At 38.7% G+C, this 57671-nt stretch carries 59 protein-coding genes and 1 tRNA gene (1 of these 60 running past the window's edge); 46 read left to right on the forward strand and 14 right to left on the reverse strand.

Going from position 1 to position 57671, the window contains the following annotated elements; genetic code table 11:
- Positions 1-129: 129 nt before the first annotated feature.
- A tRNA-Gly gene (locus DXC23_RS00005) sits at positions 130-203 on the reverse strand.
- Positions 204-335: 132 nt separating this feature from the next.
- On the opposite strand from DXC23_RS00005, the gene DXC23_RS00010 reads away from it, so the two are divergent.
- The 3 genes from DXC23_RS00010 to DXC23_RS00020 all read left to right on the forward strand — a co-directional run bounded on the left by DXC23_RS00010 (position 336) and on the right by DXC23_RS00020 (position 4232).
- Positions 336-641: a DUF1292 domain-containing protein gene (locus DXC23_RS00010; protein WP_242997355.1), complete on the forward strand. Its 306-nt coding sequence runs from the start codon at positions 336-338 to the stop codon at positions 639-641.
- A gap of 106 nt (positions 642-747) precedes the next feature.
- Positions 748-2073, forward strand: a complete 1326-nt coding sequence (locus tag DXC23_RS00015; protein WP_117704172.1) for an MATE family efflux transporter — start codon at positions 748-750, stop codon at positions 2071-2073.
- An 11-nt stretch (positions 2074-2084) separates the two neighbouring features.
- Entirely contained in the window at positions 2085-4232 is a 2148-nt protein-coding gene (locus DXC23_RS00020) for a Tex family protein (protein WP_117704173.1), read from the forward strand.
- A gap of 702 nt (positions 4233-4934) precedes the next feature.
- Here DXC23_RS00020 and DXC23_RS00025 read toward each other — a convergent pair.
- The 3 genes from DXC23_RS00025 to DXC23_RS00035 form a co-directional block, all read right to left on the reverse strand.
- The gene (locus tag DXC23_RS00025; protein ID WP_117704174.1) at positions 4935-6656 is read right to left on the reverse strand and encodes a phospho-sugar mutase; all 1722 of its coding nucleotides are present in this window, start codon (positions 6654-6656) and stop codon (positions 4935-4937) included.
- Between the two features lie 240 nt (positions 6657-6896).
- A complete protein-coding gene (locus DXC23_RS00030; protein WP_117704175.1) occupies positions 6897-8033 on the reverse strand; it encodes an acyltransferase family protein in 1137 nt (378 codons plus the stop codon).
- Between the two features lie 72 nt (positions 8034-8105).
- Complete coding sequence (locus DXC23_RS00035) at positions 8106-9053, reverse strand: glycosyltransferase family 2 protein (protein ID WP_333780952.1); 948 nt, start codon at positions 9051-9053, stop codon at positions 8106-8108.
- Between the two features lie 225 nt (positions 9054-9278).
- On the opposite strand from DXC23_RS00035, the gene pfkA reads away from it, so the two are divergent.
- The 4 genes from pfkA (at position 9279) to DXC23_RS00055 (ending at position 13059) form a co-directional block, all read left to right on the forward strand.
- A complete protein-coding gene (gene pfkA, locus DXC23_RS00040; protein WP_117704177.1) occupies positions 9279-10247 on the forward strand; it encodes a 6-phosphofructokinase in 969 nt (322 codons plus the stop codon).
- Positions 10248-10337: 90 nt separating this feature from the next.
- Positions 10338-11819: a hypothetical protein gene (locus DXC23_RS00045; protein WP_117704178.1), complete on the forward strand. Its 1482-nt coding sequence runs from the start codon at positions 10338-10340 to the stop codon at positions 11817-11819.
- A gap of 4 nt (positions 11820-11823) precedes the next feature.
- Positions 11824-12630, forward strand: coding sequence for a mechanosensitive ion channel family protein (locus DXC23_RS00050; RefSeq protein WP_158552379.1), 807 nt, complete (start codon positions 11824-11826; stop codon positions 12628-12630).
- 81 nt (positions 12631-12711) lie between these two features.
- Entirely contained in the window at positions 12712-13059 is a 348-nt protein-coding gene (locus tag DXC23_RS00055) for a hypothetical protein (RefSeq protein WP_117704180.1), read from the forward strand.
- Between the two features lie 123 nt (positions 13060-13182).
- Here DXC23_RS00055 and sigE read toward each other — a convergent pair whose 3' ends face one another.
- The 3 genes from sigE to DXC23_RS00070 form a co-directional block, all read right to left on the reverse strand.
- On the reverse strand, positions 13183-13884 hold the full coding sequence (gene sigE / locus DXC23_RS00060) for an RNA polymerase sporulation sigma factor SigE (protein ID WP_117704181.1): 702 nt from the start codon (positions 13882-13884) through the stop codon (positions 13183-13185).
- Positions 13885-13898: 14 nt separating this feature from the next.
- A complete protein-coding gene (locus tag DXC23_RS00065; protein WP_117704182.1) occupies positions 13899-14696 on the reverse strand; it encodes a sigma-E processing peptidase SpoIIGA in 798 nt (265 codons plus the stop codon).
- A 214-nt stretch (positions 14697-14910) separates the two neighbouring features.
- The gene (locus DXC23_RS00070; protein WP_158552380.1) at positions 14911-15783 is read right to left on the reverse strand and encodes a DegV family protein; all 873 of its coding nucleotides are present in this window, start codon (positions 15781-15783) and stop codon (positions 14911-14913) included.
- An 89-nt stretch (positions 15784-15872) separates the two neighbouring features.
- Between DXC23_RS00070 and DXC23_RS00075 the strand changes: the two genes are divergently transcribed.
- The 7 genes from DXC23_RS00075 (at position 15873) to DXC23_RS00105 (ending at position 22579) form a co-directional block, all read left to right on the forward strand.
- Positions 15873-16160 carry a YlmC/YmxH family sporulation protein gene (locus DXC23_RS00075; RefSeq protein WP_117704184.1) on the forward strand — a complete coding sequence of 96 codons (288 nt, stop codon included), beginning with the start codon at positions 15873-15875 and terminating at the stop codon, positions 16158-16160.
- A 286-nt stretch (positions 16161-16446) separates the two neighbouring features.
- Positions 16447-17265 carry a hypothetical protein gene (locus DXC23_RS00080; RefSeq protein ID WP_147329109.1) on the forward strand — a complete coding sequence of 273 codons (819 nt, stop codon included), beginning with the start codon at positions 16447-16449 and terminating at the stop codon, positions 17263-17265.
- 179 nt (positions 17266-17444) lie between these two features.
- Positions 17445-18179 carry a 30S ribosomal protein S2 gene (rpsB, locus tag DXC23_RS00085; protein ID WP_022235393.1) on the forward strand — a complete coding sequence of 245 codons (735 nt, stop codon included), beginning with the start codon at positions 17445-17447 and terminating at the stop codon, positions 18177-18179.
- 45 nt (positions 18180-18224) lie between these two features.
- Positions 18225-19136 carry a translation elongation factor Ts gene (tsf, locus tag DXC23_RS00090; protein WP_117704186.1) on the forward strand — a complete coding sequence of 304 codons (912 nt, stop codon included), beginning with the start codon at positions 18225-18227 and terminating at the stop codon, positions 19134-19136.
- Between the two features lie 345 nt (positions 19137-19481).
- The gene (locus DXC23_RS00095; RefSeq protein WP_147329110.1) at positions 19482-20465 is read left to right on the forward strand and encodes a hypothetical protein; all 984 of its coding nucleotides are present in this window, start codon (positions 19482-19484) and stop codon (positions 20463-20465) included.
- A 235-nt stretch (positions 20466-20700) separates the two neighbouring features.
- Complete coding sequence (locus DXC23_RS00100) at positions 20701-21210, forward strand: hypothetical protein (protein ID WP_117704188.1); 510 nt, start codon at positions 20701-20703, stop codon at positions 21208-21210.
- A 292-nt stretch (positions 21211-21502) separates the two neighbouring features.
- The gene (locus DXC23_RS00105) at positions 21503-22579 is read left to right on the forward strand and encodes a hypothetical protein (RefSeq protein ID WP_117704189.1); all 1077 of its coding nucleotides are present in this window, start codon (positions 21503-21505) and stop codon (positions 22577-22579) included.
- A gap of 439 nt (positions 22580-23018) precedes the next feature.
- Here DXC23_RS00105 and DXC23_RS00110 read toward each other — a convergent pair whose 3' ends face one another.
- Positions 23019-23564: an NADH peroxidase gene (locus tag DXC23_RS00110; protein ID WP_117704190.1), complete on the reverse strand. Its 546-nt coding sequence runs from the start codon at positions 23562-23564 to the stop codon at positions 23019-23021.
- 53 nt (positions 23565-23617) lie between these two features.
- The gene (locus tag DXC23_RS00115; protein ID WP_117704191.1) at positions 23618-24001 is read right to left on the reverse strand and encodes a transcriptional repressor; all 384 of its coding nucleotides are present in this window, start codon (positions 23999-24001) and stop codon (positions 23618-23620) included.
- Positions 24002-24127: 126 nt separating this feature from the next.
- On the opposite strand from DXC23_RS00115, the gene DXC23_RS00120 reads away from it, so the two are divergent.
- The 3 genes from DXC23_RS00120 to DXC23_RS00130 are packed head-to-tail and all read left to right on the forward strand — an operon-like array spanning position 24128 to position 26315.
- On the forward strand, positions 24128-24988 hold the full coding sequence (locus tag DXC23_RS00120; RefSeq protein ID WP_117704192.1) for a polysaccharide deacetylase family protein: 861 nt from the start codon (positions 24128-24130) through the stop codon (positions 24986-24988).
- Between the two features lie 59 nt (positions 24989-25047).
- The gene (locus tag DXC23_RS00125; protein WP_117704193.1) at positions 25048-25590 is read left to right on the forward strand and encodes an N-acetylmuramoyl-L-alanine amidase; all 543 of its coding nucleotides are present in this window, start codon (positions 25048-25050) and stop codon (positions 25588-25590) included.
- 53 nt (positions 25591-25643) lie between these two features.
- Complete coding sequence (locus DXC23_RS00130) at positions 25644-26315, forward strand: lactate utilization protein (protein WP_117704194.1); 672 nt, start codon at positions 25644-25646, stop codon at positions 26313-26315.
- A gap of 265 nt (positions 26316-26580) precedes the next feature.
- Here the strand turns inward: DXC23_RS00130 and DXC23_RS12485 are convergent, their stop codons facing one another.
- The gene (locus DXC23_RS12485; RefSeq protein WP_199523026.1) at positions 26581-26724 is read right to left on the reverse strand and encodes a hypothetical protein; all 144 of its coding nucleotides are present in this window, start codon (positions 26722-26724) and stop codon (positions 26581-26583) included.
- 54 nt (positions 26725-26778) lie between these two features.
- On the opposite strand from DXC23_RS12485, the gene DXC23_RS00135 reads away from it, so the two are divergent.
- The 6 genes from DXC23_RS00135 to DXC23_RS00160 all read left to right on the forward strand — a co-directional run bounded on the left by DXC23_RS00135 (position 26779) and on the right by DXC23_RS00160 (position 33317).
- Positions 26779-28101, forward strand: a complete 1323-nt coding sequence (locus tag DXC23_RS00135) for an RsmB/NOP family class I SAM-dependent RNA methyltransferase (protein ID WP_117704195.1) — start codon at positions 26779-26781, stop codon at positions 28099-28101.
- Positions 28101-28961, forward strand: a complete 861-nt coding sequence (rsmA, locus tag DXC23_RS00140) for a 16S rRNA (adenine(1518)-N(6)/adenine(1519)-N(6))-dimethyltransferase RsmA (RefSeq protein ID WP_117704196.1) — start codon at positions 28101-28103, stop codon at positions 28959-28961. Before DXC23_RS00135 ends, rsmA begins: the two co-directional genes overlap by 1 nt.
- Positions 28961-29203: a hypothetical protein gene (locus DXC23_RS00145; RefSeq protein WP_117704197.1), complete on the forward strand. Its 243-nt coding sequence runs from the start codon at positions 28961-28963 to the stop codon at positions 29201-29203. Before rsmA ends, DXC23_RS00145 begins: the two co-directional genes overlap by 1 nt.
- 206 nt (positions 29204-29409) lie before the next feature.
- Positions 29410-32013 (forward strand): cation-translocating P-type ATPase, encoded by a 2604-nt coding sequence (locus DXC23_RS00150; protein ID WP_117704198.1) that lies wholly within the window; start codon positions 29410-29412, stop codon positions 32011-32013.
- A 158-nt stretch (positions 32014-32171) separates the two neighbouring features.
- Entirely contained in the window at positions 32172-32708 is a 537-nt protein-coding gene (locus DXC23_RS00155; protein WP_117704199.1) for an inorganic diphosphatase, read from the forward strand.
- A gap of 12 nt (positions 32709-32720) precedes the next feature.
- Complete coding sequence (locus tag DXC23_RS00160) at positions 32721-33317, forward strand: sugar O-acetyltransferase (RefSeq protein WP_117704200.1); 597 nt, start codon at positions 32721-32723, stop codon at positions 33315-33317.
- Positions 33318-33392: 75 nt separating this feature from the next.
- Here DXC23_RS00160 and DXC23_RS00165 read toward each other — a convergent pair whose 3' ends face one another.
- Positions 33393-33602 (reverse strand): hypothetical protein, encoded by a 210-nt coding sequence (locus tag DXC23_RS00165; RefSeq protein ID WP_242997357.1) that lies wholly within the window; start codon positions 33600-33602, stop codon positions 33393-33395.
- 78 nt (positions 33603-33680) lie between these two features.
- On the opposite strand from DXC23_RS00165, the gene pgeF reads away from it, so the two are divergent.
- Complete coding sequence (pgeF, locus tag DXC23_RS00170; RefSeq protein ID WP_117704201.1) at positions 33681-34511, forward strand: peptidoglycan editing factor PgeF; 831 nt, start codon at positions 33681-33683, stop codon at positions 34509-34511.
- Between the two features lie 3 nt (positions 34512-34514).
- On the opposite strand, the gene DXC23_RS00175 is transcribed toward pgeF, so the two are convergent.
- Positions 34515-35474: an RluA family pseudouridine synthase gene (locus DXC23_RS00175; RefSeq protein ID WP_117704202.1), complete on the reverse strand. Its 960-nt coding sequence runs from the start codon at positions 35472-35474 to the stop codon at positions 34515-34517.
- Between the two features lie 271 nt (positions 35475-35745).
- On the opposite strand from DXC23_RS00175, the gene spoVM reads away from it, so the two are divergent.
- The 14 genes from spoVM (at position 35746) to DXC23_RS00245 (ending at position 49641) form a co-directional block, all read left to right on the forward strand.
- A complete protein-coding gene (gene spoVM, locus DXC23_RS00180; protein ID WP_117704203.1) occupies positions 35746-35835 on the forward strand; it encodes a stage V sporulation protein SpoVM in 90 nt (29 codons plus the stop codon).
- A 177-nt stretch (positions 35836-36012) separates the two neighbouring features.
- On the forward strand, positions 36013-36354 hold the full coding sequence (locus DXC23_RS00185; protein WP_117704204.1) for a dockerin type I repeat-containing protein: 342 nt from the start codon (positions 36013-36015) through the stop codon (positions 36352-36354).
- A gap of 129 nt (positions 36355-36483) precedes the next feature.
- Entirely contained in the window at positions 36484-38016 is a 1533-nt protein-coding gene (locus tag DXC23_RS00190) for an SPOCS domain-containing protein (RefSeq protein WP_117704205.1), read from the forward strand.
- Positions 38017-38027: 11 nt separating this feature from the next.
- Positions 38028-39506, forward strand: a complete 1479-nt coding sequence (spoIVA, locus tag DXC23_RS00195) for a stage IV sporulation protein A (protein WP_117704206.1) — start codon at positions 38028-38030, stop codon at positions 39504-39506.
- Positions 39507-39667: 161 nt separating this feature from the next.
- Positions 39668-40105 carry an OadG family transporter subunit gene (locus tag DXC23_RS00200; protein ID WP_117704207.1) on the forward strand — a complete coding sequence of 146 codons (438 nt, stop codon included), beginning with the start codon at positions 39668-39670 and terminating at the stop codon, positions 40103-40105.
- A gap of 30 nt (positions 40106-40135) precedes the next feature.
- Positions 40136-41374 carry a sodium ion-translocating decarboxylase subunit beta gene (locus DXC23_RS00205; protein ID WP_117704208.1) on the forward strand — a complete coding sequence of 413 codons (1239 nt, stop codon included), beginning with the start codon at positions 40136-40138 and terminating at the stop codon, positions 41372-41374.
- A 146-nt stretch (positions 41375-41520) separates the two neighbouring features.
- Positions 41521-42171 carry a Wzz/FepE/Etk N-terminal domain-containing protein gene (locus DXC23_RS00210; protein WP_117704209.1) on the forward strand — a complete coding sequence of 217 codons (651 nt, stop codon included), beginning with the start codon at positions 41521-41523 and terminating at the stop codon, positions 42169-42171.
- 14 nt (positions 42172-42185) lie between these two features.
- Positions 42186-42908, forward strand: a complete 723-nt coding sequence (locus tag DXC23_RS00215) for a CpsD/CapB family tyrosine-protein kinase (RefSeq protein WP_117704210.1) — start codon at positions 42186-42188, stop codon at positions 42906-42908.
- A gap of 186 nt (positions 42909-43094) precedes the next feature.
- Entirely contained in the window at positions 43095-44375 is a 1281-nt protein-coding gene (locus DXC23_RS00220; protein ID WP_117704211.1) for an aminotransferase class I/II-fold pyridoxal phosphate-dependent enzyme, read from the forward strand.
- Between the two features lie 213 nt (positions 44376-44588).
- A complete protein-coding gene (secD, locus tag DXC23_RS00225) occupies positions 44589-45986 on the forward strand; it encodes a protein translocase subunit SecD (RefSeq protein WP_117704212.1) in 1398 nt (465 codons plus the stop codon).
- Entirely contained in the window at positions 45979-46986 is a 1008-nt protein-coding gene (secF, locus tag DXC23_RS00230; protein WP_117704213.1) for a protein translocase subunit SecF, read from the forward strand. The genes secD and secF overlap by 8 nt, the downstream gene beginning before the upstream one ends.
- 144 nt (positions 46987-47130) lie before the next feature.
- On the forward strand, positions 47131-48057 hold the full coding sequence (locus DXC23_RS00235; protein ID WP_117704214.1) for a metal ABC transporter substrate-binding protein: 927 nt from the start codon (positions 47131-47133) through the stop codon (positions 48055-48057).
- Complete coding sequence (locus DXC23_RS00240) at positions 48057-48797, forward strand: ABC transporter ATP-binding protein (protein ID WP_117704215.1); 741 nt, start codon at positions 48057-48059, stop codon at positions 48795-48797. The genes DXC23_RS00235 and DXC23_RS00240 overlap by 1 nt, the downstream gene beginning before the upstream one ends.
- A 13-nt stretch (positions 48798-48810) precedes the next feature.
- A complete protein-coding gene (locus tag DXC23_RS00245) occupies positions 48811-49641 on the forward strand; it encodes a metal ABC transporter permease (RefSeq protein ID WP_117704216.1) in 831 nt (276 codons plus the stop codon).
- Here DXC23_RS00245 and DXC23_RS00250 read toward each other — a convergent pair whose 3' ends face one another.
- Together DXC23_RS00250 and DXC23_RS00255 are read right to left on the reverse strand one after the other, a co-directional pair.
- A complete protein-coding gene (locus DXC23_RS00250; RefSeq protein WP_117704217.1) occupies positions 49642-50022 on the reverse strand; it encodes a DUF4363 family protein in 381 nt (126 codons plus the stop codon).
- A gap of 1 nt (position 50023) precedes the next feature.
- On the reverse strand, positions 50024-50695 hold the full coding sequence (locus DXC23_RS00255) for a DUF421 domain-containing protein (RefSeq protein ID WP_117705034.1): 672 nt from the start codon (positions 50693-50695) through the stop codon (positions 50024-50026).
- Positions 50696-50790: 95 nt separating this feature from the next.
- Between DXC23_RS00255 and DXC23_RS00260 the strand changes: the two genes are divergently transcribed.
- The 8 genes from DXC23_RS00260 to whiA form a co-directional block, all read left to right on the forward strand.
- The gene (locus DXC23_RS00260; protein ID WP_117704218.1) at positions 50791-52260 is read left to right on the forward strand and encodes a spore germination protein; all 1470 of its coding nucleotides are present in this window, start codon (positions 50791-50793) and stop codon (positions 52258-52260) included.
- Positions 52250-53290, forward strand: a complete 1041-nt coding sequence (locus DXC23_RS00265; RefSeq protein ID WP_117704219.1) for a GerAB/ArcD/ProY family transporter — start codon at positions 52250-52252, stop codon at positions 53288-53290. The genes DXC23_RS00260 and DXC23_RS00265 overlap by 11 nt, the downstream gene beginning before the upstream one ends.
- On the forward strand, positions 53283-53858 hold the full coding sequence (locus DXC23_RS00270; protein WP_117704220.1) for a hypothetical protein: 576 nt from the start codon (positions 53283-53285) through the stop codon (positions 53856-53858). Before DXC23_RS00265 ends, DXC23_RS00270 begins: the two co-directional genes overlap by 8 nt.
- Before the next feature lie 231 nt (positions 53859-54089).
- A complete protein-coding gene (hprK, locus tag DXC23_RS00275; RefSeq protein ID WP_117704221.1) occupies positions 54090-55055 on the forward strand; it encodes an HPr(Ser) kinase/phosphatase in 966 nt (321 codons plus the stop codon).
- 15 nt (positions 55056-55070) lie between these two features.
- The gene (locus DXC23_RS00280; RefSeq protein WP_117704222.1) at positions 55071-55790 is read left to right on the forward strand and encodes a phosphatase; all 720 of its coding nucleotides are present in this window, start codon (positions 55071-55073) and stop codon (positions 55788-55790) included.
- A gap of 13 nt (positions 55791-55803) precedes the next feature.
- The gene (gene murB / locus DXC23_RS00285) at positions 55804-56709 is read left to right on the forward strand and encodes a UDP-N-acetylmuramate dehydrogenase (RefSeq protein ID WP_117704223.1); all 906 of its coding nucleotides are present in this window, start codon (positions 55804-55806) and stop codon (positions 56707-56709) included.
- Between the two features lie 48 nt (positions 56710-56757).
- Complete coding sequence (rapZ, locus tag DXC23_RS00290) at positions 56758-57621, forward strand: RNase adapter RapZ (protein ID WP_117704224.1); 864 nt, start codon at positions 56758-56760, stop codon at positions 57619-57621.
- Positions 57622-57634: 13 nt separating this feature from the next.
- Positions 57635-57671: the 5' portion of a DNA-binding protein WhiA gene (gene whiA, locus DXC23_RS00295; protein ID WP_158552381.1), read on the forward strand. It continues 884 nt past the right edge of the window; the window shows 37 of its 921 coding nt (coding positions 1-37); it begins with the start codon at positions 57635-57637; its stop codon lies beyond the right edge, outside the window.

Here is a 57671-nt window from a genome sequence, read left to right on the forward strand (position 1 = left end):
TGAAAATTTTTTAAATTAATTTTGTAGGCTCTTTCCTTACCCCAACATTTAGTATAGAGTCTATTTTTCTATATTGAAATTATAATAAAAATACAAAATAAAAAAGTGCCGATAAAATCGACACTTTTGTGGAGCGGATGATGGGAATCGAACCCACACGATCAGCTTGGAAGGCTGAAGTTCTACCACTAAACTACATCCGCATATCTCTGTAACGGATAATATTATATCATTACAGAGAGAATTTGTCAAGCATTAATTTGATATTTAATATTATACTTGATTTTATTGCGCTTTTAGGCTATACTTTTATTAAATGAATTTAAAAAGACAGGGTGATATTTTTGGCTGATAATAAATCTGTTAATAATGAAATCAACGAGGACGGTGCTTTAATTGCATTGACCGATGAAAGCGGCAAAGAGGTTGTTTTTGAAATTCTCGGAGTTGTAGATTACGATAATCAGGAGTTTGCAGTGCTTATTGAAAACAGTGCCGATGCAGACGAGGTTGTAATTTTTAAAATTCAATCTCTTGACGATGAAAACGAGGAGTTTGTCAGCATTGAAGACGAGGAACTTTTAAATAAGGTCTTTGAACTTTTCAAGGCTCAGTATGACGGATATATGAAATTTGAATAATTATATCTGAATTTGAGTTTAATTAAATTAATACATTTTAGCTTGACTTGCCAAAGGTCAATTAATTTTGACTCTTGGCAAGCCTTAGTTATATACGAGGGTTGTTGTGGATTTATTAAAGGATAGTGTTAAAAAGTTATATTTCCGTTATCTGTTTCCGTCAATGGGCAGTGCGGTTGTAGCGTCGGTATATCTTATGACCGATGCCGTTGTAATCGGAAAAGGAATAGGAGATAACGCACTTGCGGCGCTGAATATGACCACTCCGATTATCAGTTTTATGCTGTCAATCGGCATATTGTTTGGCATAGGCGGTTCTGTTTTGTTCAGTGTGCACAAGGGTACGGGAAATGATGAAAAAGCAAACAAATGCTTTACCACTGCTTTAATCGGTGTTTTGACGGGAGCGGTTATTATTTGTCTGTTATGTAATATTTTTGACAGGCAAATACTTGCACTTATGGGCGCAAAGGACGAACTTTTCGATCTTGCCTATGATTATGTGCGGTTTTATTACTACTTTTCTATTCCGAGCGTTTTGGTTAATTTTTGCTCTGCTTTTGTTCGCAGTGACAAAGACCCCAACAGAGCTATGGTTGCCGTTACGGCAGGCGGAATCGTAAATGTTGTGTTTGATATTGTGCTTGTTTATCCTGCGCAAATGGGTATGGCAGGTGCGGCTATTGCATCGGTTTCGGGTATTACTGTTCAGCTTTTGGTTTGCCTTACTCATTTTCTTTCAAAGAAAAATACAATCCGTATTTCAAAGCCTGTAAATACTCTTAAAAATATATTTCAAATTGTTAAAGGCGGACTTTCGGGATTTATTACTGAGCTTTCAAATGCGATTATAATATTTGTATTTAATTTACAGCTTTTAAATTACTGTTCAAATGCAGAGCTTGCGGTTTATGGAGTGCTTGCAAACTGCGCAATACTTTTCAATGCTTTGTTTGTCGGCGTAGGTCAGGCGGTACAGCCTGTATCGGCGTTCAATTTTGGCGCAGGTCAAAGCGACAGAATTGCAAAATTGCGCAGATATGCTTACACAACGGTGCTGATTATGGGCGTTATTTTTTCATTATCGGGAATACTTTTCCCTGAATTTATCGCATCTTGCTTTATCGACCTTACAGACGCTACCCGTACCGTAACCACAACCGCTATGCCAATTTACTTTATAGCGTTCTTTGTAATGGGTGCGAATGTGCTGTCAACATATTATTTCCAGTCGCTTATGAAAGGCGGATATTCGCTTGCGGTTTCTATGCTGAGAAATATTTTTATCAGCTCGCTTTTGCTTATTACATTGCCAATGCTTTTCGGCGGTTTTGCAATATGGTTTGCCATTCCGATTACAGAAATTGCGGTTGCTGTTATAAGCGTTATTTTGCTTATCAAGAGCAACAATAAAATGAAATCTAAAATTTAATGGAGTAATTTATGGAATATTCAAAGATATTATCACAAGAATTTAAAATAAAAAAAGAATACGCACAAAATATTATTTCTTTGCTTGATGACGGCAACACAATTCCGTTCATTGCCCGTTATCGTAAAGAAATGCATGGCTCAATGGACGATCAGCTTATTCGTGAATTTAGCGAAAAGCTGGAGTATTTGCGTTCGCTTGATAAGCGCAGAGAGGAAATCCGCACGCTTATTGACGGACAGGAAAAGCTGACAGATGAAATCAGCCTTGCCCTTGATAGGGCAGAAACATTGAGCGAGCTTGAGGATATTTACAGACCTTATCGCCCAAAGAGAAAGACAAGGGCGTCTGTTGCAAAAGAAAAGGGGCTTGAACCGCTTGCAGAGATTATTTTAAAGCAGGAGAGCAAATGTGATCCTGTAAAATCAGCCGAAGATTTTGTAGACGAAGGAAAAGGCGTTGCAAATGTTGAAGATGCTTTGCAGGGCGCAATGGATATTATCGCAGAAACAGTGTCGGATAATGCGGAAATCAGAAAACGCATAAGAAATCTTGCAAATGTAAACGGTGTTGTGGCATCGGTTGCCGTTGACGCTGAAAAAGACAGCGTTTATCGTCAGTATTATGACTACAAAGAACCTGTAAAAAAGATTGCCGACCACCGGTTGCTTGCGGTAAATAGGGGAGAAAAGGAAGGCTTTTTGAAAGTCAGCATTGAGATGGACAGCGAAAGACCGCTTAATTCCATAGCAAAGGTTATGATTACAAACCCTGCTTGTGCGTGTGCCGATTTGGTAAAAACAGCGTGTGAGGACGCATATTCAAGACTTATTTTCCCATCTATTGAAAGAGAAATAAGAAACGATTTAACAGAAACCGCCTGCGAAAATTCAATGAAAGTGTTTGGTGTAAATCTCCGTCAGCTGCTTATGCAGCCGCCTGTTAAGGGAAAAACCGTACTCGGACTTGACCCCGGTTATCGTACAGGCTGTAAGGTTGCTGTTGTTGACGGTACGGGTAAGGTGCTTGATACAGCGGTAATTTATCCCACACATTCAGAGCAAAAGGTAAAGGAATCAAAGCAAAAACTTTTACAGCTTATAAAAAAGCATAATGTAGATATTATATCAATAGGCAACGGTACGGCGAGCAAGGAAACCGAAATGTTTGCCGCCGATGCAATCAAAGAGGCTGACCATAAGGTTTATTATATGGTAGTCAGCGAGGCAGGCGCATCAGTGTATTCGGCATCTAAGCTTGCAGCAAAGGAACTTCCTCAGCTTGACCTCACACTCAGAAGTGCGGTGTCTATTGCAAGACGATTGCAAGATCCGCTTGCAGAGCTTGTAAAAATTGAGCCAAAGGCAATCGGCGTGGGACAGTATCAGCACGATATGCCGCAGAAAAAACTCGGCGAAACGCTTGACGGTGTGGTAGAGGGCTGCGTAAACTCGGTCGGTGCTGACCTCAACACCGCATCTCCTGCCTTGCTTTCAAGAATTTCAGGTCTTAACAGTACAGTTTGCAATAATATTGTTGCGTATCGTGAGGAGAACGGCGCATTTACTTCTCGTACAGAATTAAAGAAAGTTCCGAAACTCGGACCAAAGGCTTTTGAGCAGTGCGCAGGATTTTTAAGAGTGCCGGAAAGCAAAAATCCACTCGATAACACAGGTGTTCATCCTGAAAGTTATAAGAGTGCGAAAGAGTTGCTTGCACTTCTTGATTATTCGGATAAAGAAATTAAAGAGGGCAAATTTACCGATTTGGCAAACAGAGTTGCGGCAAAGGGAACTAAAAGCCTTGCCGATACACTTAAAATCGGTTTGCCCACTCTTGACGATATTGTAAAGGAGCTTTCAAAGCCCGGCAGAGATCCCCGTGATGAAATGCCTGCACCAATGCTCCGCTCTGATATTCTCGACATTAAAGACTTAAAGCCTGATATGATGCTTAAAGGAACAGTAAGAAATGTAATTGACTTCGGTGCTTTTATCGACATTGGCGTTCATCAGGACGGACTTGTGCATATCTCGCAGATTTGCGATAAGTACATTAAGCACCCGTCAGAGGTGCTCAAGGTCGGCGATGTTGTAGATGTAAAAATCCTCAGCGTCGAGCCCGAAAAGAACAGAATCAGCCTTACAATGAGATTTTAAAACAGAACATAAAACAAAGCCGCTTTATCGTGTGATAGAGCGGCTTTGTTAATAAAGGCATGGTTTGCACGCAAAGTTTAGTTTTATAAACTTAAAATTTAGGTCAACCCTTTTTAAAGGGTTGCGGATTTGGGCAGAGCCCATAAAACAGCAAAAATCGCACTGGTTTTAAGAATAAATAAACAGTTGTAATTATATCGTAGAATGGCTGAACTTTAGACTGCTCAAGACTTTAGTAGAAAACAAAAGTTAAGACCAATGAGTGGCAGAGAGTAAGTTACGCTTGAGTATCAGTAGAGAAAAAATATTCTAAAGGACAGAAAAGTTTTTTTGTGTGACTAATTTGCCCTTGAAAAGAGGCAAATTAGTAGCTTGAGTAGCGTGGCTTTCCTCTTTATTGCTGTCGCAATTAAAAGGCTTGCGCCGTTGTGTTCAAGTCGCCAAACGGCTTGCCGTTTGGCTATCAAAAATTTGCGATAGCATAAAGTTTTGTGGGCGTTGCCCACACCCACAACCTTTGAAAAGGTTGACCAAACTTTTAACTTCGGGACGGAAAGTTTGGCTTTTATTTACTTTGTTAGACGACCGAGAGAGTGTTAAACCATAAATTAATGCTCACCTATTAACAAAAAGTTTTTTAAAATAAACAGCAAAAAGCGGTATCGAAAAACGATACCGCTAATTTTATGCAATAAATATAAATTATTCAACACCGAGGAGCTTTTTAGATGCCTCTACAAGGCTATCTTTAATGCTTTCTGCATCGTTGAAGTCTTTGCCGACTGCTGTGATGTAAGCCTTAATCTTTGGCTCTGTACCACTTGGACGGATAATAACGCCGTTGTCGCCCTCAAGACCAAATGAAATTACATTTGAAGTAGGGAGGTCGATAGCTGTCTTTTCGCCTGTTACAGTGTCAAGCTCATATTTGAGAAGATAATCGGAAACCTTAACAACCTTTTTGTCGTCAATCTCAGTTGGAATGTTCTCTCTGATTTCAGCCATAATGTTGTTCATCTTTTCCATACCTGCCGCACCCTCAAATTCAAATGCTGAAGTATGGTTGAGATAGTAGCCGTATTCCTCGTAAAGTGAGTCAATAACCTGAGCAAGCGATTTGCCCTGCTTTTTGTAGAATGCTGCCATTTCACAAACAAGCATAGATGCAACTACTGCATCTTTATCACGAACATAGCTGCCTGCAAGGTAGCCGTAGCTCTCTTCAAAGCCAAATACATATCTGTTCTCTTCACCTTTCTTTTCAAGGTTTAAGATAACTTCACCAATGTACTTAAAGCCTGTAAGAACATTCTTAAGCTCACAGCCATACTTTTCGCAGAGCTTGTTGATGAGCTTTGTTGTAACGATTGTCTTAACTAAAACCGGCTTTTCGGGAAGCGTGCCGTTTGCCTTGCGTGAAGAAAGGATATAGTCTGTAAGCATAATGCCGTTTTCATTGCCTGAAATAAGTCGGTAGCTGCCGTCATAATCCTTAACTGCAATACCAACTCTGTCTGCATCAGGGTCAGTGGCAAGGAGAAGGTCAGGCTGTACCTTTTCGCAAAGCTCAATACCCTTTTGAAGAGCCTCTTTGATTTCAGGGTTCGGGTATGGGCAAGTTGTAAAATTGCCGTCCGGGAGCTCCTGCTCTGGAACTACTGTAATTTCCTCAACGCCGATTTTCTTAAGAACTTTTCTTACAAGCTTGTTGCCTGTGCCGTTGAGTGGGGTATAAACTACCTTTAAGCCTGCACCCTTGCAAATGCCGGGGTTTACCTGCTGTTCCATAACCTTTTCAAGGTAGCTGTCATATACATCTTCGGAAACATATTCAATAAGACCGCTCTTAACAGCCTCGTCAAGGTCAGCAATCTTAACATCTTTGAACATATCGAGCTTGCTGATTTCGTCATATACAATGCCAGCGGCAACATCTGTCATCTGACAGCCGTCCTCACCGTATGCCTTATAGCCGTTGTACTTTGCAGGGTTGTGGCTTGCTGTTACCATAATACCTGCCTGACACTTGAAGTAACGAACAAGGTAAGAAAGTACAGGTGTAGGCTGTAATTCTGAAGTGATATAAACCTTGATTCCGTTGCCTGCAAGAACTCTTGCAGCCTCAATCATAAAGAGGTCAGCCTTGATTCTGCTGTCATGAGAAATCGCAACAGAACCCTTACCGTACTTCTGAATAATGTAGTTTGCAAGTCCCTGAGTAGCCTGACGAACTACATAAATGTTCATTCTGTTAGTACCTGCTCCGATTACGCCTCTAAGACCTGCTGTACCAAAGGTGAGAGCCTTGTAAAAGCGATCATAGATCTCGTCCTCGTTGCCCTTTATGCTTTCAAGCTCAGCAATAAGGTCAGCGTCTTCGGTAGCGCTTTCTAACCATTCATTGTAAAGTTTCATAAAATCCATAAATAACCCCCGAGATATACTTTCACCGCAAAAAAATGCGTGTGAAAATGGTATTAATTTATTTATTTAAAAAAATTTCACTAATTAGTATAACATAATTGCAATGGAAATTCAAGTATATTATTAATGCCCGACCATTTTTTGAAAAGTCGGGCATTAATTGTTAAAAATTTATTTGCTGATAAAAATTAATTGAGAAAATCTGCAAAAATTTGTCGATTAATGTTTAAACCGCTTTGGCTAGTCAATATGCTTTTTGCTAAATTTTTCCTTGCATAAATTGCATATTTTTTTGTAACAGAATTCTATGCCTGCGGCTATCAGATTTATTATGCCTGAGCTTATCAAAGCGCTGACAAACACGCATAAAATCATAAGCGGCATAAACGGAAATCTCGCATAAAAATCGGTTGTGTTTTTATTTAAAAATTCATAGTAGTAAATTGCATCGAAAATAAACGACAGCAGGTAAGTGCCGAGAACCAAGTCGGAAATTTTCCAAAGAACAAATTTTACCTTTACATTAATGTTATCAAGTTTGAGATTTTTTATGATGAGGAAAATCAATACAGACATTACATATGGCTCAATGCCGCTCCAATACACATAGTTTGAAGTTGAAAACGGCGTGCCGTAGCATCTGTAAAAATTGAAAGTACCAAATCCGAAAACGACAACCACAAGAGCAATTATAAGGTAAATGTTTTTAATTTTTGTGCCGTACTCACGAATGTAGCATCCTGTAAAATAGTAGGCGATAGGATAAATGCCAACCCACCAGCTCGGTATCAGCTTTTGTGTTTCTGCATTTGACGCAGGATTTGCCCACCACTCCAAGGAGTCAAATCTAAACGCATTGAAAAGTGACGGCAAAATGGTAATGGCAATTAATGTGATAAGCAAAATATTCTTTTGCTTGCGGCTGTCAAGATTTTTGTAAATAATATTAAGAAACGGAACAAGCAAAAACAAGCCTATATACATTTCTATGTACCACGAGTAGTTAGCGCCTGTAAAATCTAAAATACCTGTAAAAAAGGTAAGCGGAGTAAGTGTGTAACTTCCGACAATGGATTTATAAATCATACAGGCAATCGCCACAAGAATGTAGACTATTATGGTTTTTCTTATGCCCGAATAGTAACCCTTTTTCAGCGTTTTGTTGCACAAAAGGAAACCCGACAAAATCATAAACAGCGGTACGCAAACAGAACACAATGTGCGCAGAACAGTTGCAAAATACATTACCGCATTATCGTTTGTTGTGTAATAGTAGCCCGAATGGTAAAAGAAATGAATACCGATTACACAAAGCACTGCTATAATTCTAAGAATATCCATATTAGGATTTCTTACTTTTAATTTTTCAAGATTCATTGTTACCCTCTCATTAAATGCCTTTCGCAAACTACGAAAGGCATTGACTGTAAATTTATTATAAGTTTTAGTTTAGTCCTCAAGAAATTCCTCAACGATAAATCTCGGACGCCTTTTGACTTCTAAATAAATTTTTCCAATGTACTCACCTATAACGCCTATTGCAAGAATCTGAAGTCCGCCGATTGCCCAGATAGAGCAGAGCAGGCTTGCCCAGCCGCTTACCGCAAATCCCATAAAGTAGCTGACAAGGCTGTAAATAATCATAATTATGCTTGCCGCAAACACCACTGCGCCAAGACCTGTAATCATTCTGATTGGCTGAATACTCAGAGATGTAATGCCCTCCCAAGCAAGAGCGAGCATTTTTTTGAGCGGATATTTGCTTTCGCCGGCAAGTCTTTCAAAACGCTCATATGTAACTATATCCGATTTATAGCCGATAAGAGGTACCATACCTCTAAGGAAAATATTTGTTTCCTTATACTCGGCAAAGGCATTTAAAGCTCGTTTGCTCATAAGTCTGAAATCGGCGTGGTTAAAAATAACCTTTGCACCCATTTTGTTGAGAATTTTATAGAATGCCTCGGCTGTAAATCTTTTAAAGAATGTATCGGTTTCTCTCTTTGAACGCACACCATACACAACATCACAGCCGTTTTCGTATTTTTCAACCATTTCGTCAAAGGTGTTGATGTCGTCCTGCAAATCGGCATCAATAGAAATAACAGCGTCTGCCTTGTCCTTTAAAGTGATAAGACCGCAGAGCAGAGCGTTTTGATGACCTCTGTTGCGAGAAAGTTTTATTCCCTGAAACACAGGATTTTTGCTATGCAATTCACTGATAATGCTCCATGTTTTATCCTTAGAACCGTCATCAATGAAAACAATTTTGCTGTCATCTGTAATTTTGCCCTCAAGCATCATTTTGCTGAATTTGTCAGAGAGCTTTTGCGCCGAATCCCTTAGTACCTCTTCTTCATTGTAGCAGGGAATGGCAAGGTAAAGTTTAGTCATAATTGCCTCCGAATATATTAACGCAGAATTATCCATTTATTACATACTATTATATATCGTTAATATTTTAAAGTCAATAACACACAGAAAACGGACTAAATCATATAAATGTATATTAAAGGAAGTAAAAGAAAAGAAAATTTTAATAAAATAGTAAATTTAGTCTTGTAAAGGGTGAAAGATTGTATTATAATTAAGAAGTAAAAAACCTTATGGAGGTATAATCAAATGGCTCAGAAGTCAATAGCAGTATTAACAAGTGGCGGTGACGCTCCTGGTATGAATGCCGCTGTAAGAGCAGTAGTTCGTGCAGGTATAAATAAAGGTATGAGAGTTTACGGTGTTTACCGTGGATACAATGGTTTGCTTAACGGCGATGTTCAGGAAATGAATCTTCGCAGTGTTTCGGATATTATCGGCTTTGGCGGTACAATGCTTTACACAGCAAGAAGTGAAGAGTTTGCTACTCCCGCAGGTATTAAGAGAGCGGCTGATTTTTGCAGAAGTATTGATGTTTCAGGCGTTGTTGTAATCGGCGGCGACGGTTCTTTTAAGGGCGCTCGTGCTCTTACAAACGCAGGTATTAACTGTATCGGTATTCCGGGTACAATTGATAATGATATTGCTTGTTCAGAATATACAGTAGGCTTTGACACAGCTATGAATACAGCACTTCAGATGGTTGACCGTATTCGTGATACAGCTCAGTCACATGACCGTTGCTCAATCGTTGAGGTAATGGGCAGACGCTGCGGCGACATTGCTTTGCAGACAGGTATTGCAACAGGCGCAACAGCTATCCTTGTTCCTGAAATTCCATATAACATTGAAAGAGATGTTATTCAGAGAATTGTAAATACTCAGAAAACAGGCAAAAAGCACTTTATCGTTGTTGTTGCTGAGGGTGTAGGCAAGGTTGCTGAACTTGCTAATTATGTAGAAAACAGACTCGGTATTGAAACCCGTGCTACAATTCTCGGTCATGTTCAGCGTGGCGGTTCACCTACACTTCGTGACAGGGTTGTTGCAAGTGAGATGGGATTCAGAGCAGTAGAGTTGCTTGAGAGAAATCTCGGTAACCGTGTTGTAGCAATGAAAGACGGCAAAATTATTGACCTCGATATCAATGAGGCTCTTGATATGCAGCGTGTATTTGACGAGGATCTTTACAGGATTGCTATGACAATTTCTATCTGATAATCAGATAATTTAATCAGTTTTTAAAGTGTCGGGGCGGACTATGTTCGCCCTGATTTTGTATTCTTATATTGAAAGGATTTTCGCCTTATGATAACCTCTCAGCAGGAATTGACAAGGGATATGATTTTTTATTCTGTTTGCGTGTCGGATTTTGAAAAGCTCGATTTTAAAAACGATGCGCTTGCAGGCGTGCGTGCAAATTATTTTAATTCAAATCACCGCCCACAGGCTGATGATACCGATATTCTTTTAGATGATGTATCGTACAAGCTCTCTTACAAAATGAGCAAAAATCAGCCTTTATCGTGGAAAGTGACAAAAAATCTTCGTCCGTATCAGTCTGTAAAGCGAGAAACAGGCGGAATTTACTGCGTGAGGTATTATACCGAAAATGCCACTGTTTATAAAAAGCAATTTTTTGACAGCTCACATTTGTGGATAAGAACCGAGTACTTTGACAAAAGCATTGAGGGCGAAAGACTTTGCACCGTATCACCCAAAAAGATTGATGATGTAATTGTTATTGAAAAAATTACTTTCAGCAATAACCGCAAGGTTGGCAGTGAAACCTTATTTCCGTCAGATAAAAATTCAGACGGAAACAGTGCCGCACTTGTTTACTCTAACAACGGAATGATATGGTATGACAGCAGTTTTGTACCGAAATATTCTGTAAAAGAAGAAAGTAAAGAAAATACAGTAAGCGAGCCGAAACCGAGCAGGTTTGAGCTTGAGGCGGATAAATTTTTACCGGATTATTCTCCTGAAAATCCGATAGATTTGTCATCACTTGAGTATCTTGAAGATACATTTAAAGAGCCGCAGCCACAGATAACCGCTTATGACAGGATAGAGAAAATCCTTGAAGAGGCTCACAAAACCAATAAAAATCTATTTGGTCAGATTATTGAAAACACTTGCGTTGAGATTGCAGATGAGGAAACCGAGCTTTTGGACGACTCAGAGGAGCTTACCGAAGATAATATGGCTGAAAGTAAGGCTGAAATTTCAGAGAAAACACAGCAAGCATCTGATACCGAGGAGCATACAGAAGAAAGCGAAACCACTCAGGAAGTCAGGGAAGATATTGTAAAGGCTGAGGAAGAGAAAAAGTCGGATGCAGTTGTAAGTACAACTTCCGGTAATTATAAGTATTTTGGTGCGGTGGATGAAAATGGCTTGCGTACAGGCAGAGGCAGAACCGTATCGCCGAGCGGAATTACCGCATATGACGGTGAATATGCACAAGGCAAGCGTGACGGCTTTGGTGTATTCTACTACAAAAACGGTGATATTAATTATGTCGGTGAGTGGGCGCAAAACCGGCGCAGCGGCGCAGGCGTGGGTTACAGAACCTCTGACGGTACGATGCACATAGGCAAGTGGGATAGTAATACTCCATGTGGATATGGTGCAAGATTCAATAAAGACGGCACATTTTTAGATGTAGCCGATTATACAAACGGAAAGAAAAACGGAAAGTGCATTTCATTAGATGAGAACGGCAATTTCTATATTTCAATCTGGGAAAACGGAAAGAAAATTTCAGAGCATATTATTGAATGGTGATATAATGAATGACTTTGATGTTATTACAATGTTTAATTCTTTTTGTGAAAAATACTTGCCCAAAATTACAATTTTTCTTATAGTTTTTGCAGTAGGTACAATAATTGTCAAACTTTTGCTAAAACTAATTAAAAAAATACTTAATAAAAGCAAAATTGAGCGTACTGTTATTACATTTTTCTTTTCTATATTAAAAATAGTTTTATATTTGATTGTTGTTATGACAGCGCTCTCTACAATCGGAGTTAATGTTTCTTCAATCATAACTACATTTGCCGCTGCGGCAATTACTGCCGGTCTTGCATTGCAGGAATCACTGGGAAATGTGGCGAGTGGCGTGGTAATTCTTATAAGCAAACCGTTTGTTGCAGGAGATATACTTGAATTTGAGGGTATAAAGGGATATGTAAGGAGTATTCGTATTTTTTCAACGCAGATACATACCTTTGACAATAAAATTGTAAACATACCGAATTCAAGGCTGACCGCAAACAATGTTACAAATTGCACAGGGCAGACAAACCGCAGAATAGACCTTTCTTATACTGTCGGCTATGATGACGATATTGACCTTGTTCGTAAGATAATTCTTGACCTTGCAAAGTCAGATGAAAGGGTTTTAAAAGATCCGGAACCAAAGGTATATGTTGATAAATATCTTGACAGCGGTATTCAAATTGTTGCTTGGGTGTGGGTAGAACCTGATGATTATTACGGTGTTTACTATATGATGCAGGAAAATGTACTCAAAGAGTTCAAAAAGAACGGCGTAAATATTCCGTATCCCCATGTTCAAATCGTAAAAGAATAAAATTCATATTTTTAAAACTATTGCAAAAAATAATAGTGCCTTCAAAGCGAGGGCACTATTTTTGTTTATAAGGATGATTTTATGAAAAAGATAATTGCTGCATTACTTGCAACAATAGCATTTGCTGCCGCACTTACAGGTTGTGGTGGAAATAAGAATAATTCTCAGAACGAAAGCTCGGCTCAGAGTTCGGCATCTTCCGAAAATTCAAAAAAGAATGAGTCATCTTCGGGAAAGAGTGAAATGGAAAGTAAAGCCGAATCTATGATGGATGATGCCGAGAATAACGGCAGAGTGAGAGATGGTGACGGAATTATCGGAAATGAAGAATACGAAAATCGTGACGACGGTTTAACAGACGGTGTTGAAGATTATGTAGAGGGCAGAATGGAAAACGGCTCTACACTTGCTGATGATGCGATTTTTTAATGAAAAACGGGCGTTTTTAAGCGTCCGTTTCATCTTATATATTATTTATTTAAAAACGAAGAATTATAGTTTAGTGTATAGCTTTAATTAAGAATTAAAAATTTAGGTTAAGGTATATAGTCATTATACAGCCTTTTCAAGTTCATGCTTAAGCCTGCGAATAATCTTTTTTTCTAATCGAGAAATATATGATTGCGATATTCCGAGTTTATCGGCAACCTGCTTTTGCGTATGTTCCTTTTTGCCGTTTAGTCCAAATCTTAATTCCATTATCAAACATTCTCGCTGATTAAGTCTTGATACCGCCTGCAGTACAAGCTTTTTTTCAAGCTCGTTTTCAATATCTTTATTTACAAGGTCGGGGTCACTGCCTAAAATATCGCAGAGCAAAAGCTCGTTGCCGTCCCAATCTGTATTAAGCGGTTCGTCAATAGATACCTCGTTTTTCAGTTGGGACGATTTACGCAAAAACATTAGTATTTCATTTTCTATACATCTTGAGGCATATGTAGCAAGTTTGATATTCTTTTCGGGAGAAAATGTTTTTACCGCTTTTATAAGTCCGATTGTCCCTATTGAAATCAAATCTTCTGCGCTTGCACTCGGCGAATCGTACTTTTTCGCAATATAAACCACAAGTCTTAAATTGTGTGTAATCAGTTCCTCTCGTGCGCTGCTGTCACCGTCAATTATTCTCTGCATTATTTTAGTTTCCTCAGATTTTGTCAGCGGAGGAGGGAGGGTTTCACTGCCGTTGATATAAAAAACTTCATTGTCAAAGTTAAAAAACAGTCTTATTTTTCTCAAAATCTGCATAATATCCATTGCAATCTCTCCTGTCAGTTGTTGATTAGCTCGCTTGGCACTATTGCCTTTATGTCGCCTTTAAAGATGTTTTCGCAAATTCCTATGTAAACCGAATTATCAACCGCCTTTCCGTCAATAATAATGCTGTCGGCGCAAAAGCCTTGCAGTATTCCACTGCCGCCAAGACTTGTAAAAGGTATTACTCTAACCTTGGTTTTATCGGGGACAAAATCCTCAAACACCTCTTTTTCGGCTACTATTACGCTTTTGCCCGAAAACGGCTCTTTAACATTACAGCCTGTATCGAGCTTTGCGCTGAAAATATAGCTTTTGTCATTTATTTTTATTTCAATATTATGAACATCGGATTTATAAACTGTTTTCGTCAGTTTTTTTACAAGCAAAAGAATATAATAGCATACGAGGGTAAGAATTATGAGCAATATAGGTGATATGTCAAAGTAAACAACATCATTGTATATTCCCATACCCTTTGGTTTAAATGACAGATAAATAAAAATCATAAGTCCGCCAAAAGCAAACGAAAGTGCAAAGAAAACAAGAACTCTTTTTATATATGTTTTTATCTCGCATTTTCCGAATGTTATAAAGATTAACAGCATTGTGGCGATAAAATCCGATAAAATGTTAAGTCCAAAAGGCAAAGCAGGGAGCAGGGCGGTAAGACTAATAATTCCGCCTGCAATACTTCCTATTATTATCCTTAAATATTTAACATTTGCTCCGATAATTTTCTTTGTAAGTATCAGCAAAAAATAATCTATAAATATGTTTACCGTAATCAGAACATCTATGTAAATGCTATTCATAAAAATCCCCTTTACTATTATTACATATATTCAAAATAATAAATGTCAAATTCTGTATAGGAGGTAAAATATGATTGTCGGAATTATTATCGGTATTTTTATAGGAGGTTTCGTAGGCGTAAGTGTAATGTGCCTGTTGCATTTCCACAACTGAGTACAAAAAAACGGCTGAGCTTTCGTAGTGAAAACTCAGCCGAATTACTGCGTATATAATTTATGATTTTAAATTTCTTGTACCAAGGAAAAGGATTGCAAGCATTCCCGAACCGACATGAGAACCGATTACAGGGCCAATATCGCATATAATTGATTTTTTGCACATACCTTTAATTCTTTTCTGCAATTCAACAGCGCCCTCTTTGTTATCGGCATGACCGATAAATACTGTTTGCTCCTTTGGATTTTCAGCGTCACGCTCAAAGTGAGAAACAAGGGAGTTATACACATTGCTTGTGCCTCTTACCTTACCTACATTAATAAGGTGACCGCCGTCATCTACGCTGATAAGCGGTTTAATCTGCAAAGCCTTGCCAAAGGTTGCGGCAACGGCAGAAATTCTGCCGCCTCTTTTAAGGTGGTCGAGATCCTCAACAATAAACCAATGACATACCTTGAGCTTAATATCGTTGATATACTGCTCAAGCTCCTCAATAGTAACGCCCTCGGTGTATTTTTGACCTGCAAGATAAATCAACAAGCCAAGTCCGACAGAATCGCACATTGAGTCAATTATAACAATTTTTCTGTCGGGATATTTTTCCTGCAAATCCTTGACAGCCATAAGACAGGTGTTGTATGTGCCGCTAAGACCTGTGCAGATACCGGTATAGAGAATATCCTTGCCTGCCTTTAAATACGGCTCAAAGTAATTTATAAAGCTGTTGTAGTTAATCTGAGTGGTTTTAGAGTTAATACCGCTTTTCAGCTTTGAATAAAAGTCATCAAGGCTCATCATTCTTGCGTCGGCATAGTGAAGATATGATTTGTCCTCCATACTAAATTCCATAGGAAGAATTTCTACATTAAGCTCCTTGGCAATTTCGTCAGAAAGGTCGCAGGAGGAATCGGTCATAAAAATATAATCCATAAAAACATCTCCTTTTGAAGTATACATTTGTCATACAATTACATTTTATCAAATATATATATAAAAGTCAATGAATGGAGGGCTTTTTTATGAATTGCAGACTTACGGATATTCGGCATAAGGAAGTGATAAGTGCCTGTGACGGGTGCAGAATCGGCTTTGTGGATGATGTCATAGTTGACACAAAATGTGCTAAAATAGTATCTCTTGTGATTTTCGGGCGCAGCAGTTTGTTTGGATTTATCGGCAAATGTGAGGATTATATAATTCCATGGGAGAAAATAGAACTCATTGGGGAAGATACCATTATTATATCCTGTTCAATGCCAAATCCCGTAAAAAGGGGCAAAAAACCCAGATTTAAAGAGAAATTCTGAAAAAAATCATTTTCTACCTATTTTGCACAATGCACTAAGAAATATTCTGAAATTTATGCAAATTAAACAAGTAATTGTTTTTATGAGAAAATTAAAAACCGATTGTTACAACAATATAACAAAGGTAACAAAATATAACAAGGCGGTAAATTTGCATTTTTCCGAAAAATGTGGTTTAATAACAACGAATTGTGTGTTTGATAAAATTTTAACGACTAAAGGAAGTCGCATAAAACATTACCAAATTACGGTTATGAATTGTGCTAATCACAGGGAGGATAAATTTTTGAGAACAAATAATAAACATATCAATAATGGCAAACATCAGGTTACCGAAAAAAAGACAAGCAGAGCACTTAAACCGATTTCTTTTATAAGTGCAATAATACTGGCATCTGCTTGCCTGCTTATTCCTACAACAACACTTGCGCCAAGTGTAGATGCTTATGCTGACAGCAGAGCGGCTGCATATTCCGTTGGTGGTATTGACACCTTCTCACAGTCAATCGCCGAAAACTGCGCAGAAACCATTCCTACGGAATCTGCTGACAAAAAAGCACAGGAACAAACAACAGTGGCAACCAAGGCAACACAAAAGGCTACACAGCCTACAACAGCTCCTGAAAAGGAGAAAAAAACAGAAACAAAGGCAACTAAGCCTGTCGAGAAAAAAGAAGAAACCAAGCCGACAGAAAATGTGCAGACTTATCTTGTAAATATTGATAATCCCGACACATCTTATTCACCAAGCAAGGTAGAGCTTTCAGATTATGACAGAGCAAAGCTCGAGCGACTTGTAATGGGCGAGGCAGGTACTATGGGTTACGAGGGATGTGCCCTTGTTGCTCAGTCAATAAGAGATGCCATGAACCTTTCTGGCAGCAATTCCATTGACTATATTATAGATGAATATAAGTACTATGCATCAACCGATGTTGAACCGAATGCTGATGTAAAGGCAGCTGTTTCTTATATTTTTGACAACAACGGCTCAGCTGTTCAGCACAGAATCATCTGTTTTTACACAGGTGTAAGCAACTGGCACGAAACACAGAATTTCATTATCAGCTGCGGTAATGTAAGATTTTTTGACCTTACCGTCTGATACATAACCATATGCAAAAAATCAAGTGTTATTTCAAAAAAGCACTTGATTTTTTTGCTTTTTATGGTATAATAATATAGCATTTCGCACGTTGGGCTTGTCGGAACGGTGGCAAATTGCTCTTAACCCGATAAAAATCAAGGCTCGGCGGAGGTTTTAACCTAAGGAGGATATTTAAAATGGCAGTAGTTTCAATGAAACAGCTCTTAGAAGCAGGTGTACACTTTGGTCACCAGACAAGAAGATGGAACCCTAAGATGGCTGAGTACATCTTCACAGAGCGTAACGGTATTTACATTATTGACCTTCAGAAGAGCGTTAAGAAGCTCGAAGAGGCTTACAACTTTGTTCGTGAGCTTTCAGCAGAAGGCAAGAGCGTACTCTTTGTTGGTACAAAGAAGCAGGCTCAGGATTCAGTTAAGGAAGAGGCTCTCCGTGCAGGTGCTTACTATGTAAACGCAAGATGGCTCGGCGGTATGCTCACAAACTTTGCTACAATCCGCAGAAGAATTGCTCGTTTAAAGCAGCTCCGCACAATGCAGGAGGACGGTACATTTGATCTCCTTCCAAAGAAGGAAGTTATTAAGCTCAACCTCGAGATCGAAAAGCTCGAGAAGTTTATGGGCGGTATTAAGGATATGACTTCAATGCCCGGCGCACTCTTTATTGTTGACCCAAGAAAAGAGAGAATCGCTGTTGCAGAGGCTAAGAAACTCAATATTCCGATCGTTGCTATTGTTGATACAAACTGCGACCCAGACGAAATCGACTATGTTATCCCGGGTAACGATGACGCTATTCGTGCAGTAAAGCTCATCGCAGGTGCTATGGCTGACGCTATCATCGAGGGTAAAGAAGGTCAGATGGGTGCAGCTGCTGTTGAAGAAGAAACAGCAGAAGAGGCAGCTGAATAATTTTATTTAACTTGTGATTATATCAATCGAAAGGATGTAATATAAATGGCAGCATTTACAGCTCAGGATGTTAAAACATTAAGAGAAAAAACAGGTTGCGGCATGATGGATTGCAAAAAGGCTCTCACAAATGCCGATGGTGATATGGACAAGGCTATTGACTTCTTAAGAGAGCAGGGCCTTGCAAAAGCAGCTAAAAAGGCAAGCAGAATTGCTGCTGAAGGTGTTGCTTATGCAACAACTAACGCAGACGCTTCTGTTGGCGTAGTTATCGAAGTAAACGCTGAAACAGACTTCGTTGCTAAGAACGATTCATTTATGGAATTTGTTAAGGCTTGTGCTCAGACAGTTATCGAGCAGAATCCTGCAGATGTTGATGAGCTCCTTACACTTAAGGCAGCAGGCACAGAGCAGACTGTTGCTGAGCTCCTTCAGGAGAAGATTCAGACAATCGGCGAGAACATCAAGATCCGCCGTTTTGAGCGCATGGAAGGTGCTTGTGTAGCTTATGTTCACGCAGGCGGCAAGATCGGCGTTCTCGTAAACTTTACAACAGATGTTGCTGTAAACGATGAGTTCGTTGCTTACGGCAAGGATGTTGCAATGCAGATTGCAGCTCTCAACACTCCATACCTTACAGAGGCTGATGTTCCTGCTGAGGTTATCGAGCACGAGAAGGAAGTTATGCGTCAGCAGGTTATTAACGAGGGTAAGCCTGAGGCTATCGCTGATAAGATCGTTATGGGTAAGATCGGCAAATTCTATAAGGAGAACTGCCTTGTAGATCAGGAGTTCGTTAAGGACAACAAGCAGACAATTAAGCAGTATACAAACAACACAGCTAAGGCTCTCGGCGGCAACATTGAGATTGCTAAGTTCGTTCGTTTCGAAAAGGGCGAAGGCATTGAAAAGCGTCAGGACGATTTCGCAGCTGAAGTTGCAAGTATGGTTAAATAATTTAATATTTAATTATAATATTGTATAATTAATCCCACTCAAATGTTATATTTGAGTGGGATTTTTGCGTTTGCTTAAAATTATGGTTATTGTTAATGGTACGGTGGTTTACGCACGAAAGTTAGTATGATAAATAGGCTCTATACTCAATGTTAATGCAAAAAAGTCTTGCATAAAAATTAAACTAAGGTTATAATAAAAATGATGAAATATGTCTAAAATTATAATATAAAACATATAGTATAAAGAGAAAGTGATATTATGAAAGTAAAAAAGAAATTGTCGCCGTTACTCATATGTTTAATTATATTATCTGCTTTACTTTTGATTATTGCATTTTTTGTTTTGAGCAAAGAAAAAGTTGACCTTAAACCGGATAGCGATACTTCGTACTATAACAGCTATGAATACGGTTGTAACAGTATGCGTATTTATAACGGTAAAAGGTTTCCTATGTCAGATGATTATATGGTATATAAGGACGGCAATTTATATGTAAAAGACCCTATGTATTATAGGGCTGATATTTATTATTCTGACAGAAAAGAAAATGTTTCAACTTCAATTACTTCGCAAAGAATAGAGAATATTGAAGTTTATTGCGATGACGGCAGTTTGTATATGGAAAATCACGCAACACAAGAAAAGCAAAAATTAGATGAACAAAGCCAAATCCTTTTCTTTGATGGCGACAGGGTTTTATATTCAGTTGACAAAAAGAAACTTGTAATTGTTGATGCTAAGAATATAAACGACAGGAAAGAAATAGATTATATCGGTGAAATATTCTATATTTCTATAAACAGCAATACACTTAATGTTATTACAAAAGATGAATACAAATATGAAATTTTTCAATATGATGTGGATACATATTTGCAGAAATCACACTTCGAACATAGTACATTGAGTGACTTGGACGAGCCGGCTATTATTAATGATTACTTTTTGTATTGCTGCAAAGAACTGATAAACCCTTCTGAAGAATGTACTTTCTTAAAATACAATTTAAAAACCGGAGAAATATCACGAGCAGCCTTACATAATTATGTTCAATCAGTTACTTACAATAATAATAAAATTTATTTTTCGGCTGAAAAGTCAGAGTGGAATATAGTAAGAACAACCGTTGAGGATGAAAATAACGGTTTGTGGGAGGTCGATATAGAAACCGGAACTAAAAAGAAGCTTTCTGACGAATGTGTATTTGATGATTTGCTTGCAACAGAAAATTATCTTTATTGCTACAGAACAGACTATTTACTGCCACGAGGAATGGCTAACGATTGGTATAAGGGATATAGTTTAAAGCAAATTCCAATTAATTAGCAAAAATTACAACTTAAAATCAAAAATTTAACTAAAAAAAGGCTTGTGTACTTAATTATATCTACAACGAATTAAAAAAACAAGCTAATGTTAAGAGGTGTTTTTAATGAATTATGTTTTTATGTTTGTTATGATTTGCTTTTTATTTTTAGCCATTTCTATTGCTATTAAATGTGTAACTTGTTTTATAACTTCTGTGAATTAAAAAAATCAAATAACGAAAGGTGATTTTACTATGGATATAATTTTATATATATTACCGGTTTTTCTCATAGTTTTGCTTTTGCCAAAATATTTTATGGTACTGTTGGCGAAATGCGTGGATAACGCTTTGTTTAGAGAAAAAATAATTGATAAAGAAATCAGGAGAAAACTTTACCGCAATGGAGTGTTTGCTGATCTAATAGCTTCTTTTAGTATGATTGTGATTGGCTTTATTCAGAATTTGAGTGATTTGCCGAGTTATTTTTCAGGTTTTGAAAATTATGTTGTGTATTTTAGTATGAGTCTTTTCTCGTTTATGTATGCGCCTGATTATTCCCAACAGAATTCATTTTTCATTTCATTTATTTTTATTCTGGTGACAATTGCAATATCCGCACTTATCAGCTTGTTTTTTGATTATTTTACAATTTTCAGAAACCCGGATCTTACAAAAAAGCAAAAAATCTGTACTTTGCTGATTTTTGTGTTAATGACTGCTCCATACTATTTCCTGATTTCTCCTACTTTATTTTATAATTGATATATATAATAAAATCCTTTTTATAAATACAATTTGATAACCGGAGGTTTTTCACGAATAGTTGAACATAATTATCTTACTAAGAGCAGAGGAAAACAAGGTTATGATGAAGAAGATATATTTACACTAATGATGGTTTATGCTTTCAAAGATGGTATTGATGAAAGGTTGAACCTTTGGGAATGGTGCCAAATATAATCTTTAGTGAATTAGCAGTATATATAAAAACCGGAAAACAAATTCAGTGCAAGATAGATAAAGCTTTAGAAATCATTCGTGGTGATAAATATAGGTGGGTGATTTTATAAAAAAGTACAAAAAGAAATTATTGTTGATTTCGGTTATATTATCTCTTATAATAGTACTTTTATTGCTAACTTTTTATAATTCAGGTGATAATTTTAAACCGGATTCAGATCATAGCTTTTATAAATCCGAATATATGGTTTATTCTGACGGAATGATCACTATAAAAAATCCAAACAATTACGAATTTGATATATATAAATTAGGTGAGAGCAAGCAGAGTTATAAATGCAAAGAACTTTCTGATATTTCTAAATATGCAGCTGAAGCAAAAGGTAATTATGTTATTTATGATGATCATGGACTAACAATATACGATAATGGAAAGAAAAGTGAACATCTGATAGCTAATAATTATGATATATCAGAATTAGGAAATAATTGCGTTTATTATACTAAGAATAATCAGATTTATTGCTATAATATTTTAAATGAAGATACTTGTATAATAAACGATGTTCCGTATGAAGATATAAATTCATTAGTTTTTGCCGATAAATATTTATTAGTGTATTATAATGATAATCATTTTCGGAAAATAAATATTTATGATGAAAATAATAAATTAATATCAGATTTTAAACTACATTCCGACCCTTTAGATTTTCATGATTTTGATGATGTTTATATAGATTTAATCAAAGAGCAAATAATTGTTTATCCGGGCCCGGGAGAGAATACTGAAGTGCTTTTTTATACTTTTAATGGTGAAAAATATCAGAATGAATATTTTAATTATTATTTTAATAATACCATTAGGAGTGTAGACCGGAGTGTAGACCATAGCTGTTTTCAAGGAAAATATGTTGCTTACAGCTTGAGAAAGAGCAAAGCAACTGTTATTTATGACAAGACAATAAGAAGTCAGGATAATGGTTTGTATATTGGAAATTTAGAAACGGGTGAAACAAAAAAATTATCAGAAAAATGCGAGTTTGATGATATTTTAGTGACTGATAATTATGTTTATTGTTATAAGATTAATTATTTTATTCCTAAGTCTACTCTGTATGTAAAAGATTTAACTGTAGGCTATGAACTTACTCAGATACCGATTCCATAATGTCTTACTTATGTAATGCACTCATAAATAAAATCTTTTCTGAGTGCATTACAAAAAATTAATATCGGTTTGTTGTAGAAATGTCAAATTTTCAAATGCCATTTTTACTGCTCTTATTGCTTATTATCAAATTAATGAATTTTTTATTTCAATATATTTTATGATTTGCTTGCAACAAAAAATTATCTTTATTGCTACAGAATAGACTATTTACTGCCACGAGGAATGGCTAACGCTCGGTATAAGGGATATAGTTTAAAGCAAATTCCAATTAATTAGCAAAAATTACAACTTAAAATTAAAAAATCAACTAAAGGCTGTTACAAAATTTGTAGCAGCCTTTAATACTATGTAAAACATAATTGTTATAAAGTTTTATAGATAAAAAGGACATCGGTATATGAACAGCCGATGTCCTTTGAGTTTTTAAGATTTAAAATCAGTCAGCAAAATATCTCTTTAAAAGACCTGCAAATCCTGCACCGTGTCTTGCCTCGTCTTTAGCCATCTCATGAACTGTATCGTGGATAGCGTCAAGGTTCTGAGCCTTTGCTCTCTTAGCAAGATCAAATTTGCCCTCGCAAGCACCTGCCTCAGCCTCTGCACGCATCTGAAGGTTTTTCTTTGTGCTGTCTGTGATTACTTCGCCGAGGAGCTCAGCAAACTTTGCAGCGTGCTCTGCCTCTTCAAAAGCATACTTAGTAAAAGCGGCTGAAATTTCAGGATAACCCTCTCTGTCAGCAACTCTTGCCATTGCAAGATACATACCAACCTCTGAGCACTCGCCCTCAAAGTTAGCTCTGAGATCCTTTAAAATATCTTCGCTAACGCCCTGTGCAACGCCTACTTCGTGAACTGTTGCAAAGGACGCACCCTCTACAACCTCTTTGAATTTGCTTGCAGGAGCTTTACACTGTGGGCAAGCCTCCGGAGCTGTAGGTCCTTCATAAACATATCCGCATACTGTACAATACCATTTCATAATTTTTTCTCCTTTATAATAAATATATATTGTTAATTAAATACCGCTGTTCGGTATTAGTTATTACAGCAATCTGAACATTTGCCGTAGTAGATAACAAGTTTGCTTTCAATAGTAAAGCCTTTATTTAAAAGTGCAAGGCTTTCTGACGATTTGCTGCCGTCATCTGCTACATCAATTACCCTGCCGCAGCTATTGCAAACAAAGTGCGTATGTGGGGAAGTATTTCCGTCAATGCGTTCTTCTCCTTTTACATTACACACAACGCTTACCTTGCCTTCATTTTTAAACAATGAAATATTACGGTAAACAGTGCCAAGGCTGAGGTCGGGATAATCAGGCTTTAGCTGTTCATATATCCAACGAGCGCTTGGGTGCGATGTTGTATTGAGAATTGTGTTGTATATAGCATTTCTTTTTGAGCTGAAATTTCTTTTCATTGCAACATTTTCTCCAAAAAATTGATAATGATTACTGATTGCAAATATATTAACACATATAATAATCGTTATTTTTACATAAAAGAATAATAGAAATTATTTTTATAAAAAATTTTGGAGGCATTTATGGTAAAAATATACAAAAACCGTTTAAAAATACTTTTGCTCTGCCTTGTAACTGTATTAATGTCGATTTTTATACTTTGTTCTCTAAGCGGTGCGAGTGTAGCAAATGAAAATTCCGTAAAAATGCCGGTCATTATGTATCATTCCGTTTTGAAAGATAAGTCAAGTCAGAACGATTTTGTTGTTTCGCCCGAATTATTTGAGAACGACTTAAAATATTATAAAGAAAACGGATACACAACCGTTACGGTAAATGATTTGATAGATTATGTTTATTCAGATAAGCTGTTGCCACAAAAGTGCGTTATGCTGACATTTGATGACGGATACTATAATAATTATAAATATGTTTATCCTCTGCTAAAAAAATACGGCGCAAAAGCAGTGATTTCGCCGATTGCAAAGCTAAGTGAGGACTACACTGCTGTCGGTGAAGAAAATGCTAACTACGGTCATTTGCTTGAGAATAATATAAAAGAAATGAACGAGTCGGGATTTGTGGAATTTCAAAATCACTCGTACAATATGCACGCACTTACCCCACGAAAGGGAATAGGCAAAAAATACGGTGAAAGCGACGAAAATTACAGGTCTGCCATTACATCTGACATAAGCAAGGCGCAGGATTACTTAAAAAATGTAACAGGAAAAGCTCCCACTGCATTTGTGTATCCGTTTGGCGAAGAGAACAGCACAAGTCTTGAAATCCTAAAAGAACAGGGATTTTTAGCCACACTCAACTGCACAGAAAAGCTCAATTATATTTCCAAATCTCCCGAAAGCCTTTACGAGCTTGGCAGATTTCGCAGAGATAACTCGGAAACCACTGCTCAGCTTATGGAAAGAATAAGCAAAAATTAATTTGCGGAATAATATATTGTATGGTGCGAGAGCATTATTCTTATAAAAGGAGAATTACTATGCCAAAGTTATATTTAAGTCCGTCACTTCAAGAGTACAATCCATATGTTGACGGTGGAAATGAGGAATATTATATGAATCTTGTAGCAGATGCGATAGAGCCGTATTTGCTGGCAAGCGGAATAGAATTTGACAGAAACAGTCCCGAAATGACCTTGTCGCAGGCAATCAGGGACTCCAATAATTCGGCAAATGATTTGCACCTTGCAATTCATAGCAATGCCGCTCCCGAAGGTTCGGCAGGAAGATATACGGGAGCGGATATTTATTATTATCCGTCAAGTTTGAACGGAAAAAGATTTGCTGAAATCTTACAACGAAATTATGAAAACATCTATCCGTATCCTGACGATGTAGATATTGTTCCGACCACAAGCCTTGCGGAAGTCCGCAGAACAAAAGCGCCGTCGGCTTTAATTGAAGTGGCATATCACGATAACCCCGAAGAGGCTCAGTGGATAAGAGAAAATATAAACGCTATCGGCAGAAATCTCGCTCAGTCTATTGCTCAGTATTTTGGTGTGCCGTTTGTTGAGGCTTGAAATAGCGGTATTTATAGTGTATAATTTAACAAAAAGCTAATGGAAGTGTAAAGATGAGTGCTTTAACCAATGAAACAAAACTCAGAATAGAAAAGACAATCAAAAATCTTAAAGCAAACAAGATGGACGCTTATTATTGCGAAAATAAAACAGACGCCTGCAATCTTGTTAAAACTCTCATTAAAAAAGGCGATGTAATATCAAGCGGCGGCTCTGTTACTCTCAAGCAAACAGGCGTGTATGATATTATAACTTCCTCTGACTACAATTATCTTGACAGGACAGCAGAGGGACTTACTCCCGAACAGGTAGAGGAAGTGTATCGCAAAACCTTTTCGGCTGACGCATATTTTGCAAGCAGTAATGCTATTACAGAAAACGGCGAGCTATACAATGTGGACGGTAATTCAAATCGTGTTGCCGCAATTTTATACGGCCCTGCGAGTGTAATACTTGTGTGTGGATATAATAAAATTGTAAAAAATATTGATGAGGCAATCGACAGAGTTAAGAAAGTTGCCGCACCTGGCAATACTATAAGACTTAACATTGATGCCCCTTGCTCAAAGCTCGGAAAGTGCATTTCTGCCGATAAAGAAGATGCCGAGCTTTGCTCGGGCTGTAAAAGTGACAGAAGAATTTGCTGTAATTATGTAGTTTGCGCCCAGCAAAGGCACAAAGACAGAATAAAGGTTATTATTATAGGCGAGGAGTATGGATATTGAGAAATGATTATTAGTTTTTAATTTGTTTCTCATAAACTACATTTGGCTTATTATATAATACTGCCAAACTGAAATGCTTTTGAAAAAAGAAATAAAAAGGTCAGTGACCTTGGAGCTGCTGACTTTGGTTTTCTATTAATAGTTTATTATTGGCAAGGTATGTGCTTAGAATATTATTATTTAAGTAATTTAAAGGCAAATCAGCATAAGGCAAGCCATACTTGTAGTGCTGCAAATATGGCTTGCCGCATAGCCTTGAACTTGATTATCTGAAGTTATTCTGATTTTTGTTCTGGCTATTCTTCTGGTTTTTATTCTGATTGTTGTTCTGATTCTTATTCTGGCTGTTATTCTGATTCTGGTTATTGTTCTGGTTCTGATTGTTATTCTGATTCTGGTTGAAGTTCATATTAGCACCTCCCTCCGATACGCTTATTATTTTCGTTTCTAAGGATTTTATACAATGAATATTTTTTTAGATAAAATGAAAGCTCTGCTCGGTGACGAGTTTGACGAATTTTTAAAATTTTACAATTCAAGCGGCGAGCATTACAGGGGACTTAGAGTAAACACTCTTAAATGTTCGGTTGAAAAGCTCAGAGATTTACTCGATTTTGAGTTGAAACCTGCACCGTTTTGCTCGGAAAGCTTTTATATTCCAAACGAAATTACCTCTTTTGGCAACAATCCGCTGCACCACGCAGGCGCTTTTTACATTCAAGAGCCGTCTGCATCTTCGGCAGTAACAATGCTTGATGTGCAAGAGGGGGATTTTGTTCTTGACCTTTGTGCAGCGCCGGGCGGCAAAAGCACTCAGATTGCCGCAAAGCTAAATTCAAAAGGCTTTTTGTGGAGCAATGAAATAGTAAAGAATAGAGCTAATATTCTTTTATCAAATATTGAAAGACTCGGTATAAGAAACGCAACGGTTTCAAATGCGTACCCCGAGGTGCTTTGTGACAGACTTGCAGGCTGTTTTGATAAGGTGCTTGTTGACGCACCTTGCAGTGGCGAGGGAATGTTCAGAAAGGACTCTGCCGCCGAAAGCGAGTGGAGCGATGAGCATGTAAAAAGCTGCGCCGAAAGACAGCTTAAAATTCTTAACAGCGCTAAAAAGGCACTTAAAGATGGCGGAGTTATGGTGTACTCAACCTGTACCTTTTCTGTTGAGGAAAACGAGGGCGTTATAAGCAGATTTTTGGAGGAAAATCCTGATTTTGCGTTGGAAGATGCAAATGTCGGCTTTGGCAGACCGGCGCTTGAGTATGCGAGAAGAATTTTCCCGATGGACGGCGGAGAAGGACATTTTGCCGCAAGGCTCAGAAAATCGGGTGAATTATATAAAAATTCTTTTACGGAAAATAAGCCTAAGAAAATCGACAGCAAAATTCTTGATTTTTACGACAGCATTTTTATAAACAGACCGTTTGGAGAGAATATTGAGGTTATCGGCGACAAAATTATTGTTTTGCCGCAGAAGTATGTGCTGACCGAAAAATTACCTGTATTGCGCAGCGGAATAATTTTGGGTCAGATTGTTAAAAACCGAATTGAACCGCACCACTCGGCGTTTATGGCGGCAAAGGCTTGTGAGTGTGTGTCAAAGGTGGATTTTGATGTTAATTCTGCCGAGATAAAGGCATTTTTACATGGCGAGGAGGTTGCTGTTGACAATAATATTAAAGGTTATACGGCTGTGTGCGTAAACGGTATTACAACAGGCTTTGGCAAATGCTCAAACGGCAGATTAAAAAATAAATATCCGAAAGGACTAAGACTTTTATAATGAATAACTTATCTGATATAGGAAAAATTAAAGAGATACTTTCAAAACACGGTTTTACTTTTTCAAAATCGCTCGGTCAGAATTTTTTGATAAATCCGTCTGTATGCCCACGAATGGCAGAGTACAGCGGTGCCGGCGAGGGCGTTGGTGTAATTGAGGTTGGCCCCGGCATAGGCGTGCTTACAAATGAGCTTTGTCAGCTTGCCGACAAGGTTGTGGCGGTAGAGCTTGACAAAAGACTTTTGCCTGTTCTTGATGAAACGCTTGGCGAATACGATAACTTAAAGGTAGTAAACGAAGATGTGCTTAAACTTGATTTGCACAAGCTGATTGACGAGAAGTTTGCAGGAATGAAGGTTGTTGTTTGCGCAAATTTGCCCTATTACATAACCTCTCCCGTTATAATGAAACTGCTTGAGGACAGATTGCCGATAGAGGCAATAACCGTTATGGTGCAGAAAGAGGCGGCTCAGAGAATTTGCGCCGAGGTAGGCACAAGGCAGAGCGGTGCTTTAACCGTATCGGTTAATTATTATGCCGAACCCGAAATGCTTTTTGGTGTGAGTGCAGGCTCGTTTATGCCTGCTCCAAAGGTTGATTCGGCTGTTATAAGACTTAATGTGCGCAAAGAACCGCCCGTAACCGTTGAAAACGAAAAGCTGTTGTTTAATGTAATAAAAGCGGCTTTTTCGCAGAGAAGAAAAACACTTGCCAATTCTCTCAGTTCTGGACTTTCGCTTGAAAAGAGCAAGGTAAACGAGCTTTTGATAAATTCAGGTGTGGAAACCAACGCAAGAGCCGAAAAGCTGACGCTCGATGATTTTGCGAATATTACTAACAATTTGCTGGGGATGATGTGATGAAAAAGCAAAAGATGAATGTACTGTTTAAAATTGCATTTATTCTGCTTATAGTTTGTGTGCTGATGATATTTGCCTCAATTATTATTGCATATGCTTTTGACAGCGAAAAATGGTCTGCCATTTGTTCGGCAGGCGGTGTACTGCTTGCAACAGTGGGTATAATTCTCGCTATGCTCAGCAAACCGAAAAAGAAAAAGGCAATAGAAGAAAACAGCAAAAAAACTATTGACAAAAATTGAATAATCTGTTAGAATAAAACCACCATAAAGGGGAGTAGTTTGCAGATAATCTGTGATACAATTCGTCAATCTCATACCTTAGGGTATCGGTTGTATCTTAAAAAACGAGACTTTTATTGTAGGATAATTGCATTTTGCAATGTTTTACAATAAAAGTCTTTTTTGTTTGCTCACTTTCTTTTATCAAGAAAAAATATGGAGGAATTATGATGAACTGGTATCAGTTGACCAAAAAGCAGGTGCTTGAAAAGCTCGGTGTTACAAAGGACGGACTTACCTCGCAAAAAGCTGAGGAGCTGTTGCAGCAAAACGGCGAAAATGTTTTGCAGGAGGGCAAAAGGAAAACCGCCTTGCAGGTGTTTTTAGGTCAGTTTGCGGATCTGCTTGTAATTATTTTGATAATTGCTGCGATTATTTCAATGTTTTCGGGCAACATTGAGAGCACAATAGTAATTTTTGCGGTAATTATTCTTAATGCCATTCTCGGTACAGTCCAGCATATCAATGCGGAAAAATCGCTCGACAGCTTAAAATCCCTTTCATCTCCGAATGCAAAGGTTATTCGTGACGGACAGAAAATTGAAATTCCGTCAAAAAATGTTGTTGAGGGCGACCTAATTGTGCTTGAGGCAGGCGACCTCGTTGTGGCTGACGGCAGAATTATTAACAACTATTCTTTGCAGGTAAACGAAAGCTCGCTTACAGGCGAGTCTACAAATGTAGATAAAAACGATGGCGACATTACCGCCGAGGTTCCGCTTGCCGACAGAACAAATATGGTTTATTCGGGCAGCCTTGTTACCTACGGCAGAGCTATTGTAGCCGTAACAGGTACAGGTATGAACACCGAAATCGGCAAGATTGCAAGCCTTATGAATGCCGCAAAGGAAAAGAAAACACCTTTGCAGGAGAGCCTTGATAAGTTCTCAAGCCGTCTTGCGGTTATTATTCTTATTATTTCCGCAATCGTTTTCGGCTTAAGCCTTTTAAATCATATGGCAATTCTTGATGCGCTTATGTTTGCTGTTGCCCTTGCCGTTGCCGCTATTCCTGAGGCTTTGGGTTCAATCGTAACTATTGTGCAGGCAATGGGTACTCAGAAAATGGCTAAGGAAAATGCCGTTATCAAAGATTTGAAAGCGGTTGAAAGCCTCGGTTGCGTATCTGTAATTTGTTCCGACAAAACAGGTACGCTTACTCAAAATAAAATGACTGTTCAGAAAATATATATCAACGGTGAAAGTATTTTTGAAGAAGAACTTGACCTTAATAATCAAAGCCACCGCTATTTACTTTACGATATGGTGCTAAATAACGATTCGAGCATTGTTGACGGAAAGGGAATAGGCGACCCGACAGAGTATGCGTTGCTTGAACCTCTAAGAAAGCTCGGTTACAACGAAGAAGATTTGCGTTCGGTACTTAAAAGACTTGAGGAAGTGCCGTTTGATTCCGACCGTAAGATGATGAGCACAAAATACAAGCTCCATGGAGAAAATCATATTTTGACAAAGGGCGCTATTGACGCTATTCTTGACAGATGCGACAGCATTGCTACAAAGGACGGTGTTCGTCCGATTACCGAGGCAGACAAGGCGGACATTCTCAGACAAAATACAGAGTATTCCGAAAACGGCTTGCGTGTGCTTACTTTTGCCTATAAGCAGACAGATGAAGAGCTTAGTGTGGATACCGAATACGGCTACACATTCTTGGGCTTGGTTTCTATGATAGATCCGCCTCGTGAAGAGTCAAAGACGGCTGTTGCCGATGCAATCAGAGCAGGTATTAAGCCTGTTATGATTACAGGTGACCATAAAATTACCGCAACTGCCATTGCAAAGCAGATCGGTATTTTCAAAGATGGCGACATTTCCGTTACGGGTATGGAGCTTGACGCAATGAGCGACAGCGAGCTTGACAGTAAAATTGAGAAAATTTCCGTATATGCACGAGTTTCTCCCGAAAATAAAATCAGAATTGTTGAGGCTTGGCAAAAGAAAGGCAACATAGTTTCTATGACAGGTGACGGCGTAAATGACGCTCCTGCCCTTAAAAAAGCCGACATCGGTGTAGCTATGGGTATTACAGGCACTGAGGTTTCTAAAGACGCAGCGTCAATGGTACTTCAGGACGATAACTTTGCCACAATAATTAAGGCTGTTGCAAACGGCAGAAATGTTTACAGAAACATTAAAAATACTATCCTTTTCCTGCTGTCGGGCAATATGGCGGCTATATTTGCAGTTGTGTATGCGTCCCTCCTCGCTTTGCCTGTTCCGTTTGAGGCTGTGCACCTTTTGTTTATAAACCTCTTGACCGACTCACTCCCTGCTATTGCAATCGGTATGGAAAAGCCCGAAAAAGATTTGCTTGCACAAAAGCCGAGAGATCCTAAACAAGGTATTCTTACAAAAGAATTTTCGGCATTAATGCTTTGCCAGGGTGCACTTATAGCAGTTGTAACAATGACAGCTTTCTACATCGGTTTGCAGGTAAATGCCGCAACAGCAAGCACAATGGCATTTGCAACCCTTACACTTGCAAGACTTTTCCATGGCTTTAACTGCCGCAGCAAACATTCAATTTTCAGAATCGGACTTACCTCAAATGTTTACAGCTTGCTCGCATTTGCGGCAGGCGCAGCACTTCTTGCATTTGTAATCTTTGTGCCGTTTATGCACCCACTTTTCAGCATTGCAGAACTTACAGGAGCGCAAATCGGATTTATCGGCTTGCTTGCTTTTATTCCGACAGTTATTATTCAGCTTGTAAAGGTAATTGTTGAAAATGTTAAAAAGAGCAAATAAAAGCAAAGTCAGCCAAAGTCGAGCAAATAATTATCTCTTTAAATAAAATAAATATTCTAAACCGCAGTTTTGTTGTTAAATTATTCAAAAATAATTCTTGACATCTTACTGCGGTTTATTTATAATTAAGATAAATAAATATGTGAGGTGGCTTAATTATGAATATTTGGCACGATATATCTCCAAAGAGAATTACAGCAGATAAATTTTACGCCGTTATTGAAATTTCTAAGGGCGGTAAAAATAAATACGAGCTTGACAAGGAAACAGGTATGCTAAAGCTCGACAGAGTTCTTTTTACATCAACCCACTATCCGGCTAACTACGGCTTTATTCCGAGAACCTATGCAGATGACGGCGACCCGCTTGATGTACTCGTTCTTTGCTCCGAAACAATTCAGCCTATGACACTTGTTGAGTGCAAGCCAATCGGTGTGCTCAATATGATTGATAATGACAGCTGTGACGAAAAAATCATTGCTGTGCCTGTTAATGACCCTAACTATTGCGGTTACAATGACATTGCTGACCTTCCTCGTCACTATTTTGACGAAATTCAGCACTTTTTCCAGGTATATAAGAGCCTTGAGAGCGGTAAGGTTACATCTGTAACCGAAACCAACGGTGTTGAGATGGCTAAGGATATTATTAAAAAGTCAATCGACAGCTACATTAAAGATTTCCAGATGGCATAATTTGAGGTAAATATGACTGAAAAAGAAAAAATGATTGCCGGCAAGGTTTATAACTGCTTTGATGAAGAGCTTTCAACTGCTCTGAGAAAAGCAAAGCAGCTTTGCCATAAGTATAATGATATTTTCTTTGAAGACGAAGCTGCGGCAAAAAAGATAATTGACGAGCTTTTGCAGGCAGAGCATAATGACGGCTACTGCGTATTTACTCCGTCTTTTTGGTGTGACTACGGTTTTAATGTTAAGGTAGGCAAGAATTTTTATTCAAACCATAATCTTGTTATTCTTGACTGTGCAGAGGTGCGCTTTGGTGACAATGTATTCATTGGACCAAACTGCGGATTTTACACCGCAATTCATCCGATTGATGCCGAGCAGAGAAAAATGGAAATTGAATGGGCAAAGCCTATTAAAGTAGGTAATGATGTATGGTTTGGCGGCAGTGTAACCGTACTTCCGGGTGTTACCATTGGCGACAATGTTGTAATCGGTGCAGGCTCTGTTGTAGTAAAAGATATTCCCTCGGGTGTGGTTGCTGTCGGCAATCCATGCAAGCCAATAAGAAAAATTACAGAGGCAGACAAGCTCAATTTAAACGACCCTAATGTTTAATATACGCAAAACTAAAGGCTTTCTTAGGATATTCTAAGAAAGCCTTGATTATTTTACGGAAAAATATTAAAATAATTATAGTTTAAAGTCATCTAAGGTGTACTCGTGAAGAGTTGGTGCCGATTGTGGAACTCGCATAAGCGGATCGTATTTAAAGCTCTTGCACTTGTCATCAATAATAGTTTTGTTTTTACTGCAATGGCAGGTATTGTTTTCAAAAACAGAGTTTAAACAGTATGTGCAACTCGGCTTAATGTTTTTGCCAAAGAGTTTTTTCTTCAACATAATATCACCTCATTTGTTAATTATTATAGCATTAATAAATGTCGTTTTCAAGCAAAACTACACATAAGGAGAAGTATAATGAAATTTAATTCAAAAACTATGACTATTCATAATGCGGACAGTGTGCCGTATCTCACATATAATTCTTTATCGGAAATTAGTTTTATTAATCACGCGTTTTCAACCAAGCTGGGCGGAGTATCAACGGGCGAGTTTACCTCAATGAATTTTGCGTTCAATAGGGGAGATAATCCCGACCATGTTACCGAGAATTATAAACGCTTTTGCAAAAGCGCAGGTTTTGACTACAACACTCTTACCGCCTCGGCGCAGGATCACAATACCTTTGTGCGTGCCGTAACAACCGAAAATGTAGGAACAGGCATTTACAAGCCGAGAGATATTGCGAGTGTAGACGCACTTATTACAAATCAAAAGGGTGTAACTCTCGTCACTTATTATGCCGACTGTACACCGCTGTTTTTTGTGGATACAAATAAAAAAGCTATCGGTCTTGCTCATGCAGGCTGGAGAGGAACTGTCGGCAGAATAGGCGAAAAGGTTGTGCAAAAAATGACCGAGCTTTACGGAACAAACCCGTCTGATTTAAAATGTGCGATCGGCCCTGCTATTTCAGTGTGCTGTTATGAGGTTGACAAACCTTGTGCCGACCATTTTCTTGCGCTTGAAAATGTAAATCCGTCAGATTTTGTTCATCCTAAGAAAAACGGAAAATATATGGTTGACCTGCTCGAAACCAACAGGCAAATCCTTGTAGCCGCAGGGGTAAAGCCTGAGAATATCACAATTTCCGATGTATGCACAAACTGCAACAGCGACCTTTTGTGGAGTCACAGAGCCACCAAGGGACACAGAGGCACAATGTGTGCGTTTATGTGTTTAAAATAATTATTAAATAGAAATATGATTGTTTTTTGCAAACCATACTTCTTTTACAGAAAATTCTTTGCCGTTTAGGTAATTTAAAATACCTGCATCGGTGTCAAATGAAAATTTAAGTTTGTAGCTGTAAAGCGCCTGATATTTAATATTATCGGGTGCTTTTCTGTTTTTGCCGTACTTTGTATCACCCACAAGCGGATGACCTATGTATGCCATATGTGCCCTGATTTGGTGAGTTCTGCCTGTAAGCAGTTCAACCTCGGCAAGGCTGTATTTGCCGTTGAAGTCAAGAATTTCGTATTTTGTGATTATTTCTTTTGAGCCCCCAACCTGTTTGCCAAAAATCTTTACTTTGTTTTGCGATTCGTTTTTAATAAGGTAATCGTGCAAAATGTCGCAGTCCTTTTTCGGCTTGCCGTAAAGTAAGCACAAATAATATTTTTCAAGCTCTCTCGTTTTGATTTTAGCGTTGAGAACGCGCAGGCTCTCGGCGTTTTTCGCCGCAATAACAATTCCGCCTGTATTTCTGTCAATTCTGTTTGCAAGTGCAGGGGCAAAGGCCTTTTCTTCCTTTGGGTTGTATTCGCCCTTATTATAAAGGTAGTGCTGAACTCTTGCCACAAGCGAATCAAAATGGTAGCTTTTATCCTGATGAACTATAACGCCCGGCTTTTTATCTATGAGAATAATATTATCGTCCTCATACACAATATCGAGTTTGTCGGGAGCTTTCAAAAACTCATAGTTTTCCTGCTCGCTTTCCTCAAAAAATTCATCTTTTATGTAAAGCGTCAGTACATCGCCCTCTTTGAGCATATCTTTTATATCGCATTTTTTGCCGTTTAGCTTTATGTACTTTGTGCGTATGTATTTATACATAAGTGACTTTGGCATAGTTTTAAACCTTTTTGAAAGGAATTTGTCAAGTCTTTGATTTGCGTCATTTTTCTTTATATCAATAGTTCTCATTGCTTTCTCCTTAACCTTAATCAATTTAATTTTATATTATTATAAAATTTTTTTCAACCGATTTTTCACACTTTTTAAAAAGCTGTGTAAACTGATACAGGGTGATAAAGTGAATTGCTACTCACACAGGCTCAGGTCGGCTGTATTTTTTGGGCTTGGACTTCTGACTGCGAGCTTACTGCCCTCCGATTGTGTGCTTGTGGTTGCAGCTGCGGCACTTATCGTAGTCAGTCTGACCTGCATACGAAGATAAATAGGGAGGAGATTTATTATGAAAGTTGTACTTATTGAGCGCCCAAAATTCTTATCCGGCATATTAAGAAGGATTTACGGAATTAAAAAGGTAACAACATCGCAATAAAACCTTTCTTATATGCAAATTTAAACAAATTTTTATTGGTAATTATCAATAACATAATTAAACAAAAGATGTGCTTATCTACAAAAAGATATGCACATCTTAATTTATTATTGAGTTTTTTGAAAAATATTATAACAGAATAGGACTGTAATTTTATTATGGAGGTTTTGAATAAACATGAAATTAATCAAGAAAAGCGTGAGCATTATTCTGTCATCTATGATGATTATGGGATGCACAGTTACTGCGCTTACAGCCAATGCCTCAACAGGCGGACAGCTCAGCAGTAAGTATGCCACAAACCCTAATGGCAAGGTAGGTATTCAGAAGATTATCACTATTGACGGTAAGATTACTGTTGACGATGTAACATTACTTCAGCTTTTTGTATCGGGCGACAAGACTATTGATTCTGCCGCAAAGATTAGAGCAGATGTAAACAAGGACGGAGTTATTGATGTTCTTGACTGCACAGACATTCAGCTTTATGTTGCGGGTAATATTCCAAACCTCGGTTGATACTTGATATAATTTAACAGCTGTTACAGCATCGGATTGATTAAATTCAGTCCGATGCTTTTTTTGTTGTAATATTTTTATCGCCTCTCTAATATATTTTGAGTATAAATATAAAAGGAGAGATAAAATATGGAGTTTAATCAGGATAACCGATCGTTTTGCACAACTGTTGCGGTGCTTGATACGGTTGCCGAACAGCTTGCCGATGTAGATTTGACTTTACCCGATTATTGTCCGGATATAGAAAAAATCCTCAAATGCACCCTTATCCCAAAAATTCAGACAAGGACTTTGTCGGGAGGTCAGCTGCAAATAGACGGCAGCTGCGTGGTAAATGTGCTGTATGTGGACAGCATTAAAAAAAGCATACGCTGCTGCGAACAGTCTGTTAATTTTTCTCAGAGCTTTTCGGTTAAGGAATCGCCCGACAATCCTGTAATACTTACAAAAACAAAGCCCGAATACATAAACTGTCGGGCGCTGAGTCCACGCAGACTGGTAATGCATGGCGCATTTTCGCTGTACGCAAAGGTGCTTTCTTCGTCAAAAACACCGTTTTACACTCCGTCTGCCGAAAATTGTCTTGAAACCCGGCTCTTAAATGTAAAATGTGCAAGCCTTACTTCGCTTTGTCAGGAACAGTTCAGCGTTGTTGAGGAGGTTTCTGTCGGCGATAAGCCTGTTATTGAGTCTGTTTTGAATGCAGATGTAGGCGTAAATATTACCGACACCAAGGCGGTTACAGGCAAGCTGATGGTGAACGGAGAAATAAACTTAAAACTGCTCTACATTACAGATGTTGAGAGCGGAGAAACGGGGAAACTCGATTATCTTTTGCCGTTTAATCAGATAGTGGACTGCGAGGGCATAGACGAAAAAACCGTAAACTGCGTATCGTGCGATATAATGTCGTATGATATTAGGCTGAAAAACGATGTTATGTCCGACAAACCGCTTTTACTGTTAGATTTAAAACTCTGCCTTACGGAAGAGGGATATGTTTTACTTGACGAAAATGTGGTGACCGACGCTTATTCAACAAAATGCGCAACACAGCCGACCTTTACTCAGCTTGGAATTGTGAGTGATTTGGCAAGGCTTAATGATTCTCATATAGAAAAAACCTCGGTTGCGGTAGACAACGGCAAAATCAGTAAGATTATAAATATTTCGTCAAATCAGATTACAGCCGACTATGCCTGCGATGAAAAGGGAATTACTGTTTCGGGCAAGCTGAATATTTGCATACTTGCCGAAAACGAAGAGCATATGCCTGTTTTTATTGAGCGCAACATTGATTATTCGCATCTTATGTCATCAAGCACAGAATACAACGGCGCTCTGTATGTTGAGCCACGAGCAGCAAGCATAAGTTATCGACTTGCAGATGACAGCACAGTTGAGCTTAGATGTGAGATCAAGTTAGCGGTTTCGGCGGTTTCAAAAGAAAATGTAAGGGCGGTTTCTGATGTTGAAATTTTCGAGGATAAACCCGTCAAGCCTGAGGAGTGCGCATTAACTCTGTACTTTGCGCAGGCAGGAGAGAGCCTTTGGGAGATTGCAAAATCTCATAACACCGCACTTGATAAGCTGATTGAAGAAAATGCGGCAGCAGCACAAAACGAGGACATTTCCCGTATGCTGCTTATTCCGAGAGTGTAGGAGGTACAAAAATGGAAGAAAGAAATGTGTATCGTGACATTTCACGCCGAACAGACGGCGATGTGTATATCGGAGTTGTTGGCCCTGTACGGACGGGCAAATCTACATTTATTAAAAAGTTTATGGATTCTCTTGTGCTGCCGAACATTACCGATGAGGCGGTGTATCGCAGAACGCTTGACGAACTTCCGCAGTCCGCCTCGGGAAGAACTATAATGACAACCGAGCCGAAGTTTATTCCGGAGGAATCGGTTGAAATCGACCTTGGAAACAACACTTCTTTCAGAGTAAGAATGATAGACTGCGTTGGCTATATAGTTGACAGCGCCATAGGATACAGCGAGGACGAACAGCCGAGAATGGTGAAAACGCCTTGGTTTGAAAAGGAAATTCCCTTTGATGACGCAGCGGAAATAGGTACAAAAAAGGTTATTACCGACCATTCAACTATCGGTTTGGTGATAACGACAGACGGAACTATAAGCGACATTGATAGGGAAGATTATATTGAGAGCGAACAGAGGGTAATTAACGAGCTGAAAGAAATTAATAAGCCGTTCATAGTTTTGCTCAACTCTGTTGAACCCGAAGGCGAAAGGGCAAAGAACCTTGCGGCGCAGATGGCGGCAAATTACGGCGTACCTGTAATTCCCGTAAGCTGTATGGAACTTGACGAATTTGAAATAAAGCGAATATTGGCTCAGCTTTTATTTGAGTTTCACATTAAAGAAATCAAGGTTGATATTCCAAAATGGCTTGTTATGCTCGACAAGGAGCATTGGCTTAAAACAAATATCTTTGACGCAATTAAAAAAAGTGCGGGAAAAATCGAGAAAATCAGACAGGTACAGGATATAATGCAGGAGCTTGATGATTGCGAATACATTAATTCAACTGAAATCAAGAGTTTGGATCTTGGCAGAGGCTTTGCAACAATCGGAATAAATATTGACAATAGGCTTTTTTACAAGGTACTTTCCGAGGAATCGGGAATAGATATAACAGACGAATGTGCGCTCTTCAGCTGCGTAAAGGAACTTTCGTCAAAGCGGAAAAAATTTGACAAATTGGCGCAGGCATATGAGCAGGTGCAGGAGAGCGGCTACGGAATTGTTATGCCGACAATAGAGGAGCTTTCGCTTGAAGAGACTGAGATTATAAAGCAGAGCGGCAAGTACGGCATTAGGCTCAAGGCAAGCGCTCCGAGTATTCATATGATGAAGATTTATACCAAAACCGAGGTTACGCCTATTGTGGGTTCGGAACAACAGTCGGAGGAGCTTGTGTCGTACCTTTTAAAGGAGTTTGAAGAAAATCCCGAAAAGATTTGGGAGAGCAATATCTTTGGTAAGTCTGTGCACGAGCTTGTAAACGAGGGCTTGCACAATAAGCTATACAGAATGCCGTCTGACGCAAGAGCCAAAATAGGAGAAACCATTGAAAAAATAATTAATGACGGCTGCAACGGTCTTATATGTATAATTCTGTAATTGAATAATACAATTAAAAACTTAAACAAATTATAAAAAAATAATCGGTCAAGATTATATAAACCGCCAAAAAAATATTCCCCTCATATTTATTATTGAAAATTTTACAGGAATAAAGTATAATAATCCTGTATGAAAATAATAAATATGGGGGTTATTTTATGAATCTTTCCAGTGTAGCTTTAGCAGCGCAGACTGAAGGTCTTTCACTTGCTGAAAAGGGCATCACATCTGCAAAGGTTGTTCTTACAGGCTTTGTTGTTGTATTCGCTATGCTTATTCTGTTGATTTTTATTATTAAAATTTACAGTGCTATTGTTCAGACGGCTCAGAGTGCCGGCAGCAATGGCAAAAAGGGCAAGGATAAAAAAGACGAAAAAACCGCTGAAAAGCCTGTTGCCACACCTGCTCCGGCAGTTACCGCAAGCACCGCAACAGACGGAATTTCAGACGAAGTTGTAGCTGTCATTTCCGCTGCCGTAGCAACTATGTACGGTTCATCTGAAAAAGCAAGAATCAAGAGTATTAAAAAGTCATCTGACGGTGGTCGTTCAGCTTGGGCAAAAGCCGGTGTACTTGATAATACCCGCCCATTTTAAGGCACATTTTAAGGGAAAGGATGTTATCTAATGGAAATTTTACAAGGCTTTGTTGATGCCGTTGTAGGTATCTTTAACAGCTCAGGCCTTACAGCGCTTAACTGGCAGAACTATGTAATGATTGGCATTTCATTTATTTTGCTTTATCTCGCTATTAAAAAGCAGTACGAGCCGCTTTTGCTTCTTCCTATTGCTTTTGGTATGCTTCTTGTAAACCTTTGTCCGGGCATTATGGCTCCTCAGTCAACTGAACTTCTTACCGAGGCTCAGTGTGCGGCACGAGATATTGCAACATCGGGTCACGCCACACAGGTTATTGACGGTGTAACTTATTATGAAAACCCAACATACGGCGGATTGCTTTATTATTTATATCAGGGCGTTAAGCTTGGTATTTACCCACCGCTTATCTTCCTTGGTATTGGTTGTATGACAGACTTTGGTCCGCTTATTTCAAACCCAAAGAGCCTTATCCTCGGTGCTGCCGCTCAGATTGGTATTTTCGTTACATTTACAGGTGCTATCTTCCTCGGCTTTACAGCTAAAGAGGCAGGCGCTATCGGTATTATCGGTGGTGCAGACGGTCCTACCGCTATTTTCGTTACAACAAAGCTCGCACCTCACCTTTTAGGTTCAATTGCGATTGCCGCATATTCATATATGGCTCTTGTTCCTATCATTCAGCCACCTATTATGAAGGTTCTCACAACTAAGAAAGAGCGTTCGGTTGTTATGGAACAGCTCCGTCCGGTTTCTAAACTTGAGAAGATTATGTTCCCTGTTATTGTTGTAATCATCATTTCAATCTTCCTTCCTGACGCTGCTCCGCTCGTTGGTATGCTTATGCTTGGTAACCTCTTTAAGGAGTCAGGCGTTGTTGAAAGAATCAACAAAACAGCTCAGAACGAACTTATGAACATCATCACAATCTTCCTTGGTACAACTGTTGGTGCTACTGCATCAGGTCAGAACTTCCTTACATTCGATACAATCAAGATTATCGTTCTTGGTCTTATCGCATTCTGTATGGGTACTGCATTCGGTGTACTCTTTGGTAAGATTATGTATGTTGCAACAGGTGGCAAGGTAAACCCACTTATCGGTTCAGCAGGTGTATCTGCCGTTCCAATGGCTGCTCGTGTATCACAGAAGGTTGGTCAGCAGGAAAATCCAGGCAACTTCCTCCTTATGCACGCTATGGGCCCTAATGTTGCAGGCGTTATCGGTTCAGCAGTTGCAGCAGGTGTATTGCTCAATGTTGTTGGCTGATATTAAACTGTATAATTTATATAAAGGAAGTCGTTATGGCTTCCTTTATTTTTATGCTTTTATATTCCACAAAAGAACTAATGACTGCAATTAATGGATTATAATATATTATATTGGTTTATTATGCTGAATTTGGAGGTTGAGCAATGCCGAATAATATTACAATTCAAAGAATTTTAGCGATACTTTTGCATAGAATTAAATTTATAATTCTTTTGTCACTTGTATGTATGCTTTCGTTTTTCTTATATTCTAGGTTTTTCATAACACCTATGTACAGCACATCGGCTATGCTTTATGTGCAGAACTATAACTCAAAAAGTCAGAGTAATATTGACGGCGGAAAAATATACAGCTCTGATATTTCGGGTTCAGCATCGCTTGCCGAGGCTTACATTGTATTTCTTAAAAATTCAGACAGTATAACATCACTTTATAACGGCTGCGATGTTTCAATAACAAACGATTCTTTCTTTATTACGGTTTCGGTTTCGGGTTCAGATCCCCAGACCTGCGCAAATGTTGCAAATCAGATTTGCGAGGCTGCCGGTGATGTATTTGCCGAGCGCTTTGCATACGGACAGATTGGTATTATAAGATCTGCGAAAGTTCCCGATGTACCGTATGAACCAAACAATCTAAAAAACGCATTGATTGGTTTAGTAATCGGTCTTGTTGCATCTGTGCTTATTTCTATTTTGCTTGAGCTTATTGACCTTACAGTTAAGCCTGATGACGATTTACAGGAAATGTACGATATTCCTATATTTGCGGAAATTCCTGATTTCGGTAATTAAGGAGGGGATAGCGTATGAAATTCAGATTACCTTTTAAAAAGGATTTAAGTAAAAAAAGCAAGTCACAAGTAACTGTCAACAATAAAAATAAATTTGCAATTGTTGAGTCTTACAAAATTGCAAGAACCAATATTATGTTTTCTCTTTCTGCGTCTGAAAAGAAAGCCTTTGCGGTAACAAGTTATTCAAAGGGTGAGGGTAAAAGTACGGTTGCCTCTAACCTTGCAATTTCTTTTTCAAAAATGGAAAGTAAAGTATTGCTTATTGACTGTGACCTTCGTCGGCCTAATGTTCATAATATTTTTAAAATTGATAATACCAAAGGTCTTGCGGATGTAATCGGTAAGATGATTAATTTTGATCAGGCGGTTCAGAAAAATGTTCTTCCCGGACTTGATATTCTTGTTTCGGGTACTATTCCGCCAAACCCGTCGGAACTTATGTGTTCCTCAACTTTTACTTCTTTGGTTGAGCAGTTAAAGAAAGAGTATGATTATATCATATTCGATACTCCGCCTGTCGGAGTGGTTGCCGATGCACTTCTTTTAAAAGAATTAATTGCAGGCTTTATTGTTGTAGTAAGAGAAAGAGCCACAACTCACGGCGACTTACAAAATCTTACGGAAAGCATTAAACTTGCCGATTCAAGAGTTCTCGGTATAGTCAAGGTAGGCTGTTCGCAGAACGAGAGAAGAAAAGGCAAGTATTACTACAAATACTATTACAGTTATTATTAATTATTTTACAGCTTACGAAAACATATCAATTGTTTTTCGTAAGCTGCTGTTTTATGGTATAAAATTAAGATTTTTAAAATAAAATGCAAGATTTTTAAAAAACACTTGCATTTTTCTTCCTTTTGAATTACAATATAACAGTAATATTTTGTATTTTTTGCAATTTGAATTTAAGGAGAAAGCAAAATGAATTATGTGAATTGTAACAAAGAAGACCTCGAAAAAGAATATACGGCACTTGTTGCTGAATATGAAGAGGTAAAAGGTAAGGGTTTAAAACTTAATATGGCAAGAGGTAAGCCGGGTGAAGATCAGCTTAACCTTTCAAGACCGTTGCTTGATGTAATCAACAGCAGCACTGACTGTATTACAGCACACGGTGCAGATTGCCGTAACTACGGTGAACTTGCAGGCATTGACGAGTGCAAAAACTTTTTTGCTGAGATTTTTGATGTAGATCCGTCAGATGTAATGGTTGGCGGCAACTCAAGCCTTAATATGATGTTTGATACAATCGCAGGTTTTATGACAAAGCCTGTTGTTGAGGGATGCAAGCCTTGGTATGAGGTAAAGAACAGAAAGTTCCTTTGTCCTGCTCCGGGTTATGACCGTCACTTTGCTATTACCGAATATTTTGATTTTGATCTGATTCCTGTTCCAATGACAGAGAATGGCCCTGATATGGATGTTGTTGAAAAACTCGTAGAGAATGACGATTCAATCAAGGGTATTTGGTGTGTTCCGAAGTATTCAAATCCGCTCGGCGTTACTTTCAGTGATGAAACAGTTAAGCGTTTTGCCGCTTTAAAGCCGGCAGCTAAGGATTTCAGAATTATGTGGGATAACGCATACTGCGTACACGATGTAACAGATACTCCCGATGAACTTTTGAGTCTTATGGCTGAATGCAGAAAAACAGGTAATGTTGATCTTCCTATCATGTTTACATCAACATCAAAGATTACTTTCCCGGGTTCAGGTGTAGCTGCAATGGCGGCATCTGACAATAATATGAAAGTTATCAAGAACAGATACCAGTATCAGGTAATCAGCTATGATAAAATGAATATGCTCCGTCATGCTCGTTTCTTTGGCGACCTTAACGGTGTTAAAGAGCATATGAAACTGCATAAAGCTGTTCTTAAGCCAAAATTTGAAATTGTTTTGAATGCGCTTGAGTCACAGCTTAAAGAAACAGGCACAGCAGATTGGACAAATCCTAACGGCGGTTACTTTGTAAGTGTAGATGTACTTGAGGGTACAGCAAAAGAGGTAGTTCGCCTTTGTAAAGAGGCAGGCGTTGTACTTACAGGTGCAGGTGCTACTTATCCTTACGGAAAAGACCCTAAGGACAGCAACATCAGAATTGCCCCTTCGTTCCCGCCAAACGATGAACTTAAGGAAGCAATGAATGTATTCTGCATTTGCGCTAAGCTCGCTGCTTGTGCAAAAATTCTCAATAAATAAGCAACAAAATACAAGCAGTATATAATATTTATCTAAATGCTATGTAAAATTTCCAACTAAAAAGAATTTTTTTATCAAAAATTTCCGTATCCGTTGACTTTTTATCAAAAAAATTATATAATAACTCTGTTATGTCTGTACGTGTGTCTTTCGTAACAGAGTTATTTTTATTAGAACACGCACAGTCAATTAAAAAATGGAGGTTCCTAAGGCATGAAAAGAATACCAAAGCCTGTATTCTTCATTGTAGCCTTGCTGGTGCTTGCTTTTACATTTACAGCAGTTTTCGGAGTATCCTACTATACAGGTGACAACAAAAACACTGTCGTTAAGGGCATTAGCGATATACGATGGGGAATAGACATCAGAGGCGGTGTTGAAGCAACATTTAAGCCGGCAGGCGATGTTGACGCTACTGATGAGCAGTTAGAATCTGCAAAAGCAATCATTGAGCTCCGTATGGTATCGGACGGCATTACCGACTACGAACTTTACGCTGACTCATCAAACGACAGAATTATTGTTCGTTTCCCATGGAAATCTGACGAAAAGGATTTTGATCCTGCAACTGCTATTGAAGAAATTTCATCAACAGCAGAGCTTACTTTCAGACCGGGTAAAAGCTATGAAACTACCGAAGTAGGTTCAGACGGCAACCCTGTTTACAAAACTCCTAAGGACGACACAACCGAGATTCTTATGAACGGCTCTTACATAAAGTCGGCTCAGGCGGTTGTAAATCAGGAGGATAACTCATACGCTGTAAGCATTGAGTTTAACGATGAAGGTAAACAGCTTTTTGGCGATATTACAACTAAGTATCTTAAAAAGACAATCTCAATTTGGATGGATGATGTTATGATTTCCGCACCTACTGTAAATGCGGCAATCACAGACGGTAAAGCACAGATTACAGGTAACTTTGACGCTGAATCTGCAACAGCTCTTGCAAACAAGATTAACGCCGGTGCTCTTCCGTTCAAGCTCGAAACAGTAAGCTCAAGCAACATCAGCCCTACACTTGGCGAAAACTCACTTACAGCTATGGCTTATGCCGGTGTTATTGCATTCATCGTAATTGCAATTATTATGATTGCTATGTATAGACTCACAGGCTTCATTGCTGTTATTGCACTTGCCGGTCAGTTAGGACTTGCTATTGCTGCGGTATCCGGCTACTTTACAACTATTCCGTCATTCACAATGACACTTCCGGGTATTGCAGGTCTTATTCTTTCAATCGGTATGGGCGTTGACTGTAATGTAATTACAGCCGAGCGTATTAAGGAAGAGTTAAAGCAGGGCAGAACTTTGGACGGTGCTCTTGAGCGTGGTACAAAGAATTCACTCTCTGCTATCATCGACGGTAATATGACAGTTATTATAGTATCTGTTATTCTTATGCTTGTATTCGGTCCTTCAAACATTCTCTCAATCATCTTTGGTGAATCAACAACCGGTACAATCTACTCATTCGGTTACACACTCCTTGTTGGTGTAATTGCTAACTTTATTATGGGCGTATTCCTTACTCGTGTAATGCTCAGAAGTATTTCGGGCTTTAAGGTACTGCGCAAAAAAGGCTTGTATGGAGGTGTTAAGAATGGCTAATGAAACCACACAGGCTAAGGTTAATGGTCAGCTTTCTGTTGAAGAAGTAAGCGAAAAATTCAACGGTGGCAGAAAGATTATTGACTTTGCAGGTCACAGCAAAATTTTCTTTGGCATTTCCATTGCAATTATCGTAATCGGTATTATTTGCAACATTATTTTCGGCGCTACACTTGATATTCAGTTTTCAGGCGGTGCGTCTGTAAAGTACAGCTATTCAACAGATATTTCGGAATCTGAACTTACAGACTTTATCCAGTCACATACAGAGGCAAGAATTTCAACTTCATATTCAACTGATATGGTTGGTAATTCCGGTCACAATGTAGCCGTTCAGTTCTCAGGCAACAAGGCTATTGACACAAACATTCAGTCAACACTTCTTGATGACCTCAACAAGCAGTACCCTGATGCTAAGTTCGAGATTCTCGAATCAGGTTCTATTGACGCATCAATGGGCTTTAACTTCCTTTTGAAGTGTCTTACAGCTGTTGCTATTGCAAGCATACTTATGGTTATTTATGTAACACTCAGATTTAAGAAAATCGGCGGTCTTTCAGCCGGTGTTACAGCGCTTATAGCTCTTTTCCACGATGTAGCTATGATTTACTTTATGTATGTAATTTTCCGTATGCCAATCGATTCAAACTTCATTGCCGTAGTTCTTATGATTCTTGGTTACTCACTTAACGATACAATCGTTATTTATGACCGAGTTCGTGAGGAGAGAAAGGCACTTGGCAGAAAGACAGACGCAGGTATGGTATTTAACCTTAGTGCTACAAAGTCACTCAAGAGAACAATTATTACTTCTGTAACAACACTTTCAGCAATCTTAATTGTTTACATTGTTGCTATTGTTTATAATATCTCTTCTGTTCAGGCTTTCGCACTTCCAATGATTATCGGTATAATTTCAGGTTGTTATTCTTCAATTTGCATTGCAGGCCCGCTTTGGGTACTTTGGCAGAGAAAGAAAAAGAACAGCAAAAAGAAATAATGCGTTTGCTTTAAATTTTATTTAACATTTATGGGCTGCGATATGAATAATTTTCGCAGCCCTGAATTTATATGTAAATGTATAATTTTTTATCAGCTTTGGTAAAACTATTTTGGGGTAATTTTTATATCTTAGGAGTGTTTTATGAAAAAAATCTTTTCACTATTATTGGTATCTTTATTGATGTTATCTTCTTTACTTAGCGGCTGTTCGAGCAGCGAACCGAGCAGCAAATCTTCCGATAAAATCAGCATAGTAACCTCGATTTTCCCTTATTATGATTTTGCAAGGAATATTGCAGGGGATAAGGCAGATGTAAAGCTGTTGCTTTCGCCGGGTAACGAACCGCATCATTATGAACCGTCACCTTCCGACATAGTAGCTATTGAGGAATGTGATATATTTATCTATAACGGTGGAGAAAGTGACGAGTGGGTTGAAAATGTGCTCGACTCGCTTGAAAGCAAAAATATTACTGTTTTAAAAATGACCGACTATGTGTCACTTTTAAACGAAAAAAATCCCGATCACACTGACGGCGATGAGGCAGATGAGCATATATGGACTTCTATTAGAAATGCCGAGCAGCTTGTTTCTGCAATTTCGCAAAAGATTGTTGAAAAGGATTCTAAAAATAGAACTTATTATGAAAGCAATACAACTCAGTATTCAGACAAGCTGAAAGCGCTTGATGAGAAATTTACTGAGGTGGTTAATAATAAAAAGCGTGATACTGTTGTGTTTGGCGACAGATTTCCGTTTCTGTACTTTATGACCGATTACGGCATTAATTACGAGTGCGCCTTTCCCGGATGCAGCAGTGAAACCGAACCGAGTCTTGATGTGGTTACAAGGCTTGTTGATTATGTAAGAGATAATAATATTCCCGTTGTATTTCATCTTGAAATGTCAAACGGAAAAATTGCTCAGCTGATTGCTGACGATACGGGAGCAAAGATTTTGCAATTCTCATCATGCCACAATATTACAAAAGATGAATTTAATAACGGCGAAGATTATATTTCTATTATGGAACAAAATTGCAGTGCGTTAAAGGAGGCTTTATCTTAATGGCTTTAATAGATTTTAATAAGGTGAATATCGGTTATGACGGCAAAAGCGTAATTTCCGATTTGACTTTTCAGATAAAGCAGAATGAATATGTTTGCATTGTGGGCGAAAACGGCTCGGGCAAAACTACGCTTATGAAGTGCCTGCTCGGACTTATTCCGCCGCTTTCGGGCAAAATCACTTTTGGTGACGGCTTAACTCAAAATGAAATCGGCTATCTTCCGCAAAAAACCGTTTTGCAAAAGGACTTTCCTGCATCTGTTGAGGAGGTAGTGCTTTCGGGCTGTCTTAACAAAAAGCATACTTTGTTTTATTCAAAGGAGCAGAAAAAAACAGCTCAAAAGAATATGGAGCTTACGGGCATTACAGATATTCGCAAAAATTGTTTTCGTGAGCTTTCGGGCGGACAACAGCAGAGGGCATTGCTCGCAAGAGCATTGTGCGCTACAACCAAACTTTTAATTCTTGACGAACCCGTAACGGGTCTTGACCCCGTTGCAAGTGCTGATATGTATAACCTTGTAAAGAATTTGTATAAAGAGGGAATTACCGTTATTATGGTTTCCCACGATATTACCGCCGCAGTTAATAATGCCACAAAAATTCTCCACCTTTCCAAGGATAACTACTTCTTTGGCAGTACACATCAGTATCTTCATTCCGATGTGGGCAAGAAATTTTTGATTACAGATTGCCCATGCGATGACTGCCAACATCACCATATTCATAATTTAGCTTAAAGGAGGCGGTAAAATGATTCAAACTATTGTAGAAATGTTTTCTTACGGCTTTATTGTGAGAGCCTTTATAGTAGGTACGCTTGTTTCTCTTTGCGCCGCCTTGCTCGGTGTAACCCTTGTGCTGAAACGCTACTCCATGATAGGTGACGGACTTTCGCATGTCGGTTTTGGTGCGTTAGCTATTGCCGCATCGCTTAATCTTGCACCACTTCAGGTGGCAGTACCTGTTATTATTATTGCCGCATTCCTGCTTTTAAGACTTTCCGAAAAAAGCAAAATTCGTGGTGATGCCGCCATTGCCATTATTTCAAGCACAGCACTTGCAATCGGCGTTGTTTGCGTAAGCATTTCGGGTGTGAATACAGACCTCAATTCCTATTTATTCGGCAGTATTCTTGCCACAACAAATGCAGACGCTATAATGTGTGCGATACTTGCATTGATTGTAATTGTGATTTTCGTGCTGTTTTACAATAAGATTTTTGCGGTTACATTCGATGAAACATTTTCAAAGGCTACAGGACTTAAAACAGGTGTTTATAATACTGTAATTGCCTTGCTCACAGCACTTACAATCGTAATCGGTATGAGAATTATGGGTACACTTTTAATTTCGGCTCTTATCATTTTCCCTGCACTTTCCTCAATGAGGGTGTGCAAAAAATTTAAGGCGGTAATTATTTGTTCGGGTGTACTTTCACTTATTTGTTTCTTTGTGGGAATGTATGCGTCCTACACCATGGACACCCCAACAGGTGCAAGCGTGGTTATAGTAAATGCCGTTGTATTTGTAATTTTCTGGCTTATTGAAGTTATTAATACAAGAGTAAGAAAACACAATTAATTATAAAATATTTTCAATTTGAACAAGCTCACTGTCCTTTATGGAGGTGAGCTGTTTTTTTATGCCGGCACTTTCGGCAAGGTAATTGTCGTTGCTCTGTGTAGCGACATATGACCGCATTGCAGATAGGTTTACGCTGATTTCATCAACATAATCGTGAATAAGAAGAATATCAAAGATGCTTAGATTCTTTTGCCATTTTGATTCTGCAGAGGCAAGCACAGATTTTGCACCGTCATAATTTTCACTTTTCACAAGGTTGTCGGCAGATATTATTTCTTCGTTCAGTTCGTCAATTTTATTTGTAACATAGAACATTTCAAAAATTCCCGTTGTTAAGGCTATTATTAAAAAGGCTATCGCTATATAAATTCTTTTCATACTAATTTTCCTTTGTGATTATTTTATAGTTGCCGCCACCGTCAAGCGTCATAATAAAAATATCGTCTATGCTTACATTATTCTTGTAAAGAATTTTATCAACCGTTTGTTTATCACTCTTGCAAAGACGGAGTGAATTTTGCAAAAGTTCGCCGTCACTTATTACAACGGTTTCGAGTTTTGTATCGGGAACGGTTATATCGAGATTTTCGAGTGTAACGGTTCGCTTTTCGGGTTTTTGCAAAACGCTGATTTTTCCGTTGGTTTCCACAATACAATATTGTACCTCGTCAAGCGAAAAAATATCCTGTTGCCTTAACTGAATACATAAATCTTCTGTTGACATTCTCAGGCGTTTCATTTCGTTTTGCATCAGCTTACCGTCCTCAATTACGGTTATCGGCGAGCCGCAGATAAGTCCTCGAAATTTTCGGTTTTTCATCATTATTATGCTTGCAATGATTTCGCAGGCAATCAGCACCAATACGGGAATTATGCCCGAAAGCAAAGGCTGAGAGGTGTTCGACATTGGAATTGCCGCAATGTCCGATACAATTAAAGTAACCACAAGCTCGCTTGGCTGCATATCGCTTATCTGTCTTTTGCCCATTAGTCGGATTGCAAGTATTACAAAGGCGTACAAAAGCAGAGTTCGTATAATTGAAATAATCATTTTATCACCACTAATAATGTTTGCAATAAATGTTATTATATGCAAAATTCGGAATAATTGAGATAACTTTGTAAAGCCTAAATATTGGTGATAGAATGTATAATTCATTAAAAGAAAATTTATCCTCGCTGAAGTCGGCATTTGCAAATTCAGCCGATTTTACGGTAAGAGATATGATTTTAAATTCAAATAAAAAAACAGCCGCCGCCGTTATCACGATTGAGGGAATGTGCAGTAAAGAGGTGATTGCGCTTTCTATAATCAATCCGATTCTTGATTATGATTTTAAAAATGCAAGCGGCGCACAAATCATTGATGAAATCCGACTTTCTGTGCTTTCGGCAAGTGAGATTGTGGAGTTTGAAACCTTTGACGATGCTATTATGTTTTCAACCTCAGGCTTTGCTGTCATAGCGGTTGACGGCTCAAGCAAAATGCTTGCAATCGGAGTGCAGGGGTTTTCTTTTCGTGGAGTTACCGAGCCTGAAAGCGAGGTGGTTCAGCGTGGCTCAAAAGAGGGATTTACCGAACCGCTCAGAATTAATATGACGCTTATACGGCGCAGAATAAAAAGTCCCGACCTTGTGTTTGAAACCGCAACGGTTGGCAAAACCTCAAAAACTCAGCTTTGCATTTGCTATTTGCAGAACTCCGTTTCAAAAATTATTCTTGATAAAATCAGAAAGCGGCTAAAGTCAAGCGACCTTGAAATGGTGCTTGCATCGGGATATTTGTCTGAATATCTTGAGGATAAGGGCACTAAGTCTATATTTTCGGGAGTGGGAATTTCAGAGCGCCCCGATACCGTATGCGGCAAGCTGATGGAGGGCAGGGTTGCGATTTTAGTGGACGGTACACCGACTGCAATTATTATTCCGCATATTTTTGTAGAGGAATTTCAGAGCGTAGACGATTACTCAAATCGCCCCTATTACGCAACTTTTATCAGAATTTTAAAGTATATATCTTTTTTTACGGCAATTTTCGTGCCCGGAATTTACACCGCCTTTGCGCAGTTTCACCCCGAATATTTTCCAAAGGGATTGCTTGTAAAAGCATCAAGCGCACTTGCCGATACTCCGTTGCCCGTTGCGCTTGAGGTGCTTATAATTATGTTTATTTATGAAATTATGCGAGAGGCAGGCTTGCGTATTCCCAAGCCGCTCGGCCATGCGGTCAGTATTGTGGGCGCACTTGTTATTGGTGAAAGTGCAGTAAACGCAGGTTTTATTGCATCGTCTACGCTTATGATAGTCGCGGTTGCGGCTATCAGCAGTTATGTAACCTCGTCACTTTATGCACCGATTACAGTGCTGAGGTTTGCTTTTGTGGCGGTCGGCGGAATTTTCGGAATGTGGGGAATAGTGCTGTTGAGTTGTTTGGTGCTTGCAAATATATGTGCCAAAACCTCTGTCGGTGTGCCGTATATGTCGTCGTTTGCGCCGTTTTCTTTAAAAAGAATGAGAGATGTTTTTGTGCGTGCAGATTGGAAGTTGCTTTCTCGCCATACCATAAAAGTGCAAAAATTTGCTCAGACAAAGGAGGGCGACTCTGATGAAGGGTAAAATTATACAGCTGTACGCAGGGCTGTTTGCTTTGCTGATTTTTATCTTTTTAGGCGGAAAATATAATTACCTCGGCACACTTCCGTTGTGGGCGGTGTGCCTTGAAATTTTGCTTATGGCAGGTGTGCTTGCAGTGCTGATGCTGCCGTCATATTTTCTCCATAAGTCGGCAGGCTGTAATGCTTTTAATGTGTTTATTCAAAAATCGTCTGTTGCAAGGCTGATATTCTCTTCACTTTACTGCATTTTGTTTGTGTTTGCAAGCGTTAGGTTTCTCTCGTTTTATGTTGATGTATTAAAAACCGCTCTCAATCCCAACGCAAATATATTTGTACTTGCGGCAGGCATATTGTGCGTGTGTGCTTATTGCGCATATAAGGGAGTATTTACCACTACAAGGTGTGCGCTGATAGGGGCGGCTGTAATTTCAATTTTTGTGATTATATTTTTGATTGCAAATATTTCTGATGTAGAATTAAATAACCTCTATCGCAGTAACAGCATTGCCACATTTGCAGGCGGCGCATTTTCGCTTTTGCCTGTTTGCATATTGCCTGTAATTTTTTCGGCTTTGTCTGGCGGCTTTAGTCAGAGCAGGTCAGCTTTTATCGGCTTTATTATTGTTGCGATTGTGAGCAGCTGTGTGCTCGTGTTCTTTATGAATACCGTTCTTGCAAACTATGCGGACGGCAGAGAATTTCCGTATTTTATCCTCGCAAAAAATGCCTCGTTCGGGCAGATGACGAGCTTTGATTTTCTCTATATGATTTGTATTTCGCTTTGTGCTTTTATTATAATTTCTCTGCTTTTGTGCTGTATAAATGAAAGTACAGGCGTTGAGAAAAGGTGCAAAAATACCGTTGTCTTTGTTTTGCTCATTTTTGTGCTTTATATATGCACCGAGGTATTTCCTAAGGCTAAAGAGCTTGTGCAAAACGATATTGTGTTTGTGGTTATGTGTGCGGTTTATGCTGTGGTACTGCCTGTTTATGCCTTGCTGAAACTGAACGGAGGAAGAAAAAGTGATTAAAAAAATCGTATTAGTGGTTCTTGCTGTTGGCAGTGCTTTTTTATGCGGATGTGATAACAGCAAGCGAATAGACAAAGCCATATTGATTGACTGTATTGTGGTGACAAAAAATGATTATACATTTGTCTGTATTTCCGATGAAGAAAAAAACGAACTGATAACTATAAAAGAAGAAAGCCTTGAAAAAGCCTTGAAAGCGCTTGAAAGCGAGCACAACCCCGAGGTTGTACTCTCAAAACTTGAGCTTATTGCTTTTGCGGAAAATACAGAGAGCGAAAAATATTCCTCAACCTTACAGCAGATAAAGAATAATTATGCGGTGTCGCCCTCGGTATATACAGCCGTATGCAGTAATGAAATTATAAAATCACTTGATAAAGCTGAAACCGTAGAAAAAAGCACAGAACAAATAATGCTTTTAGAGAATAAAGAGCAAGATGTTTCGTCAACACTTCTAAAAATGAATAACAACCTGAGCAAATCAAAGAAATCTTTACTTTATCTACCATATATTCGTGATAATAACGGAACGGCAGTAGAAAAAGTTGAAATTATGATAAAAAAATGAAAAATAATTCATAAAAAGACTTTATACTATAAGCATTTTGTTGTATAATAATTGATGTATAAAATGGAAAGGCTATATACTTTGGTCAAAAATTTGAATATATTTACCAAAGCGGTTTTCTGTAATGCAATTAAAAATAATTAATTTCCGGTTTAGCTTATTTGTCGGCATTATTACTTATACCAAGCCTTTCACGAGCATATATTTTAATTATTGAACGGCGGTGGATTTATGGCTAGTGATTTTTCGGTTGCACTTTCAAAAATGGTTGAAGATTTAGACCTGCAAAAAATTTATATTGCTGAGAATTTTGAAGAAATCAAAGTATCAACATTTGAAGTTAATCGTCCCGGACTTGAGCTTACAGGCTACTTTGACTTTTTCGACAGCAGCCGACTTCTTCTTTTCGGCACAACAGAGTTTTCGTATCTTTCTCGTTTTGGCTCTGAAGCGCAAAAAATGGTTATCGACTCAATATTGAGCTTTGGCCCTCCTGCAATTATAATTTCAAGAAATATTGAGCCACCTATTGCAATGATGGAGAGCGCCAAAACTCATAAGGTATCTATTTTGCGTTCGGCAGAAACTACTTCCGAGGTTACGGCGGCACTGTTTCAATATCTTAACAAAGAGCTTGCGCCACGAATTACAAGACACGGGGTGCTTGTAGAGGTTTATGGTGAAGGCTGTTTGCTCCTCGGCGACAGCGGTGTAGGTAAAAGCGAAACCGCTATTGAGCTTATAAAGCGAGGACATCGACTTGTGGCAGATGACGCAGTAGAAATCCGCAAAACCTCTACTCACACATTAATGGGACAATCTCCTGAAAATATCCGCCACTTTATTGAGCTGAGAGGTATCGGCATTATCAACGCAAGACAGCTTTTCGGTATGGGTTCGGTAAAACTTGCCGAAAAGATAGATATGGTTATAAACCTTGAAATTTGGGACAACACCAAGGTTTATGACAGAATGGGACTTGATAATCAGTATATGGACATACTCGGAGTGGAAGTGCCTACTCTGACTATTCCTGTAAAACCCGGCAGAAACCTTGCGGTTATTATTGAGGTTGCCGCAATGAACAACCGTCAGAAAAAGCTCGGCTACAATGCCGCACAGGAGCTTTTGAGCGCTCTCGGTATGGATTTTGATATGGGACAGACAGAAAAAATCATTGTAGATAAATGGGAATAACAACGGGGTAAGCAAATGAAATTAGTTGCCGATATGCACACACATTCAATAGCGTCTACACACGCATATGCAACCATAACGGAAATGGCGCAGGAGGCGCACGACCTCGGACTTTTTGCCATTGCCGTTACAGACCACGCAAGAACAATGCCGGGCGCACCCGGACCGTTCTATTTTGAGTCGCTTGCTATTTTGCCTGCATATATAAAGGGCGTAAGAGTATTGCATGGAATCGAGGCTAATATATGCGATTACGAGGGCAACCTTGATGTGGAACCGGAGCTGCAAAATAACCTTGAATGGATAGTGGCGTCACTTCATACTCTGACTATTGAGAGCGAGGCAACTGTTGAAAAATGCACGCAGGCTTACCTTAACCTTGCTAAAAATCCTAATGTAAATGTCATTGGTCACAGTGGCAGTGAGTATTTTAAGTATGACTACGAAAAAGTCATTCCGCAGCTTGCTAAAGAGGGCAAGCTGATTGAAATTAACGATTCCGCTTTCAGATATAAAAAAAGTTGTGCATCTAATTGCGTACGGATTGCAGAGATTTGCAAAAAGTACGGTGCGAGAATTTGCGTGGATACAGATTCTCATTACACACATACACTCGGCAGAGGTACTGAAACTCTGAAAATGCTTGAGGAAATTGACTTTCCGCATGAGCTTATTGTAAACGCTGACGAAGAAAATCTGAAAGCATATTTTAAAGAGAAAAATATTTATTATTAACTGGAGTAATTCGATGAGTAATATTGATAAAATATATAATCTTGCAACGAGCCTTGGATGCGACACAAAGCTGAATGAGCCGATGAAAAAGCACACAAGCTTTAAAATCGGCGGCAATGCGGCTGTTTACATAAAGGTGAGCAATTTAAGCAGGCTCGGCACAATTATTAAGGAATGTAAGCTTACTGATACAAAATTCTTTTTGCTCGGCAACGGAAGTAATATTCTTGTTGATGACAACGGAATGGATTGCGTGGTAATAAAGCTTGAAGATGATTTTAAAGAAATCTTTATGCCCGACAGCGAAACCGTATATTGCGGTGCAGGCGCAACACTTGCCTCTCTCTGCAAGTTTGCGTTGAATAACGGACTCAGCGGCCTTGAGTTTGCGTGGGGAATCCCCGGCACAGTCGGCGGCGCAGTATTTATGAATGCAGGTGCTTACGGCGGAGAGATGAAAGATGTTGTTGTTTCTGTTAATCATATTACGGCAGACGGCACTATCGGCAGAATTGATAAGGATGATTTGAATTTCGGCTATCGCACAAGTGCATACCGCAAAAACGATTGCGTAATCACAGGTGTTACCTTTAAGCTGAAAAGTGATAATCCCGAAAATATCCGCCACAAAATGGACGATTTTATGGGCAGAAGAACAGACAAACAGCCGCTTGAATTTCCGAGCGCAGGCAGTGTGTTTAAGCGTCCCGAGGGCAATTACGCAGGCGCATTGATTGAGCAGTGCGGTTTTAAAGGAAAAGGAGTCGGCGGTGCGCAGGTGTCTGAAAAGCACGCAGGCTTTATTATAAATAGGGGCAATGCCACAGCAAAAGATGTAAAAGAGCTTATTCACAATATTCAAACAACTGTTAAAAAAGAAACAGGCTATGACCTTGAATGTGAATTAATAATGCTGTAAAAGAATAATTTTTATATATAACAGCTGTAATAGAGGAAGTAGAAATTTATGGAATTTGTAATTATTTCGGGTATGTCGGGTGCAGGCAAAACAAGCGCCTTACACATTATGGAGGATATTGGCTACTATTGTGTTGACAATATTCCCACATCACTTTTGCAGACCTTGTATAAACTCTGTATGGATTCATCGGACAGCGCAATGAAAAGAGTTGCCGTTGTGGTTGATGTAAGAGGCAACGGAGATTATGAGGCTATGTATGATGACCTTGAAAATTTCAAGAAAAGCAACGAGGGTGTAAGTATTCTTTATATTGACGCCAAGGTTGACAGCCTTATTGTGCGTTATAAAGAAACAAGAAGAAGACATCCGCTTACGGAAAGGCTCAGGGATGGCTCTGTTGCTGCCGCCGTTAAGGAGGAGCAAAGACTGCTTGTGCCTGTAAAAACTCTTGCTGATTACGGCATAGATACTACTTTTATGTCGATAAAGCAGCTCAGAGAGCGCATTATTTCAATGTTCCTTGAAAACAGCTCAAAGGGCATTATGATTACATTTATGTCTTTCGGATTTAAGTACGGTATTCCGCTTGAGTCGGATTTGATTATAGATGTGCGATGTCTGCCAAATCCGTTTTATATTGCAGAGCTTAAGGAACATACAGGACTTGAAAAATGTATTCAGGATTATGTGCTTGACAGTGACGAAACTCAGGGCTTTGTAAAAAGACTTATTGATTTGCTCGACTATTCACTGCCTTTGTATCTTAAAGAGGGAAAAAGCGAGCTTGTTGTGGGAATCGGCTGCACAGGCGGTAAGCACCGCAGTGTAACTATTGCTGGCTTACTTGACAAATATTTCCTTGACAAGGGCTACAAGTGCATTGTCCAGCACAGAGATGTCAGAAAATAACGAGGTGTAAATAGTGTCGTTTTCCTCAGAGGTAAAAAAAGAGCTTTGCT

This window comes from Eubacterium sp. OM08-24 (genome assembly GCF_003438075.1).
GTDB lineage: Bacteria > Bacillota > Clostridia > Oscillospirales > Acutalibacteraceae > Ruminococcoides.

Excerpts from the sequence above, each read along its gene's own strand:
- DXC23_RS00075 (WP_117704184.1), top strand. The coding sequence starts at position 15,873 with ATGAATTGCAGACTTACGGATATTCGGCATAAGGAAGTGATAAGTGCC.
- DXC23_RS00120 (WP_117704192.1), top strand. The coding sequence starts at position 24,128 with ATGGTAAAAATATACAAAAACCGTTTAAAAATACTTTTGCTCTGCCTT.
- DXC23_RS00155 (WP_117704199.1), top strand. The coding sequence starts at position 32,172 with ATGAATATTTGGCACGATATATCTCCAAAGAGAATTACAGCAGATAAA.
- DXC23_RS00255 (WP_117705034.1), bottom strand. The coding sequence starts at position 50,695 with ATGATTATTTCAATTATACGAACTCTGCTTTTGTACGCCTTTGTAATA.
- DXC23_RS00265 (WP_117704219.1), top strand. The coding sequence starts at position 52,250 with ATGAAGGGTAAAATTATACAGCTGTACGCAGGGCTGTTTGCTTTGCTG.
- DXC23_RS00125 (WP_117704193.1), top strand. The coding sequence starts at position 25,048 with ATGCCAAAGTTATATTTAAGTCCGTCACTTCAAGAGTACAATCCATAT.
- DXC23_RS00020 (WP_117704173.1), top strand. The coding sequence starts at position 2,085 with ATGGAATATTCAAAGATATTATCACAAGAATTTAAAATAAAAAAAGAA.
- DXC23_RS00200 (WP_117704207.1), top strand. The coding sequence starts at position 39,668 with ATGAATCTTTCCAGTGTAGCTTTAGCAGCGCAGACTGAAGGTCTTTCA.
- DXC23_RS00185 (WP_117704204.1), top strand. The coding sequence starts at position 36,013 with ATGAAATTAATCAAGAAAAGCGTGAGCATTATTCTGTCATCTATGATG.
- DXC23_RS00025 (WP_117704174.1), bottom strand. The coding sequence starts at position 6,656 with ATGGATTTTATGAAACTTTACAATGAATGGTTAGAAAGCGCTACCGAA.
- rsmA (WP_117704196.1), top strand. The coding sequence starts at position 28,101 with ATGAATAACTTATCTGATATAGGAAAAATTAAAGAGATACTTTCAAAA.
- DXC23_RS00250 (WP_117704217.1), bottom strand. The coding sequence starts at position 50,022 with ATGAAAAGAATTTATATAGCGATAGCCTTTTTAATAATAGCCTTAACA.
- hprK (WP_117704221.1), top strand. The coding sequence starts at position 54,090 with ATGGCTAGTGATTTTTCGGTTGCACTTTCAAAAATGGTTGAAGATTTA.
- DXC23_RS00115 (WP_117704191.1), bottom strand. The coding sequence starts at position 24,001 with ATGAAAAGAAATTTCAGCTCAAAAAGAAATGCTATATACAACACAATT.
- DXC23_RS00215 (WP_117704210.1), top strand. The coding sequence starts at position 42,186 with ATGAAATTCAGATTACCTTTTAAAAAGGATTTAAGTAAAAAAAGCAAG.
- DXC23_RS00065 (WP_117704182.1), bottom strand. The coding sequence starts at position 14,696 with ATGAATAGCATTTACATAGATGTTCTGATTACGGTAAACATATTTATA.
- tsf (WP_117704186.1), top strand. The coding sequence starts at position 18,225 with ATGGCAGCATTTACAGCTCAGGATGTTAAAACATTAAGAGAAAAAACA.
- pgeF (WP_117704201.1), top strand. The coding sequence starts at position 33,681 with ATGAAATTTAATTCAAAAACTATGACTATTCATAATGCGGACAGTGTG.
- DXC23_RS00205 (WP_117704208.1), top strand. The coding sequence starts at position 40,136 with ATGGAAATTTTACAAGGCTTTGTTGATGCCGTTGTAGGTATCTTTAAC.
- spoIVA (WP_117704206.1), top strand. The coding sequence starts at position 38,028 with ATGGAAGAAAGAAATGTGTATCGTGACATTTCACGCCGAACAGACGGC.
- DXC23_RS00280 (WP_117704222.1), top strand. The coding sequence starts at position 55,071 with ATGAAATTAGTTGCCGATATGCACACACATTCAATAGCGTCTACACAC.
- DXC23_RS00045 (WP_117704178.1), top strand. The coding sequence starts at position 10,338 with ATGATAACCTCTCAGCAGGAATTGACAAGGGATATGATTTTTTATTCT.
- DXC23_RS00240 (WP_117704215.1), top strand. The coding sequence starts at position 48,057 with ATGGCTTTAATAGATTTTAATAAGGTGAATATCGGTTATGACGGCAAA.
- DXC23_RS00130 (WP_117704194.1), top strand. The coding sequence starts at position 25,644 with ATGAGTGCTTTAACCAATGAAACAAAACTCAGAATAGAAAAGACAATC.
- secF (WP_117704213.1), top strand. The coding sequence starts at position 45,979 with ATGGCTAATGAAACCACACAGGCTAAGGTTAATGGTCAGCTTTCTGTT.
- rpsB (WP_022235393.1), top strand. The coding sequence starts at position 17,445 with ATGGCAGTAGTTTCAATGAAACAGCTCTTAGAAGCAGGTGTACACTTT.
- secD (WP_117704212.1), top strand. The coding sequence starts at position 44,589 with ATGAAAAGAATACCAAAGCCTGTATTCTTCATTGTAGCCTTGCTGGTG.
- rapZ (WP_117704224.1), top strand. The coding sequence starts at position 56,758 with ATGGAATTTGTAATTATTTCGGGTATGTCGGGTGCAGGCAAAACAAGC.
- DXC23_RS00160 (WP_117704200.1), top strand. The coding sequence starts at position 32,721 with ATGACTGAAAAAGAAAAAATGATTGCCGGCAAGGTTTATAACTGCTTT.
- DXC23_RS00145 (WP_117704197.1), top strand. The coding sequence starts at position 28,961 with ATGAAAAAGCAAAAGATGAATGTACTGTTTAAAATTGCATTTATTCTG.
- DXC23_RS00245 (WP_117704216.1), top strand. The coding sequence starts at position 48,811 with ATGATTCAAACTATTGTAGAAATGTTTTCTTACGGCTTTATTGTGAGA.
- DXC23_RS00100 (WP_117704188.1), top strand. The coding sequence starts at position 20,701 with ATGGATATAATTTTATATATATTACCGGTTTTTCTCATAGTTTTGCTT.
- DXC23_RS00260 (WP_117704218.1), top strand. The coding sequence starts at position 50,791 with ATGTATAATTCATTAAAAGAAAATTTATCCTCGCTGAAGTCGGCATTT.
- DXC23_RS00210 (WP_117704209.1), top strand. The coding sequence starts at position 41,521 with ATGCCGAATAATATTACAATTCAAAGAATTTTAGCGATACTTTTGCAT.
- DXC23_RS00150 (WP_117704198.1), top strand. The coding sequence starts at position 29,410 with ATGATGAACTGGTATCAGTTGACCAAAAAGCAGGTGCTTGAAAAGCTC.
- DXC23_RS00165 (WP_242997357.1), bottom strand. The coding sequence starts at position 33,602 with ATGTTGAAGAAAAAACTCTTTGGCAAAAACATTAAGCCGAGTTGCACA.
- DXC23_RS00235 (WP_117704214.1), top strand. The coding sequence starts at position 47,131 with ATGAAAAAAATCTTTTCACTATTATTGGTATCTTTATTGATGTTATCT.
- DXC23_RS00030 (WP_117704175.1), bottom strand. The coding sequence starts at position 8,033 with ATGAATCTTGAAAAATTAAAAGTAAGAAATCCTAATATGGATATTCTT.
- DXC23_RS00220 (WP_117704211.1), top strand. The coding sequence starts at position 43,095 with ATGAATTATGTGAATTGTAACAAAGAAGACCTCGAAAAAGAATATACG.
- DXC23_RS00055 (WP_117704180.1), top strand. The coding sequence starts at position 12,712 with ATGAAAAAGATAATTGCTGCATTACTTGCAACAATAGCATTTGCTGCC.
- DXC23_RS00190 (WP_117704205.1), top strand. The coding sequence starts at position 36,484 with ATGGAGTTTAATCAGGATAACCGATCGTTTTGCACAACTGTTGCGGTG.
- DXC23_RS00050 (WP_158552379.1), top strand. The coding sequence starts at position 11,824 with ATGAATGACTTTGATGTTATTACAATGTTTAATTCTTTTTGTGAAAAA.
- murB (WP_117704223.1), top strand. The coding sequence starts at position 55,804 with ATGAGTAATATTGATAAAATATATAATCTTGCAACGAGCCTTGGATGC.
- pfkA (WP_117704177.1), top strand. The coding sequence starts at position 9,279 with ATGGCTCAGAAGTCAATAGCAGTATTAACAAGTGGCGGTGACGCTCCT.
- DXC23_RS00070 (WP_158552380.1), bottom strand. The coding sequence starts at position 15,783 with ATGGATTATATTTTTATGACCGATTCCTCCTGCGACCTTTCTGACGAA.
- sigE (WP_117704181.1), bottom strand. The coding sequence starts at position 13,884 with ATGGATATTATGCAGATTTTGAGAAAAATAAGACTGTTTTTTAACTTT.
- DXC23_RS00135 (WP_117704195.1), top strand. The coding sequence starts at position 26,779 with ATGAATATTTTTTTAGATAAAATGAAAGCTCTGCTCGGTGACGAGTTT.
- spoVM (WP_117704203.1), top strand. The coding sequence starts at position 35,746 with ATGAAAGTTGTACTTATTGAGCGCCCAAAATTCTTATCCGGCATATTA.
- DXC23_RS00175 (WP_117704202.1), bottom strand. The coding sequence starts at position 35,474 with ATGAGAACTATTGATATAAAGAAAAATGACGCAAATCAAAGACTTGAC.
- DXC23_RS12485 (WP_199523026.1), bottom strand. The coding sequence starts at position 26,724 with ATGAACTTCAACCAGAATCAGAATAACAATCAGAACCAGAACAATAAC.